Genomic DNA, 54486 nt, shown 5'->3' on the forward strand with positions numbered 1-54486 from the left:
TCCTTCCTCGCCTTCGTCAAGCGGCGTGACGCCGGCCTCGACACCGACGAGGACGCCGACCCCGAGCCGGCCCAGACCACCGTCTGACCGCCCACGGCGGCCCGGCTCCGCGAGAGGGCCTGTCTCACCCGCGCCTTGGTGAGGCGGGCCCTCTCGCCCGTATCAGCAGGTGACAGACGCCCTGGTGAGACACCCGGTCACCCGTTAGGGTGTGAAGAACGCATCAAGATGATGCTGGTGTGCCGGGAAGTCTGGTCGGCGTCCGAGGGACCTGTGTGCCCGCCGTCGACACACCCCCGGAGGGGTTTCTTCCCATGACTCAGGCACGCCCCCGCAAGACCGCGTTCGGCATTCTTCCCTGGCCCGAGCGGCAGGCGATCACCGAAGCCCTGCGCACCGAGACCGTGGGCGGACTGGTCCTGCTCGCCGCGGCCGTCATCGCTCTCGTCTGGGCCAACAGCCCCTGGAGCGCTGCCTACGAGGACATCCGCGACTTCCACTTCGGCATCCCCGCCCTGGGCCTCGACCTGTCCGTCGGCCACTGGACCGCGGACGGACTGCTGGCGGTGTTCTTCCTCGTCGCGGGCATCGAGCTCAAACGGGAACTGGTCGTGGGCGAGCTGCGCACCCCGGCCACCGCCGCGCTGCCGGTGGTCGCCGCCCTCTGCGGAATGGCCGTTCCGGCAGCCCTCTACACGCTCACCGCCGCGGCGGGCGGCGGCAGCCTCGACGGGTGGGCCGTCCCCATGGCCACCGACATCGCCTTCGCCCTCGCGGTCCTGGCGGTCATCAGCACCCATCTGCCCTCCGCCCTGCGGGCCTTTCTGCTGACCCTCGCCGTCGTCGACGACCTCGGCGCCATCCTCATCATCGCCGTCTTCTTCACCTCCACCCTCAACTACTGGGCCCTGGCCGCCGCCCTCGCCGGGCTGGTCCTCTTCTACGTCCTCCAGCGGCTGCGGGTGCGCGGCTGGTGGTGGTACGTACCGCTCGGCGTCGCCGTGTGGGCGCTGATGTACAACTCCGGCGTCCACGCCACCGTCGCCGGAGTCGCCATGGGTCTCATCCTGCGCACCACCCGCGACCCCGGTGAGGCCGCCTCCCCGGGCGCCCGGGTCTCCCACCTGGTCCACCCCTTCTCGGCGGGAGTGGCGGTCCCCCTGTTCGCCCTGTTCGCGGCGGGGGTCGGAATCTCGGGGGAGGCCCTGGTCCAGGTGTTCACCGACCCCGAGCCGCTCGCCGTCCTCGTGGGTCTGGTCGTGGGCAAGACCCTCGGCATCTTCCTCGGCACCTACGCCGCCGTCCGCTTCACCCGGGCCCGCCTCAATCCCGACCTCGCCTGGGCCGACGTGCTCGGACTCGCGGTCCTGGCCGGGATCGGCTTCACGGTGGCCCTGCTCCTGGGCGAGCTGTCCTTCACCGACGAGGCGCTGGCCGAGCACGTCAAGGCCGCCGTCCTGATCGGCTCGCTGACCGCCGCCGCCCTGGCCGCCGTCCTCCTGCGCGTCCGCAACCGAATCTACCGGCGCCTGTGCGAGGAGGAGAACCGCGACGACGACGCGGACGGCATCCCCGACATCTACCAGACCGGCGCCCGTCGACCCTGACCTGCCGGGTTCGCCGTCTCGCGGGAGCCCTGCCGGTCCCGTAGGGTCCCGCTATGCCAGGTGGCAGGGTCGAAGTCATGGAGGAGCGCTCATGTCAGGGCAGTTCGAAGCGACCGTCGAGATCGGCCGGCCCATCGAAGAAGTGTTCGCGTATCTCGCCGATGGGCGCAACGACCCCCAGTTCAGCCCCCGCGTGCAGCGGATCGACCGGACGCCCGACGCCCCGACGGCGGTGGGGACCGTGTTCCGCAGCACCGTCAAGGACGCCGGGATGAAGACGGCGAGGGAGTTCCGCATCACCGAACTGGAGTCCCCGGTGCGGATGAGGTGGGCGGAGGTGTCCAAGAACAGCGTCACCGCGAGCGAGGGCGGCTACGACCTGGAGGCGCTCGGCGAGGGCCGGACCCGGGTCCGCATCTTCAACACCCTGGAGGGCCACGGCATCGGCAAGCTCCTGGTCGGCCTCGCTCTCGCCGCCGCCCGCAAGGACGCCCCCGCCTTCGGCGCGCGGATCAGGACGGCGGCCGAAGCCGCGATCGCGCCGCGCTGACCCACGGCGTACCGGGACACGAAAGGACGAGCCGGCGCGGCCGGCGCGCGGGGGACACCATGGGCACTGACATCCGCCGGAACCGGGGCAACGCCGGGACGCCCCGGGGCCGGCGTCCGTACGTCGCCGGGGCGTGGGCACTGGCCGCGGTGCTCGCGTCCGCGGCCTGCGAGACGGAGCCGAACGACGGCTCCGGCTCCCCGGACCCGGACCGGCCGAGCGCGGCCGGCTCGGCCGGGCCCGGCGCGACGGGCCCGGAAGACAGCGCCACGGGCACCGACGGGGAGGGCGGCGACGGCACTGTCACCGCCGCCTGCTCCGCCGAGGACCTCACCTTCGGCACCACCCTCAAGAACGAGGAGACGGAGATGCCCAAGCACCTCCTCATCACCGTCACCAACGTCGGCGACAAGGACTGCGGCATCCACCACTACCCGCACGTCTTCCTCGGCGACCCCGCCGAGGCGCGCGCCCCGATCGGCGTCTACGAGGACAGCGACCGCGGGACCGGACCGGTCACGCTCGCCCCGGGCGACGAGGCGTACTCAGCGTTGCTCGCCTCCGGTGTCCCCATGGACCAGTACGAGACCGACAAGGTGACCCTCCTCCTCCAGGGCCGCGAACCCGGCAGCGACGGCAGCGAACCGATCGGCGTCGACCTGCCGCGCGAAGTCCCCTTCGACGACGGTGCCCGCGTCACCTACTGGACGACCGAGTCCGGGTACGCGCTGGACTTCATCGTGTCCACCTGACCGGTCCTCGCCCAGGAGCCGGGGGATCGCGCAGGCAGGCCGGGGCGGGCCCGGCGCGTGACCGTGGCACCCTTTCACCACAGCAGGGTGCCCGGCGCGCCCTTGAAGGGGCCCCGTACCTCGTCGGTGATCCAGCCGCCGTAGAAGTCGCCCTCCTGCGCGCCGACCACCTCCCCGTCGACCGTGCAGCGGTCCACACGGCTCGGGTAGAACGCGAGGCACCCCGCGAGGAGTTCGTAGCCGGGATCGGGATGCGGATAGCTCCAGGCCGCACGCTCGCGCACCTCGCCCCCCACCACCACGTCCCAGTACTGCGCCACGCCCTTCCACTCGCAATGCGTACGGCTCCCCGGCGCCGGACGCAACCACTCCGTGCGGACGTCCGCCGGGGGCACGTAGAAGACCGGCGGGTGACTGGTTTCCAGCACCCTCACCGCTCTGCGCGTGTCCGCCAGGACCTCGGCGGCGCACTCCACGCGCACCCGCCGGTCGTCCTCCCGCAACGCGGGCGGCCGGGGATAGTCCCAGACCGACTCGATCCGCCGCGCGCCGGACCGGGGCTGTTGGTCCTCGCGCGCCGGATCGAGGTACACCTCGTCCACGTAGCACCAGGCCCACTCCTGACCGGAGGCCAGGGAGCGGGCCACGGGGTGACCGCTGGAGGCGAAGTGGGAGTGGGCGTGGGCGCCGGGCGAACTGTCGCTGCACCCCACGTGCCCGCAGGTCAGACAGAGCAGGAGGTCCGCGCGGGTCCCTCCGCCCGCCGGGCAGGCCGGGCACTCGGCACCGACCGGATCCGGATCCGGATCCGAATCCGAGTGCGGATCCGGGGCGGCGGTCAGGGTGTGCGCGCACCCGCGCCCCGAGGGGCGGCCTCCGTCGGGCCGCGGTGTCCATCTGGGCACGTTTCCTCCTCCGCTCACCCCTTCCTTCGCCCGTTCCCCGGCCGACGGATGCAGGCCGCGCTGCGCACGCGTCGGTGCGAGCGGGCGGCCTACAGTGGACCACCGGGACCGACCGCTGCCGCGGGCGCCCACGACCAAGGGGTCCGTCACGGGCGGGCGGCGCCCACGCACCTTCGGCACCGCCTCCGGCAGGCGGCGCCCACGCACCTACGGGACCGCCTCCGGCAGGCGGCGCCCACGCACCTACGGGACCGCCACTGGCAGGCGGCGCCCACGCACGATCGGGACCGGAGACCTCATGCGCGACTCGTCCACCGGGCCGGACGACGAGTCCGACACGCTGTTCGGACTGGACGCCCTCGCCCCCGACCGGGTGACCCCCACGCCGGGCACCGACGGAGCGCCCCGCTTCCGGGACTCCGCCGCCGCACGCCGGCTGCTCCCCGTACGGGAGATCCACGCGGAGCCCGCGGCGGCGGCCTCCCCGCGCGGGCGCCAGATCCTGAGCCGCTTCCCCGAGGCCCGGCTCGTCACGGTCGACTCCCACTGGCGCATCCCGGGCGTCCACGGTGACCGGGCCAACGTGGACCGCTGGGTCCGCGTCAAGGGCGAGACGCTCGTCCTCGGCGAGCGGAAGACCCTCGCCACCCGGCCCAACGGCAGGTCCGCCGACTGGATCGCACCGGGTGCCACCAACGGCTGCGCGATGGCCTGCGCCTACTGCTACGTGCCGCGCCGCAAGGGCTACGCCAACCCCGTCACCGTCTTCACCAACATCGACGCGATCATCGCCCACCTCGCACGGCACATCGCCCGGCAGGGCCCCAAGCCCGAGCCGAACCAGTGCGACGACCTGGCCTGGGTCTACGACATCGGCGAGAACGGCGACTGCTCGGTCGACGCCCTGATCTGCGACAACACCGCCGACCTGGTGCACGCGTTCCGGCACTGGCCGACCGCCAAGGCGTCCTTCGCCACCAAGTTCGTCAACCCCGACCTCCTGGCCCTCGACCCCCGCGGCCGCACCCGGATCCGCTTCTCGCTGATGCCGCCCGAGGACTCCCGCCTGCTCGACGTACGCACCTCGCCCGTCGCCGAACGCGTCGCCGCCGCGGCCGACTTCCTGGACGCCGGATACGAGGTGCACTTCAACCTCTCGCCCGTGGTGATCCGCCCGGGGTGGCGGGAGGCGTGGGCGGAGCTGCTGAGGAGGCTGGACGACGTCCTGCCGGAACGGGTCAAGCGGCAGGCCGCGGCCGAGGTGATCATGCTCACGCACAACCGGGAACTGCACGAGGTGAACCTCGGGTGGCACCCCCGTGCCGAGGACGTCCTGTGGCGGCCCGAACTCCAGCAGGCCAAACAGTCCCAGAACGGCGCCGTCAACGTCCGCTACCGCACCGACGTCAAAGCGCGGGCCCTGACGGAACTGCGCGCGCTGATGGACACGCACACCCCCTGGCTGCGCGTCCGCTACGCGTTCTGAGCGCGCGTCCGAGTACCGGAGCCCCTGTGAGGCACCCGCGTCCCCGGTGTGAAGATCCGGCGAACCCGGACATGGAACCGGCGCGCCGGGTGAGGAGGCGGGAGGTCCTTCCCGGGCCGGTGGAACACCAGCCCCGCAGGGAAGGGCGTGCCCCACCCCACCCTCACGGAAGCGCTCTGGAGAATCCTTTTGTCGTCCTCGGCCCCACCCGAATCGCTCCACCTCGCCGGCCTGACCAGCCAGATCGACGCGCTGCCCGACTGGCTCACGGGCAACGCCGACACGCTGATCGGCGTGCCCCTGCGCATCGCGCTGATCGTCGTGATCGCTGCCCTGGTACGGCTGGTCGCCAAGCGGGCCATCACCCGCATCGTGCGGCGCATCCTGGAACCGGCCGACCCCGAGGCCGCGCCGCGCCGCGGCACACGCGGCCCGCTGGTGCTCCAGCGCGACAGCGGCCGGGCCGGTGAGCGCCGCCAGCAGCGGGCCCGGACCATCGGCTCGGTGCTGAGCAGCATCGTGACCATCGTCATCGCCGTCATGGGCGTGGCCATGATCCTGGACCAGATCGGGATCGCCCTCGGCCCGCTGCTCGCCAGCGCGGGGGTCGTGGGCCTCGCGATCGGCTTCGGCGCGCAGAGCCTCGTCGCCGACTACCTCTCCGGCATGCTCATCATGGTCGAGGACCAGTACGGCGTGGGCGACTCCGTGGACCTGGGCGAAGCCGTCGGGGAGGTCGAGCACGTCGGGCTGCGCCTGACCCAGGTCCGCGACCTCAACGGCGGTCTCTGGCACATCCGCAACGGCGAGATCCTCCGCGTCCGCAACGACAGCCAGGAATGGGCCCGCGCCGTGCTGGACGTCTCCGTCGCCTACGACTCCCACCTCGACGTCGTTTACCAGGTCCTGGAGGAGGCCGGCCGGTCGATGCGGGAGGACCCCGCCTTCACGGACACCCTCCTGGAGGACCCCGCCGTGTGGGGCGTGCAGTCCCTCGACGCCGACGGGGTCGTGGTCCGCGTCGCCGTCAAGACGGTTCCGCTCAAGCAGTGGGCCGTCACCCGGGAGTTGCGGCACCGGGTCAAGGACGCCTTCGACGCCGCGGGCATCGAGATGCCCTTCCCTCAGCGTGCCGTATGGCTGCGGGAGGAGGACGGCAAGCGCTCCCGACCGGCGGACGCGCTCACCCGCCCCAACTGACCGCGCGGCCCACGGTTCTGGGAGGATCGGCCGTGTGACGCACTCCCCGCTCCAGGTCAACGCCCTGATCATCGACGCCGTCGACCCCGAGCGGCTCGCGGCCTTCTGGTCCGAGCTGCTCGGCCGGCCCGTCGTCGGCCGCATGGGCCCGTACGTGTGGCTGCAACGCCAGGGTGGGCTCGGCCTGGGCTTCCAGCGCACCGGCGAGCCCAAACAGGGCAAGAACCGCATGCACTTCGATGTCACGTCCGCCGATCCCGCCGCCGAGCAGAAGCGGATCGAGGCGCTCGGCGGAAGCAGACCGGAAGGGTACGCCGAGGGCGGCTTCCTGGTGATGGCCGATCCCGAGGGCAACGAGTTCTGTGTCATCCCCGAAGGCGCCTTCGAACTCGACGACGAGGGCCGCGCGGACTACTTGTACTGACCGAACCCTTCGGGCAGGACACCCATCCCGGGAGGCGTCTGCGTCGCGCAGCCGTCCGGCAGCCGTTGGCACAGCAGATGCCCGTCACGCATGCCGGCCAGATACGAGGCTTTCGCGATCTCCTGGAGCTTGGAGCGGGTCTCCGCCTCGGTTTCGGATATCGTCCACAGAACACCGCCCCAGGCGCAGACTCCCACCACCACGATCCCGACCAGCCAGCGCCGCACGGCCTTGGTCGCCCATGGCTGGGCCCTGAGTTCGCCGCTGAGCGAATGGCGCGGTGTCACCACGGTGTCGGGGCCGTCCAGGAGCAACTTGTAGGTGATCTGCTGCCCCTTGTGGATGACGTGTGGCCGGATGTACAGGGTGTCGCCGGTGAAGTCGGTGGGGGGAACCCACCGGTGGCCCCCGGTGCTCTCCTCCAGCTTCGCCACGATGCGCGACCCGAGGGCGAACTCGACGGGCCGGTCGTTGAAATGAGCCGCCTCGAACTCCCTGTGCCCCACGTTGTTCAGCTTCAGCGTCATCGTGTGCGGACGCAGGAGGCGCTGGTCTCCCCGGTACACGGTCACGTCACTCACACCACCCGCGATGAGCGGGGTGATCTCGACGGAGTACTCGGCCCTGCGCCGCGGCACGCTGGCCCGGTAACCCCAGTAGATCGCGGCGATCGCCACCACCACGGCGGCGACCGCCCCGACCGCACCCGCCGCGTCGGTCACGTCACTGGCCCAAGTCACGCTGGTCATGGTGGGGTTATAGCAGCGGCCGATGACCGGCTCGCCCGTTTCCGGGGTAATTCGGTGCCGGCCGGGATCCCCGCGGTGTCAGGATGCCGTCCATGGAGAACGGGACGTTCGGCGGTGGCATCGAGGTGCGAGCGGGACGCTCCGCGGACAGTGCCGCGATCACCGCCGTCGACCCGCTCGCGGCGGCGGGCGACGGCGCTCGGATCGACAGCATTCGGCGGTGGCTGCACCAGGGGGCCCTGATCGTCGCCGAGGACTCGTCAGGCGTCCTCGGGTACGGCGTCGTTGAGTACACCTTCTTCGAACAGGGCTTCCTGAGCCTGGTGATGGTCGCGCCGGGTGCGCGTCGGCGAGGCATCGGCGCCCGACTGCTCCGGGCCGCCGAAGCGGCGTGCGCCACGCCGAAGTTGTTCACTTCGACGAACGTCTCGAACCAGCCCATGCAGGCGCTGCTGCACGCACTCGGCTGGCAGCCGGTCGGTCTGGTGCACGGCCTCGACGAGGGCGATCCCGAACTCTTCTACCTCTGCCCGCCCGCACGGCTCCCGTGACGGTACGCGAACGTCGTCAGGGCAGGGCGAGGACGCAGAACTCGTGGCCCTCCGGGTCGGTGAGGCAGGTCCAGGGGGCGTCGCCCTGGCCGAGGTCGAGATCGGTGGCGCCGAGGGCCCGCAGCCGCTCCACCCCCGCCGCCCGGTCGTCACCGGGGTACGGCAGCAGGTCGAGGTGGACCCGGTCCGGCACGGTCTTCACGCCGGGTGCGCGGAGGAACTCCAGATAGGGGCCGACCCCCTTGGCGGAGCGCAACACCGCCTGATCGTCGTTCACTTCACGCAGGGTCCAGTCGATCGCCTGCCCCCAGAACCGTGCCATGGCCCGCGGATCCTCGCAGTCCACCACGATCGCCGCCACCGCCCCGGTGTCCCGGTACACCTCCCGGGGCTCCAGCACACAGAACTCGTTGCCCTCGGGGTCGGCGAGGACCGTCCACGGCACCTCGCCCTGACCGACGTCGGCGGGCCGCGCACCGAGGTCTTCGAGCCGCGCGACCAGCTCCGCCTGGTGGGCGGTGGAGGTGGTGGCCAGATCGAGGTGCAGACGGTTCTTGGCCGCGGTCCTCGCCTCCGGCACGGGGACGACGTCGATGCCGACGACGACCGGGTCCGGCCAGACGAGGTCCGCCCCGGGCCCGACGTAGCTCGTGACGCCGGGGCGGAAGAGGTTCCAGCCGAGCGCCCGCGCCCAGAACTCGCCCACCGCCAGGCTGTCGACAGCCTTGATGTTCACCTGTGCGAGGCGCAGCGTCATGCCGGTGATCCTAGGTGAGGCGGAGGGAGTTCGAGGCCCCAGTGCCGGCCCACGAGGTCGTGGCCGAAGGAGTGCTGGGGTTCCTCGTCGATGAGGGTGAAGCCGAAGTGCTCGTAGATACGGCGGGCCGACGTCAGGTTGGCGGTGGTCCACAGCGTCACCCGCCGGTGGCCCGCCTCGCACGCGAAGGCGAGGCACTCCTCGACGAGCCGGGTGCCCAGTCCGTGGCCGCTCTGGCCCTCCTGGACGGGGAGGCGTGAGCGTTCCTCGGCGCGGCGACGCTCACGCCGAACGGGTGGGGGCGGCCGGGTGCTCTCGACCCGCAGGACGTTCATTAGGGGCGGTGCCGAAGGATGCGTCCGCTCCGGGAGAGCGCTCCCCAAGGGTGCGGGCAGCGGGTAGGGTGCGGGCATGATCAGGCGGCTGCCGACGCTGGAGGACGTCGCACGGGAGGCGGGGGTCTCGCGTGCGACGGTCTCCCGGGTCGTCAACGGGGTACGGAACGTCGACCCCGCCATCCAGAGCGCGGTGCGCGACGCCGTGGCCCGGACCGGATACTCGCCGAACAGGGCCGCGCGCTCCCTGGTGACCCGGCGGGCCGAGACGATCGCCCTGGTCGTCTCCGGTGCGGGGGAGCCCGAGGGGGAGCGGGGTTCGTTCGCCGCCCGGATGCTCGCCGACCCCTTCTTCGGCCGCGTGGCCGGCGGGGTGATCGACTTCCTGCGGCCGCGGTCGATGCATCCGGTGCTGATGTTCGCCGACTCCGAGGCGACCCGCGCCGACGTGGCCGCCTACGTCCGGCAGGGCAGCGCGGACGGCGCGCTCGTCGTCTCCACGCACGCGGAGGATCCGCTGCCGGAGTTGCTGGCCGAAGCGGACCTGCCCTGCGTGCTGTTCGCGCGCCCGGCGCGCCCGGTCCCGGTCAGCTACGTCGACCTGGCGCACGCGGACGGGGGCCGGCTGGCCGCGGAGCATCTGCTGGCGCGCGGCTGCCGACGGCCCGCGACGGTCACCGGGCCGCTGGACGTGCCCGCCGGACAGGACCGGCTCTCCGGCTTCCGGGACGCGCTGGCCCGGCGCGGACACCCGTACATCCCGATCGCCGAGGGCGGCTTCACCTACGACAGCGGGGCCGCGGCGATGGCCCGGCTGCTGGCCGAACACCCGCAGATCGACGGGGTGTTCGTGGCCAACGACCTGATGGCGCAGGCGGCCTGCGAGGTGCTGCGGGAATCCGGCAGAAGCGTGCCCGGCGACGTGGCCGTGGTCGGGTTCGACGACTCCAGCGCGGCCCTCGTCTGCCGCCCCGCGCTGACCACCGTGCGGCAGCCGATGGAGGAAATGGCGGCCCGGATGGCGCAGTTGCTCCAGGAACACATCGAGGGCGCCCGCACCGAGCCCACCTCGGTCATCTTCGAGCCCGAACTGGTGGTGCGCGCGTCGGCCTAGTGGCCGTGTCCGGGCCCGGCCCGGTGGCGTGAAGGCGCCCGGCCCGTTCCGCAGCGGGGCGGGTTCATTGACATCAAGGTTTTCCTTCCGCACCATCGGGAGAGCGCTCTCCCGGGAAGGTGGGGGCGGCCACAGGGGGTGGAATGACCGAGGAAGAACTCACCAGGCTCGCGGACAAGCTGGACCTCCGGCAGCGGATCCGACTGCTCACCGGGGCCACGACCTGGCGCACCCACGCCGAACCGGTGCTCGGGCTGGCCGAGTTGACGATGTCCGACGGGCCCGCGGGCGTACGGGGGGAGACGTGGGACGAGCGCGACACGTCCCTGTTGCTGCCGTCGGCCTCCGCGCTGGGCGCCATGTGGGACGAGCGGTTGGCCGAACGGCTCGGCGCACTCCTCGCGGCGGAGGCGCGCCGCAAGGGCGTCGACGTCGTCCTCGCACCCAACCTCAACCTGCACCGTTCCCCGCTGGGCGGCCGCCACTTCGAGTGCTTCGCCGAGGACCCGGTCCTCACCGGACGTACGGGCGCCGCCCTGATCCGGGGCATCCAACGGCACGGCGTCGCCGCCACCGCCAAGCACTACGTCGCCAACGACTCCGAGACCGACCGCCTGACGGCCGACGTACGGGTCGGCGAGCGGGCCCTGCGCGAGGTGTACCTGGCGCCCTTCGAGGCGGCGGTGGCCGCCGGGGTGAGGGCCGTGATGACCGGCTACAACGGCGTCAACGGGACCACGATGACGGAGAGTCCGCTGCTGGCCGAGCCGTTGAAGGGCGAGTGGGGTTTCGCCGGGGTCGTGGTCTCCGACTGGGGCGCGGTGCGCACGACCGGGCCGAGCGCCCGTGCCGCCCTCGACCTGGCGATGCCGGGGCCGGGGGGCCCTTGGGAAGATGCCCTGCTGCGGGCGGTGGAGAGCGGCGCGGTTCCGGTCGAGGTCATCGACGACAAGGTGCGGCGACTGCTGCGGCTCGCTCACTGGGCGGGGGCGCTCGGTGAATCGGCGCGGTCGGTAAACTCCCGTTGGTTGTCGGGGACGTGTACCGAGAGCGGTGGTCCGGCCTTCGAGCGGGCCGGAGCTGTCGAGGAGTTGGCGGCGCCGACCCGGCAGGCCGGACCCACCTGGGAGTCGGAGGCTGTCTCCGGGCGCGGTCTGTTGCGCACCGCCGTCGCCGCCGGGGCCGTTCTCCTGCGTAACCGTGGCGTACTTCCGCTGGACCGGGACGAGTTGAGTACCGTCGCCGTGATCGGTGTCCACGCCGCGCACCCTCGTACCCAGGGAGGCGGCAGCGCGGGAGTGTTCCCGGGGGGCGTGGTCAGCTTCCTGGACGGCATCCGCCGGGAGCTGGACGGACGGGCCGAGGTCGTCCACGTGCCGGGCCCGGCGCTCGACTCCCCGCCGCCGCCCCTCGATTCGGCCCGCTGCCGTGATCCGCGCTGCGGCGCTCCCGGGGTCCTGCTGCGCGTGCTCGACGCGGAAGGCCGTGAACTGCACGCCGAACACCGGCTGTCCGGACGCCAGTTGGAGCCGCCGCTGCCACCCGGTGCGCATACCGTCGAGATCAGCGCGCTGGTGCCGTCGGGGGAGGGCGGAGCGTGGTGCTTCGGCGTCGGCGGCTTCGGCCGTATGACGCTCACGGTGGACGGCCGCGCCCTGATCGACGACGAGTTTTCACGGCTGACCGACGACCCCGCCGTCGTGCACGTGAACCCGCCCTGCCAGTACACGCGTGCGCAGGTGCCGGGCGGGAGGGACCTGCATGTCGTCGCCCGCCGCGCACTGGCTCCCGGTATGGGCCGGGCCACGGTCCTGTGCGCCGCACCGCCCGACCCCGCCCCGGAGACAGCCGTCGCCGACGCTGTCGCCGCCGCCCGCCGGGCGGACGCCGTGGTGCTGGTGCTCGGTGCCACGGAGAACAGCGAGTCGGAGGGGCACGACCGCACCACGCTGGCCCTCCCCGGGCACCAGAACGACCTGGTCCACGCCGTCTGCGCGGCCAACGCGCGCACGGTCGTCGTGCTCAACACCGGCAGCCCGGTGGAACTGCCCTGGCGGGACGCGGCCGGCGCGCTCCTGCTGACGTGGTTCCCGGGCCAGGAAGGCGGGGCCGGAGTCGCCGACGTGCTGTTCGGACGTGCCGAGCCGGGCGGGCGCCTGCCCACGACCTGGGGCGCCACCCTGGACGACGTGCCCGTGAGCCGCACCCGCCCCGAGCACGGTGTGCTCGACTACGCCGAGGGCCTGCACATCGGCTACCGGGCCTGGCTCCGGAGCGGCCGGGAACCGGCGTACTGGTTCGGGCACGGACTGGGGTACACGACGTGGTCGTACGACGACGTCCAGGTCCGGGCCGAGGCGCTCACCGGCGGGAGCGGGTCGGCGCTGACCGGAGCCGTCTGCACGGTGGACGTGCGGCTGCGGAACACCGGCCGACGGCCGGGGCGCGAGGTCGTCCAGGTGTATCTGGCCCGGCCCGTTTCGGAGCTGGACCGGCCGCTGCGCTGGCTCGCCGGATACGCGTCCGCCGAGGCGGCTCCCGGAGAGGAGGTGACGGTGTCGGTGCGGGTGCCTCAGCGTGCCTTCGAGCACTGGTGCGAGGCGGGCGGCGGCTGGCGCACCGAACCGGGTGAGTGGCTGGTGCTGGCGGGCCGGTCCGTGGACGAACTGCCGCTGCGTGCCGTCGTCGACGGACGGGAACTCGACCTCGCCGCGGCGCCAAGCCCCTGACGGGCGGGCGACCGTGTGCCCCCTGCGGGCGGTGTGCGGGCGGCGTGCGCATGCGCGCCGCCCTGCCGGGTACGCCCCTCCCGTACGAGGGCGTCGCGGAAGCGCCCGTGGAGCGAGGAGTGCCGGAAGTGATTCGAAAGCTGCAGGCTGTCGCGCTGGACTGTGCCGATCCGGTGGCACTCGCCGAGTTCTACGCGGAACTGCTCGGCGGCCGGGTGGTCATGGACCCGGAGGACTCCGGCTGGGTCGAGGTGCACGGGTTCGAGGGAACGCCCCTGGCCTGTCAGCGGGTGGACGGCTACCGACCGCCCGAATGGCCCGGCCAGGACCGCCCCCAACAGCTCCACCTGGACTTCGACGTCGACGACCTCGACGGGGAGGAGAAGCGGGCGCTCGCCCTCGGCGCGACCCTGCTGGAACGGACGGACGAGATCCGCCCCGAGGCCAACTGGCGGGTCTACGCCGACCCGGCAGGACATCCGTTCTGCCTCTGCTTCCACTGACCGTGCGGGAGGCCGGGCGGCGCGCCCATGGGGCACGTCATGAACGGCTGCCGGGATCCGTACCGACCCAGCCGCGGTAGGCGACCGGATCGACGTTTCCGCCGCACACGATCACGACGACATGGCGCCCGGCGAAGCGCTCGGGGTCCTCCAGGACCGCCGCGACGCCGAGCGCGGCCGAGGGTTCGACCACTAGTCCCGCGTGGTCGAACAGCAGCCGCATCCCGACGACGATCGACGCCTCCCGAACCAGAACGGCGTCGTCGGCCACCACGAGCAGATCGTCCAGGACGGCCGGGATGGGAAGCCGGCCGGCTACTCCGTCGGCGATGGTGTCCGCCGAGTCGGTGGTCACGACGTGCCGGGCGCGCCACGAGAGCGTCAACGCGGGTGCCCCGAGCGGCTGGACGCAGATCACCTCGACCTCGGGGGCGAGGTCCTTGATGACGTGACCGACGCCGGTGGCGAGGGCGCCGCCCCCGAGAGCGATCAGTACCGTGTCGAACTCCGTTGCCGCGCTGAGCAGTTCCAGCCCGATGGTCGCCGCGCCCTCACAGGTCTCGATGTCCAGGCTGTCCTCCAGGAGCCGGATACCGCGACGACGTGCCGTCTCCGCCGCACGCTCGCGCGCCGACTCGTGGTCGCCGTCGACGAGTTCGAGCCCGGCACCGAGGGCGCGCACGCGGTCGAGCTTGGCCGGGGTGGCGAAGCGGGACGCCACCACGGTGACGTCAAGCCCCCGGCGCCGGCCGGACCAGGCGAGCGCCTGGCCCAGGTTGCCGGCGCTCGCGCACACCACGGCATCGGCGCCGGCGTCGGCGAGCAGCGCGGTGACGATCTCGGTGCCGCGCGCCTTGAAACTGCGGACCGGGTTGGCGGTTTCGAGCTTGACGCTCACTGCGCAGCCGAGTGCCGGCTCCAGCGCCTCGCACCGGTAGAGGGGCGAGTCGAGGAAGACGGGGTCGATGTGCCGCCGTGCCGCCCGGATCCGTTCGGTGTCGAGACGCGTCGTCCGCCGCATGACGCGCCAGCGTAGCGTCACCCGGCACGCCTGGTGCGCCACCGGGAGCCGGGGAGGATCACTCACCGCCCCGGAGGCTCACCGAACCGTGCAGAGTAGGAGCCGGCACAGCTACCAACAGCCTTACTTGGAGGCCACATTGATGTCGCGGTCGATCATCAAGGTGGAACAGATGGACGGGCCGGCCGCCGCACGCGCCGAGGCCGCGTTCCGTTCGGTGTACGCCGAGGTGTTCGCCGAGCCGCCCTACCACGAGACCGCGGACGGAGTGACGGCCGCGTTCCGGCGTTTCCGAACCATGATCCGCCGACCCGCCTTCCGTGCCGCGCTGGCCCGGACGGCGGAGGGTGAGCCCGTCGGCATGGCGTACGGGCACGCCGTGCCCGCCGACACGGGCTGGTGGGACGAGTTGACCGAGCCCGTCGCCGAGGACCTGCGGCGCGAGGACGGCCACCGGAGCTTCGGCCTCATGGAGTTCGCCGTACGGGAACCCTGGCGCGGCCACGGGATCGCACGGCGCCTCCACACTGCGCTGCTGGACCAGGTGACCGCGGAACGCGTGTTGCTGAACGTCCACCCGGCGAGCAGGGCCGCCTCGGCCGCCTACCGGTCCTGGGGCTACGTCAGGATGGGCAGCGCCCGCCCCTCGGACTGGCCGCGGGCCTACGACTTCATGCTGCTCGACCTCGCTCATCCGGCGCCCGCCGGAGCGGACGGGACCGTCAGTGCCGCGGGTCCGGTTTCCAGTCCTGGGCGAGGAGGCCGAGCAGTACCTCGTCCAGGAACTCGCCCATGACCCACGCCGAGGAGCGCAGGACGCCTTCGCGCACGAAGCCGTTGCGTTCCGCGGAGCGCAGCATCGGGGCGTTGTCCGCGAGTGTCTCTATCTGGAGGCGGTGCAGACCGCGTACGACGAACGCGTAGTGGCACATGACCGCGACCACCTCGGTGGCGTACCCCTTGCCGCGTTCGGCGGGCAGCAGTCCCATGCCGATGTGCGCGTTGCGGTTGTGCGGGTCGATGCCCCACAGGGACGCGGTGCCGACGAGGGTACCGCTGTCCAGTTCCACCACGGCGAACGGGACGCGCTTCTCGTCACCGTCGTCCACGTTCGGCAGGTTCTTGGAGTTCGGTGAGACCGGCCGCCACGGCGCGGTGTCGGACCGTGAGGAGTTGACGACGTCGTTGTACATCTGGTCCACCAGGACGGGGAGGTCGTCCTCGTGCCGGGCCCGCAGCCCGATCCTGTTGCCCTTCAACATGCAGGCTTCCTATCCGAGCGCGCCGGGCCGCGGCAACCGAATAGTGGGCCGGGCGGGACGTGGAGCGGCTGGGCCGGCGGCTCAGTTCGTGCCTTCGTCGCCCACCTTTCCGGCGGTGATCTGCCGGCCCTCGGTGGAGTCGACGACCACCGGGACGCCGTCGGGGACCTGCCCCTGGAGGTCGTCGAGGAGATCCTTGATGGGAGGCAGGGGGCCCGGGCCGCGGACGTGGATGTACAGGGTCCTGGACTGGGAGGTGACATTGGTGACGGTCGCGCCGGGGCTCTCCGACAGCCACTGCTCGGCGGCCGTCTTGGTGCGCGAGGTCCAGGTGGTGAGCAGGACGGCGGTGACGGTGTTCGCGGTGAGGGGCAGCAGTACGGCCGCGAAGAGCAGGCCGAGCATGAGATAGGCGCGGCGCGGTGCGCGGCCGGTGCTTCGGGCACCGGAGCGGACGTAGCCGAGCGTGGCGAAGACGACCATGCCGGCGAAGACCAGGGCGAACAGGTTGGAGAGGAAGAGCACCAGGGCGCCCAGCGCCAGCCACCAGCTGGCCTGTCCGGCGCAGACACCGGTGACGACCAGCGGCGGCACCAGGGAGATGGCGATGGCCACTCCGGGCAGGACCGCGGCGACGTCCTTGCGGGCCAGCGCGACGGCACCGGCGAAGCCCGTGGCCAGCGCGGCGATCAGGTCGAGCAGTCCGGGAGAGGTCCGTCCGGAGATCTGGCTGTTGGACAGCAGTGGGTAGTTCTGGGGCACGACGAGCGAGGCCGCGGCGCCGATCAGGATCACCAGCAGGCAGCCGAGCGCGACGAACGCGAGGGCGGTGGAGCGGCGCCGCTGCACCGCGCCGAGGGCGATACCCATGATCGGGGTCGACAGCGGGGCGATGATCATGGCCCCGATGACGGTCGCCGTGGAGTCGGTGAGGATGCCGCCCGCGGCGATCACGGACGACAGCGTGAGCATGGTCCAGAAGGCCGACTGCTTGGCCTGCCGGTCGCCCGACGACAGGTCGAGGTCCTCCTGGAGATCTTCCAGGGATCGGCGCTGGTGGGAGGGGAGGACCTTGTCGCGCAGGTGGCTGAGCATGCGCCAAGTATGGGGATCGGTACGGGCGCGCCCCGGCAGGAACACGAGGTGGCCGGGTCCTGAGCGTCCCCGTAGCCCGTAGCCCGTAGCCCGTAGCCCGTACCCAGTCCCCGCGCCCCCGTCAGCGCCCCCGGTGGACGACCAGGCTCTCCACCGCGTACGACAGTTCGTCCACGGAGTCGTCCGGCGCGGGGTGGTAGCGGCCGGCGCACACGGAGAGGTTGACGATGAGGTAGGCATGCCAGTGCGAGCCGACACCGCGGTTGTCGGAGTAGATCTGTCTGCCGTTGAGCAGCCACACCACGCTGCGCCTGCCGAAGGTCACGCCCAGGCTGACGGTGCCCCCGGGGCTGACCGCGTCGTCGCGGACGTAACTCCCGCTCCGGCGTACGTGGTTGGTGAGTTCCAGCAGGTCGGGGTTGTCCGGGTGGTACTCGAAGACGTCGACCTCGTTGCCGCCGTCCCGCCAGGTCCAGATCGCCGGCCAGGCACCCGGCTCGACCGGCAGGCGCACCCGCGCCTCCAGTCGGTCGCCGGTGCGGACCATGAAACCCTCCGCGCTCTCCTCGGTGGTGAGCAGCCCGGCGTCCCACAGCCCGTCAGGACGGCGGGTGGCACGGAACGTGCCGTCGCGGCAGTAGGCGGGATCCTCGGTGAGATGGTCGAGTTTGTTGTCGCCCCGGTTGGTGGGGCCGCCGTCCGGATAGGCCCAGGAACGCCCGGCCACCCACTGGTCCTCGGAGGAGAAATCTGCGACGAAGACGACTTCACTCACGCCCGGCTCCCTGGTCGTTCGCTGCGCACGTGCTGACCGGGTGATCCCCGTCGTGGTCCGCGTCATGCCAGGTTCCGGGGCTCCGGGCCCAGTTTCACGCGAACGAGTGAGGGGAGCCGTCGGGCCCGGCGGGAACCGGTCAGGATTCGAGAAGCGCGGCGCGGGCGACCGCCCTAGCCTCGTCGGCATGACTTCCATTGATTTCGTCGCCATCGAGGTGGCGGACACCGCCGCCGCCGGCCACTTCTACACGTCCGCGTTCGGCCTGGGCGACGAGGTACGCGTGCGGACCTCGCAGGCGGACACCAGCGGATTCCGGGGCTTCACGCTCTCCTTGGTGGTGTCCCAGCCCGCGAACGTCAACGCCCTCGTCGAGGCGGCGGTGGAGGCCGGTGCCACGGTGGTCAAGCCGCCCGCCAAGTCGCTGTGGGGGTACGGGGCCGTCGTGCAGGCGCCGGACGGGACGGTGTGGCAGGTCGCGTCGTCCTCGAAGAAGGACACCGGCCCGGCCTCCCGGAAGGTCGACGAGATCGTACTGCTGCTCGGCGTGGAGAACATGAAGGCCAGCAAGGAGTTCTACGTCGGCCGCGGTCTTGAGGTGGGCAAGAGCTTCGGCAGCAAGTACACGGAGTTCGCCACCGGCGAGGGCACTGTGAAGCTGGCCCTGTACAAGCGCCGGGGCCTGGCCAAGCTCGCGGGCGTGTCGCCCGAGGGCTCCGGTTCGCACCGCATCGTCATCGGGGCCGACGCCGGTCCCTTCGAGGACCCGGACGGGTTCGTGTGGACGGTCGCGGCGTAGGGCGTAGGGCGTAGGGCGTAGGGCGTGCGGCGGCGGGGACGGGACCGCCGCGGCCCGGCCGCCGCGCCCACCGCGGCCACGCCCAGCGCGGCCGGTATCGCAGTGGCCGGGATCGCAGCGGCCGGGGTCGCGCCCGGTTGCTCAGGCCCTGAGCGGCACGTCCAGGCGGGCCGCGAGGTCCGCGTAGGAGATGCCGAACGTCTCCAGGACGACCGCGCCCCCGGGGCCGACGGCGAAGGTGGCGACGTCGGTGTAGACGCGGTCGACGCACCCGAGTCCGGTCACCGGGTAGGTCAGCTCGGGGACCAGCTTGGGTGAGCCGTCCTTGGCGAACAGGCTCATCATCACGAACACCTGCTTGGCGCCGATCGCGAGGTCCATGGCGCCTCCGACGGCCGGGATGGCGTCGGGAGCACCGGTGTGCCAGTTGGCCAGGTCTCCGCCGGCCGAGGTCTGGAAGGCCCCGAGCACGCAGACGTCCAGGTGGCCGCCGCGCATCATCGCGAAGGAGTCGGCGTGGTGGAAGTAGGACGCACCGGGGAGTTCGGTGACCGGTGCCTTGCCCGCGTTGATGAGATCGGGGTCGACCTGCCCAGGCTCGGGTGCCGGGCCCATGTTGAGCATGCCGTTCTCCGTGTGCAGCACCACGCCGGAGCCGGCGGGGAGGTGCTCGGCGACCAGCGTCGGCTGGCCGATGCCCAGGTTGACGTAGGAGCCGGCGGGGATGTCCCGGGCCACGATCGCGGCCATCTCGTCCCGGGTCAGGGGCGCGCGGTCGAGGTGCTCGACGAGTGCGGTCGGCGCGTTCATGCGGTCGGTCCCACCTTCACGACTCGGTCCACGTAGATGCTCGGTGTCACGACGGTCTCCGGGTCGAGGGTGCCCGTCTCGACGATGTCGGTCACCTGGGCGACGACCGTGGTCGCGGCGGTGGCCATCACGGGGCCGAAGTTCCGCGCGGTCTTGCGGTACACGAGGTTGCCCATGCGGTCCGACAGGTGGGCGCCGATCAGCGCGACGTCGCCCTTGATGGGGTATTCGAGGACGTGCGTACGCCCCTCGATCTCCCTGGTCTCCTTGCCCTCGGCGAGCAGGGTGCCCGCTCCGGTCGGGCAGTAGAAGGCCCCGATGCCGGCGCCGGCCGCGCGCAGCCGCTCGGCGAGGGTGCCCTGGGGGACCACCTCCAGTTCGATCCGGCCCTCCCGGTAGAGCCGGTCGAAGACCCAGGAGTCGCTCTGCCGCGGGAACGAGCAGATGATCTTACGGACGCGCCCCTTGTCCAGCAGCGCCGCGAGCCCGGAGTCGCCGTTGCCCGCGTTGTTGGAGACGACGGTCAGTCCGCTCGCCCCCTGCCGGATGAGCGCGTCGATGAGCCGCACCGGCATTCCGGCCATGCCGAAGCCGCCGACCAGGACGGTCGAGCCGTCCTCGATCCCGGCGACCGCGCCGTCGGCGTCGGCGGGGAAGGTGGTGGTCACGAGGTCCTCCCGTTCACGTTCTCCAGTACGACGGCGAGGGCCTGGCCCACACCGATGCAGATCGCCGCGACACCCCACCGCTCGCCCGACTCGCGCAGCCGCGCGGTGAGCGTGCCGAGCAGCCGGCCGCCGGAGGCGCCCAGCGGATGTCCCAGGGCGATGGCGCCGCCGCGGGCGTTCACCAGGTCGGGGTCGATCTTCCAGGCGTCGACGCAGGCCAGCGACTGGACGGCGAACGCCTCGTTCAGCTCCACCGCCGACACGTCGGCCCAGGTGATCCCGGCGGCCCGCAGCGCCCGGTTCGCGGCCTCGACCGGCGCGAAACCGAACAGCTGCGGCTCGATCGCGGACACCCCGCGCCCGGCGACCCGCGCCAGCGGGTCCCGCCCGATGCTGGCCGCCGCCGCGCCGGAGCCCAGCAGCACCGCGGAGGCGCCGTCGCTCAGCGGCGAGGCGTTGCCCGCGGTGATCACGCCGTCGGCGCGGAACGACGGCTTGAGCCCGGCGAGCTTCTCGACCGTGGTCCCGGGCCGGATGCCCTCGTCGCGGCGCAGCACCTGCCCGTCCTTGCCGCCCGTCTCCACGGGCACCACGAGTTCGTCGTAGAAGCCGCTGTTCCAGGCGTCGTCGGCGAGGCGGTGCGAGCGGGCGGCGAACTCGTCCTGACGGGAGCGGGGGATGCCGAACCGCTCGCCCAGGAGTTCGTTCGCCTCGCCCAGGGAGACGGTCCACTCCTTGGGCATGCGGTCGTTGACCAGGCGCCAGCCCAGCGTGGTGGAGACGGCCGTGAGGTCACCGGCCGGGAAGCCGCGGGAGGGCTTGGGCAGGACCCACGGCGCGCGGGTCATCGACTCGACCCCGCCGGTCAGGACGATGTCGGCGTCGCCCGTCTCGACGGCCCGGGAGCCGATGATCGCCGCGTCCAGCGAGGAGCCGCACAGGCGGTTGACGGTCGTGGCGGGCACCGACGTCGGCAGCCCCGCCAGCAGGACGGCCATGCGTCCGACGTTGCGGTTGTCCTCACCGGCGCCGTTGGCGTTGCCCCACACCACGTCGCCGATGGCGGCCGGGTCGAGGGACGGCGTCTCGCGCAGCAGCGCGGACACGGCGGTGGCGGCGAGATCGTCCGGCCGGACACCGGCGAGCGCTCCGCCGAACTTGCCGAAGGGGGTTCTCACGGCTGAGTAGAGGTAGCTGTCGACCATGTCCTCACGCTATGCCCGCACCATTCATCCGATCCAATACCTAGTTACACTCAATCCATCGGCCCGACTTATGAATGTGTCCCGTGGGAGGTGGCGGCATGGAGGTCCGACAGGTCCGCTACTTCCTCGCGCTGGCCGAGGAGTGCCACTTCGGCCGGGCCGCCGCCCGGGTCCATGTGGCCCAGCCGGCGCTGTCCCAGCAGATCAAGCAGCTGGAGCGGGAGATGGGGACCACCCTCTTCGACCGGTCCACGCGGCGCGTCGAACTCACCGACGCGGGGCGCCGGCTCGTGCCGCACGCGAAGGCGATCCTCGCCGAGGTACGGCACGCGGAAGCCCACATGGAGATGCTGGCCTCGGGATACGCGGGACGCGTCTCGGTGGGATTCGTGGGCACCGCCACCTACGACGTGCTGCCCCGGGTCGCCCGGACCCTGCGCACCGAGGTCCCGGACGTCTCGGCCGAACTCCGCGGTGAGCTGCTCGCTCCGGAGCTGATGGCGGGGTTGCGGGAGGGCACCTTCGACCTCGCCCTGCTCAGGTCCGCCGGCCCCGTGGACCCCTCCGACCCGTCCGTCGAGGTGGTCCCGCTGCGCTCCGAGCGCCTCGTGGCCGTCGTCCCCGGCGGGCACCGGCTGGCGGGCCGCTCCCGGGTCCCGATCGCCGACCTCGCCGGCGAGACCTTCGTCATCCACCCCTCCCAGGGCCGCTCGTCGATGCACAGCCGGGTCCTCGCGGCGTGCGCGCGGGCCGGGTTCGAGCCCGCCACCCTCGTGGAGGTCGGGGAGACGGCGACCCTCGTGGTCTTCGTCGCCGCGGGACACGGCGTCGCCCTGGTCCCGGAGTCGGTCCAGAGCCTCCGCCTGGACGGTGTCACCTACGTCCCGCTGGCCGAGCAGGAGACGGTGGAGCTGGGCCTCGCCCGGCGGGCCCGGCACAACCTGCCCGTCGTCGAACGGGTTGCCGAGGTCATCCAGGCGTGCGTGCGGGGCTGAACCGTAGGAGGGGCGCACGCCCGGCGGAGGGGCGCACCCCCGGCAGAGCGGTTCAGTCCGCCGGCCGGCCGGGGCTGACCATGCCGTACTCGTAGGCCATGATCACCACCTGGGACCTGTCCCGTGCGCCGAGCTTCGCCATGATGCGGCTGACGTGGGTCTTCGCGGTGAGCGGGGAGACCACCAGCTCCGCCGCGATCTCGTCGTTGGTGCGCCCCGCGGCGATCAGCCGCATCACCTCGCCTTCGCGGGCGGTCAGGACCTCCAGGCGCCGGTCGGGCGCGCGCGTGCGGTCCGGCCGGTCGGCGAACTCGGCGATGAGCCGACGGGTGACGGACGGGCTGATGAGCGCGTCACCCCGGGCGGCGACCCGCACCGCGTGCAGCAGCTCCGCCGGTTCGGTGTCCTTCACCAGAAAGCCCGCGGCACTCGCCCTGAGCGCCGCGTACACGTAGTCGTCGAGGTCGAAGGTGGTCAGCATGACGACCTTCACGGCCGCCGGCTCCTCCTCGGCGGCGATGCGACGGGCCGCCTCCAGCCCGTCCATGCCGGGCATGCGGATGTCCATCAGCACCACGTCGGGGCGCAGCTCCCGGCAGGCGGCGAGGGCGGCGTGCCCAGGTCGTAGGCGTGCCGGGACGTCGTCTCGACGCCTGCTCGCCGAGGGCTTCGGCCCCGGCTTCAACGGACCCCTCGTCGTCCTGGTCGAGGGCGACGAGGAAGCCGGCCGGACCGTCCGGGCCGAACTGGCCGCCACCGAAGGCGTCGCCGCGGTCGGACCGGGCATGCCCTCCGAGGACGGCGCCCTGTCCACCGTCCTGGTCCACCCGGCGACCTCCCCGCAGGACGAGGGGACCGTGGACCTCGTGCACCGGCTGCGCGACGACGTTGCCCCGCCCCTGGAGCGGGCGACCGGCGCCGAGATCCTCGTCGGCGGCGCGACCGCGGCCTCCCAGGACGTCTCCGAGACCCTCGCCGAGCGGCTGCCGCTGTTCGTCGCCGTCGTCGTCGGGCTCTCCTCGCTGCTGCTCCTGCTGGTCTTCCGGTCCGTCTGGATCCCCGTCAAGGCGGCCGTCCTCAACCTGCTGTCGATCTCCGCCGCGCTCGGTGTGATCACCCTGGTGTTCCAGCACGGCTGGTTCGGAGCCCAGCCCGGCCCCGTCGAGGCCTTCATCCCGGCGCTGATCTTCGCGATCGTCTTCGGGCTCTCCATGGACTACGAGGTCTTCCTCGTCTCCCGCATCCACGAGGAGTGGATCCACACCAGGGACCACTCGCGGGCGGTGCGCGAAGGGCTCGCCTCCACCGGGAAGGTCATCACCGCGGCCGCCGCCATCATGATCGTCGTCTTCGCGGCGTTCGTGCTCAGCTCCGACCGCATGCTCCAGCAGTTCGGACTCGGCCTCGCCGTCGCCATCCTGCTCGACGCCGTGATCATCCGCTGCCTGATCGTCCCGGCCGTGATGCAACTGCTCGGCCGACGGGCCTGGTGGCTGCCGGCGCCCCTGGCCCGCCGGCTGCCCAGGGTGTCCATCGAGGGCCCGGAACACACCTGACCGCCCGAGCGGCCCCGCCGACCACCGGGCGCCGGGCCGTGTCCGCCACGCTCTCGCACCACGACCTAGGCGATCTCGATGATGCCGAGCGGTTCGGTGGTCGGCTGCTCGGAGCCGCCGGCCGGTTCGACGGTGATGCCGACGGCGACCGCCTCGCCGAGCGGGCCGGCCAGGGTGCGGGCGGTCCGGTCGCCGCTGCCGGGCATCAGACCGGCGGGGCGGAGGCTGCCCGACGGGGCCGCGTACCAGAGTTCGTACACCTGGCCGCCGTCGAGGTCGGGCAGGTCCGCGGCGAGGAAGGCGGCCCGGTCGGACGAGCGGGAGACGACCACCGCGGCGGTCGTGCCGCCCTCCAGCTCCGCCGTGTGCAGGGTGGCGTCCGGCGCCGTCAGCACCTCGCTCAGCGCCTGCCGGTCGTCCCGCAGGGCGTCGGCGCGGGCTTCGGCGTCGCCGGCCCGGTCGTACTGCCAGGCGGCGACTCCGCCCAGCCCGGCGACCACGACGAGGCTCGCGGCCAGGGCCCAGGCGAGGACACGCCGGCGCCTGCCGCCGGGCATCGGTCGGGCGGGCGGGGCCTGCGGGCCGTTGCCGATCTCCCGCAGGACGCGGGCGAGGAGCTCGGGCGGGACCTCCGCGGTCTCGGTGCACGCCAGCCGGGCCGCGACCTCGCTCAGCTCCGCCGTCTCCAGCACGCACGCGGGGCAGTCGGCCAGGTGCTTCTCGAAGGCGGCCGCCTCGTCCGGCGGCAGGGCGTGCAGGACGTAGGCGCCGACGGCCAGGTGCGGATCTTCCTCGGGGATCATGACCGGGCCTCCAGACAGTCCCGCAGCAGGCGCAGTCCGGTACGCATCCGGGACTTCACCGTCCCGGCCGGGGCGGACAGGGTGGCCGCCGTCTCCAGGTAGGTCAGGCCCTGGTAGTAGGCCAGTTTCAGCGGGATCCGGTACATCCGGGCGAGCCGGTCCAGGCACTCCTGGACGCGTCGGCGCTCGTCCTCGTCCTCGACCGTCTCGGCGACCTCGTCGTGCTCGCGGCCCCCGATGACCGCGCCCGCCCGGCGCTCGCGCTGCGCCGCCGCCTCGGCGTGCCGCACCCGGTCCACGGCCCGGCGATGGGCGAGGGTGAGCACCCAGCCCTTGGCGCTCCCGCGGTCCCGCCGATAGCGGTCGGCCGTGCGCCACACCTCGACCATCACCTCCTGAGTGACCTCCTCCGCCTGCGCCGGGTCGTGCAGGATGCGGCAGGCCAGCCCCATGACGGGACGCGCCAGGGCCTGGTAGACGCCGGTGAAGGCACCCCGGTCGCCGTCCGCGACCCGGGCGAGGAGCACCTCGACGCTCTGGGCGTCGCCGCCCGAGGGGTCGGGGCCGCTGTCGTGGGCCGCGCTCGGCATCTGTCTCACGTTCCGTCGGCGTGTCTCTCGTCCGATGGTCCGCCGCGGGAGGGAGACCCGCAGCCCGGGAGCGGGTCAGCCTCCCCCGCTTGCGGACTCGGGCCGCCTGTGGACCGGCTCGCCGGACAGGTCGAGCTCGGCGTGCACGGTCTTGCCCCAGGGGCCCGACTCGACCGTCATCCGGGCCCCCAGCGCGTGCAGCAGGGCCAGGCCCCGCCCGCCGGGCGCGTCGGCCCGAGGGTGCTCCGGTGTCCGGGGGAGGCGGGCGCTGGAGTCGGTGACGGCGATGTCGATCGTCGTGGTGTCCGAGGTGAGCGTGAGGGCGCAGGGCCCGTTCGTGTGGCGCACCGTGTTGGTGACCAGTTCGGAGACGACGAGCAGGGCGCAGGGGGTCGCGCCGGGCGGCATGCCGTGGTCCGCGAGCCAGCGGGCGGTGATCCTGCGCGCCACGGCGGGGGAGTGGCGGCTGCGGGCGAGGGCCACATGGTGACGGGTGCCCGTGCCGGTTTCGGGTGGGGTGGCGACGGTGGTCATGACCGGCCTCCGCGGGGGACGAGGGCGACTCTGCTCTGTCTGGGATTCGACACCGCCGCCACCACGGATGACCGTGAACGCTTTTTCCTGGTTTGGCGATTCAAGCGAATTTTCTTCTTGCCCGACTCATACGCAGTGGTCTGTGCCTCGAATCCCTTACGCCTGTGTATCCAGCTCGGAAAAGAGGTGAGCCTCAATGGCTGCATCCATGCGAGTCCGCCGTCTGGTGGCCGGTGCCTCGGCCGCGGGACTGCTGGCGGGTGGCGCCGCCCTGGGCCTCTCCGGCACCGCCACCGCGGCTCCGTCGACCACAACAGCGGCCGTCTCGTCGGTGGTTGACCACCATCGCGACCACGACCGGTGCGAGTGGAAGAAGGGCCACTGGGAGAAGAAGTGGGTCAAGGGCCACTGGGAGAAGAAGGTCTACCACAAGAAGACCTGGCACAAGGGCCACTACGACAAGCACGGTGAGTGGCACAAGGGCTACTGGGACCACGACCGTCACTACAAGTGGGTCTACGTCCACGGCCACTGGTACCACTACTGGGTGAAGGGCCACTGGGACTGCCGTCATTGGTGACCTCGCCCGACAACACGACGGTGCGCACCGCGCAGTTGGTGCGCACCGTCGGCGATCCCCGTTCACCGACGGGCCGCGTGCGAGGATGGCGGGCGTGACCGGAACGTCTTCCTCGCCCGTCGCCGAGGACCCGCCTCGCCACCGACATCTGGGCCCCCGTGCCGCCGCCGCGCTGGTCTTCGGCTCCTCGGCCGCGGTCCTGGTCGTCGAGATCGTGGCGCTGCGGCTGCTGGCTCCCTATCTCGGCCTCACCCTCGAAACCAGCACCATGGTCATCGGGATCGCCCTCACCGCGATCGCCTTCGGTTCCTGGCTGGGCGGGCGCATCGCCGACCAGATCGATCCGCGGCGCCTGCTCGGACCCGCGCTCGGGGTGTCGGGCGCGGTCGTGGCGCTCACCCCCGCCGCCCTGCGGGCCACCGCCGAATGGTCCCCGGTGCTGCTGATGCTGGTCGCGTCGCTGACCATCCTGGTGCCGGGCGCGCTGCTCTCCGCGGTGACACCGTTCGTCACCAAGCTCCGTCTGACCAGCCTCGCCGAGACCGGGACGGTGGTCGGCCGGCTCTCCGGCGTGGGCACCGTGGGCGCCATCGTCGGTACCGTCCTCACCGGCTTCGTCCTGGTGTCCAGGCTGCCGGTCAGCGGCATCCTGATCGGACTCGGCATCCTGCTGGTGCTCGGTTCGGCGGTCGTCGAGTGGCGCACCCGCGGCTGGACGGGCACCCCGGCCCTCGCCCTGGTGACCGTCGCGGGCGGACTCGCCGTCACCGTCGCGCCCGGCGGCTGCGACACCGAGACCAGGTACCACTGCGCGCGCGTGGTCGCCGACCCCGACCGGCCCGGTGGCCGCACCCTGATCCTCGACGGACTGCGCCACTCCTACGTCGACCTCGACGACCCCACCCATCTGGAGTTCACGTACGTCCGGGCCGTCGCCTCCGCCGTGGACGCCGCCTTCGCCGAGGACGAGCCGCTCGCCGCGTACCACCTGGGCGGGGGCGGGCTCACCTTCCCGCGCTACCTCGCCGCCACCCGGCCCGGGACGCACAGCCTCGTCTCCGAGATCGACGGCGGGATCGTACGCGTCAACCGTGAGCGGCTGGGCCTGGGTTCGGGGGACGGGATCGAGGTACGGACCGAGGACGGCCGGCTCGGACTGCGCCGGCTGGACACCGGCAGCCGCGACCTCGTCGTCGGTGACGCCTTCGGAGGGATCAGCGTGCCCTGGCACCTCACCACGGTGGAGGCGATGGCGGACGTACGGCGGGTGCTCGACGAGGACGGTCTGTACGTCGCCAACCTCATCGACCACGGCGCGCAGTCCTTCGCCCGCGCCGAAGTGGCCACGCTCGGCGACGTCTTCGACCACGTCGCCGTCGTCGGCGAGCCCGCGGACATCGGCCTCGACACCGCCATCGCACCCGAGGGCGGCAATCTCGTCGTCCTCGCCTCGGACCGACCCGTCGACGTGAGGGCGACCCAGGAGGCGCTGGACGCCCGCCGGACCGGCTGGCGGATCGCGACCGGCGACGCCCTCACCGCCTGGATCGGCGACGCCCGCCCGCTGACCGACGACTACGCCCCCGTCGACCAGTTGCTGCAACCCTTCGCCCCCGGCGACACCACCTGAGGGTGCCCGCCCGCCCCCTTCGATTCCCCGTGCACGCCTATGGGAAGTTTCGGGACGGGTCGTTACTCTCCGCCCATGATTCCCACGGTGGTCTGGGGTACGGGGAACGTCGGGCGCGCGGCCATTCGAGCCGTCGCGGCCCATCCACTGCTCGGCCTGTCGGCCGTTCTGGTGTCGAATCCCGCGAAAGTCGGCCGGGACGCGGGCGAGTTGGGCGGCCTCGACCGGCGCCTCGGGGTCGCGGCGACGGACGACGTGGCCGGGGTGCTCGCCGCGGCCCCCCGCGCGGTCGTGTACGCGGCCTCCGGGGACGTCCGGATGGACGGCGCGCTGGAGGACGTCAGCCGCGCGCTGCGGGCCGGCGCGGTGGTCGTGACACCGTCCCTGTACGGGATGTACGACTGCGCGGGCGCGCCGCAGGAGATCCGCGGCCCGCTGCTGGAGGCGGCGCGGGCGGGGGGCGGTGCGCTGTTCGTGTCCGGCGTCGATCCCGGCTGGGCCAACGACGTACTGCCGCTGCTGGTCAGCGGGTTGGCGTCGGAGATCGACACGGTCCGCTGCCAGGAGGTCTTCGACTACTCGACGTACGACCAGGAGGACGCCGTCCGCCACCTGATCGGCATGGGGCACCCGCTGGACTACCAGCCGCTGATGCTCGCCGAAGGCATCCCGGAGATGATCTGGGGCGGACAACTGCGGCTGATGGCCAAGGCGTTGGGCGCCGAACTCGGCGGTGTCGAGGAGAAGCTGGAGCGCCGCGCGCTGGAGGCGACCGTGGTCACCGACACCATGGGGGAGTTCCCGGCCGGCACCCAGGGTGCGGTGCGCCTGGAGGTGCGCGGGCTGGTGGAGGGCGAACCGCGCATCGTCATCGAGCACGTCACGCGGATCCACGCCGCCTGCGCGCCCGACTGGCCGGTCCCGCCCGGTGGCGGCGCCGGCGCGCACCGCGTGATCATCGAGGGCCGTCCGCGGATCGAGGTGACGGTGGAGGCCACCGACGAGGGCGGTAACCGGGCCGCGGGCGGGAACGCGACGGCCGTCGGGCGCCTGGTGAACGCCGTCGACTGGCTGGTCGACGCCGGTCCGGGGCTCTACGACGCGCTCGACGTCCCGCTGCGCGCCGCCGCGGGCCGACTGGGAAAGAAGTGATCATGGAGATCGACATTCCCGAGGGCACCGACCCCCTGGCCCATGTCTGGGGCGCGATGGTGCCCGGCATCGGACCTGCGGCCAGCGCCTTCTCGCTGGCCGTGTACGAGCACTCGACGCTCGGCCTCCGCGAGTTCGAGGCGGCCCGGCTGCGTGTGGCGCAGCTCAACGGGTGCCTGTTCTGCCTGGACTGGCGCACCGAACGGGACGGCGAGAAGGTCGAGGAGGAATTCGCCGACGCGGTCACGCGGTGGCGTACGACGGACGCCTTCGACGAACGCACCCGCCTCGCCGCCGAGTACGCGGAACGCTACACCTGCGACCACCACAACCTGGACGCCGCGTTCTGGTCCCGGATGAAGGCCTGCTACAGCCAGCCGGAGATCGTCGAACTGACGATGAGCATCGGATCGTGGCTGGCCTTCGGGCGGCTCAACCACGTCCTCGGGCTCGACAGCGTCTGCGTGGTGCCGTCGGTACCGGGTTCCTGACTCAGGCCGCCTCGGCCGCCTCGTGCTTCCAGAACCCCGAGAAGGTGATGCGGTCCTTCGGCAGTCCCGCGCGGTGCAGGTGCCGGCGGCCCTCGGTGGCCAGCGCCGACTCGCCGACGAGGAACGCGTACCCCTTGGCGTCGGGCGAGGTCAGACGCCGCAGTTCGCGCAGCGCGGCGGTGCCGGGCACGGAGGTGTCGTCCTGCCGTACGACCCAGGAGACGGTGACCCCGGCCGGGCCGTCGAGGACGCGCCGGTCGTCGCGGGTGGGAACCTCCTGGATGAGCCGGCCCACGGTCTGCCGGGGCAGGGACCGCAGGATGCCCGCGGCGGCGGGCAGCCCCGTCTCGTCGGCGACGATCGTCACCTCGGAGGCGTCACCCGGGCAGTCGAAGAGAACGCCCTGGTCGAGTACGGCGAGGGCGTCCCCCGGGACCGCCCGGCAGGCCCAGATCGCCGCACGGCCCTCGATCTCGCCGTCCGGCCCCCGGTGCACGACGAAGTCGATGTCCATCTCCCGCGCCCGCGGCCGGAAGTCGGCCACGGAGTAGTTGGCGCAGTGCGGCCGCTCCTCCTCGGGGATGGCCAGGTACGGCTGCCACCACTGCGCGCCGGTGAACTCCGGGAGCCTGAGGTCGCGCTGGTGGGGGAGTCGCAGGAAGAGGCGGAACCAGTGGTCGTAGCCCTGCCAGGGGAACTCGGTGAGGTCGGCGCCGGTGACGGTGAGCCGCTGTATGGAGGGGGAAACGCGTTCGGCGCGCACGACGTGGGCGCGGAACATCCTGGGGTGCTGGGGGACCAGCCGACGGGTCGTCGCCATGGAGGCAAGGCTAACCTAAGTTGATCGTTCCGCGATGCCCCGCACCCCGCCGGATGAGAGACTTGCCCTGTCCGGTGCCCAGTGGCCTCGCCGTGCGGCGACGCCCAGACGGAGGCCGCCCGGCCCGGGAGTGGGTGATGTTCCGCAAACGGCACACCCCTGACGGAGAAGAGCTGCTCGCCAGACTCGCCACGCTGACCGCCCAGACACGAGAGCTGGCCGAGCTGCGCCGGTCCCAGGTCGAACTCGCGATCGCGCTCCAGCGCGACATGCTCCCCACCGACCTGCCCGAGGTCCCCGGCTTCCACCTGGCCGCCCGCTACGCCCCCGCGTACACCGGACTGAACGTCGGGGGCGACTGGTACGACGCCTTCGTCCTGCCCGACGGCCGCGTCGGCCTGTCCGTCGGCGACGTGCAGGGCCACACCATCGACGCGGCGGCCTTCATGGGACAGGTCCGGGTGGGCCTGCGCGCCCTCGCCTCCGTGACCAGCGACCCCGGCGAACTGCTCACCTGGACGAACGACCTGCTCCTCTCCCTGGACAAGGACCTCTTCGCCACCTGCACCTTCATGCGCTTCGACCCGGCCACCGGCGTCCTGGAGAGCGCCCGCGCCGGGCACATCCCCTGCGTCTGGGCCACGGCCGACGGACACGCGGCCGTCTCCGACGACGAGGGCGGGCCGCCGCTGGGCGTCCTGAAGGGAACCCCCTATCCCGTGACCCGCTACCAGCTCACCCTGGGCGGCTTTTTCGTCCTGCTGACGGACGGTGTCGTCGAGGGACCGTCCCTCAGCGTCGACGAGGGACTCGACCGGATCGTCCGGCTGGCGAGCGTGGCCGCCGTCGCGGGGCTGGAGGCGCACGCCCTCGCGGCCGCCGTCCTGAAGAACGCCGAACTCGTGGGCCACGAGGACGACGCGGCCGTCCTCGTCGTCGGCCACGACACCCGTGCGGTTACCCCACAGGGGGGCACCGGGAGCCGTTCGCCTCGCTGACCCGGCCGCGCCGGTGTCTGATGGCTGCTGTGGTGAGCTTCCGTGATTGGCCGCGACCGATCGTCCTCACCTGCGAGACGCTGCTCTTCGCAGCCTGCTACTACGCCGCAGGTCGACTGGGGCTGTCGCAGCAGCTGACCGCGGACGGGGCGGTCGTCTCCCCGTTCTGGCCGCCCACCGGACTCGCGGTGGCCGGCCTGCTGCTGTTCGGGCTGCGCTGCCTGCCGGGCATCGCCCTCGGCGCGCTGCTCGTCGTCGCGTCCCTGACCGTCCCCGGACCGTCGTCGCTGGCGATCGTGGTCGGCAACACCCTCGCCCCCCTGCTCGCCTGGCAACTGCTCCGCATGGTGGACTTCCGGCAGAGCCTGAGCCGGGTGCGCGACGGCCTGGCCCTGGTCTTCCTGGCCGCGCTCGGCGCCATGCTGATCAGCTCCGGCATCGGCATGGGCATGCTCGTCGCCACGGACCGTATCGGCTCCGACGACCTGTGGCTGATCTGGCTGGCCTGGTGGGTGGGCGACGCGATGGGCGTCGTCCTCGTCACCCCGCTGCTGCTCCTGCTCTACCGGGCCCGGTGGCCCACGCTGTCCGGCCGCTGGGCCGAGGCCGTCGCGCTCGCCGCCGCCGTCTGCGTGCTGATCCCCCTGGTCACCTACAGCTCGCTCAGCCTGCTCTTCCTCGTGTACCCGATCCTGATCTGGGCCGCGCTCCGTTTCCAGCTGGCGGGCGGCATGGCGTGTGCGATCTTCGCCTCCGTGCTGGCGACCATGGCGGCCCGGGACGGGGTCGGCTCCTTCACCGGGCTGTCCGAGGTGGAGTCGATGATGAAGCTCCAGGCGTTCAACGGAACCCTCGGCCTGACCGCGCTCCTGCTGTCCGCGCTCATCACCGAACAGCTCAACACCAGACGCTCGGTGGAGGAGGCGTGCCACGAACTCATCGCGGCCCTCCAGCACCTCAACGCCGGCGGCGGGGAGAACGCGGGAACCACCAAGAACGACAGCCGGTGAGCCAGTACGGTCGAAGCCGTCACCGTGGAGGACTTCAGATGCGCAGCGTGACCTACTCGATGAGCTGTTCCCTGGACGGCTACATCGTCGGACCCGACGGCACCTTCGACTGGGGCGAGCCCGACGACGAGGTGTTCCGCTTCTGGGTCGACGAGATCCGGGGCGTGGGCGTCCACCTGATGGGGCGGCGCCTGTACGAGACGATGCTGTACTGGGAGACCGCGGCCGAGGATCCCACGCTCGACGACGCGAAACGCGAATGGATCGCGCTCTGGAACCCGCTCCCCAAGGTGGTCTTCTCCACCACCCTGACCTCGGTGGAGGGCAACGCCCGCCTCGCCTCCGGCGGTGTGGCCGAGGAGATCGAGCGGCTGCGCGCCGAGCCGGGGGAGGGCGCCATCGCGATCGGCGGCGCGGATCTGGCCGCGCAGGCGGCCGGGCTGGATCTCATCGACGAGTACCAGATCATGGTCTACCCCGTCCTGGTCGGCGGCGGCACCCCCTTGTTCGCCCGCGACGAGCGCCGGGTGAACCTGGAACTCGTCGAGACCCGCCCGTACGGCTCGCGGGTCGTGTACCTGCGCTACCGGGTGGTGCGCTGAGCGGAGCCCGGCCCCGCCGTGATGTCGGCGGCGTCAGCCTTTCCCGCGGCCCCCGGACCGCAGCCGTTCCAGCAGGGCCGCCTCCGCCGCGCCCGCGCCGGTGTCGTCCCAGTGGTCGGACAGGGGGACCGAGCGCAGGAGCCGCCCCTGGGGGTCGAGCACCTGGCCCGCGTGCTTGAGCTGCCACAGGGTCAGCGAGCGGTCCTTGACGCGCAGCTCGGGGATCCGCTGGACCAGCGACGCCTCGAAGGGCTGGATGTCGTCGACGGAGCGCAGCCACACCGTCGTCATCAGATTCCAGGGACCCGACAGCGAGGCGCACAGCCGGGTCTCCCGCATCCCCGACAGCTGCGCCACCACCCGCGAGAGGTCCGCCGCCGGCACCGTCGCCCACAGCGTCGCGCTCACCGGCCAGCCGGAGACCGAGCGTGCCGCCTCGCAGCGGTAGGAGACGGCCCGCGCCGCGTCCAGGCGGGCCAGCCGGCGCCGGACCGTCGTCGGGCTCAGCCCGCTGTCGCGGGCCAGCCGCTCCACGCTCTGCCGGACGTCCCGGGCGAGCAGCAGGATCAGTTCGAGGTCGGCCTCGTTCAGGGGCGGGGCTGTGGCCGGCACCCGCTCGGGCTGGGCGGGCGCGCCGGGAGCCGGGGCGCGCAGCCGGTCGAGCCGCCAGCGGCTGCCCTCCGTGTGCAGCGCGGTGGCGATCTGCGTCCGGGTGGCCGCCACCCCCGCCAGGGCGTCCAGCCGGAAACCGACGTACCGCGCGAGATCGGCGTGGCCGCGCAGGACCACCGTCAGCAGCAGATCGCGGGCGCCCGTGGTGTGCTCGACGTTGAACAGCGGCGCCTCGTCGACGAGCTGCTCGGACACCTCGTGCAGCCGTCCCCGCACACAGTCGATCTCGATGAACGCCACCACGGCGTCACCGATCACCGCCGGTGAGGGGTGGCAGGACAGCCAGGCCAGACCCTCGCCGGTCAGCCTGGCCCAGCGGCGCGCGGCCGTCGTCGCGTCCACCCCGACCAGCGCGCCCACCTTGCGCCAGTCCGCGCGCGGCGCGTGCTGCAACGCGGTGATCAGCAGATAGTCGACCTCGTCGAGCACGGCGTCGGCCATGATCCCTCCTCGGATACGGCACTGCCCCGTGGTGGATCCCTGCGCCGGGAACCGCACGTATGCCTGATCCCGGCGACTCGGAGGGGGCCGATGGCTTCAGGTGCACCATACCGGCCATGTTCACGTACGACGACGCCCTGCCCCTCGCCGACGAGCTCGCCGAGCTGCGCCACAGCCTGCACCGTGAGCCGGAACTCGGCCTGCATCTGCCCCGCACCCAGCGGAAGGTCCTCGACGCCCTGGCCGGGCTCCCGCTGGAGATCACCACGGGGGAGCGGCTCAGCTCCGTCACCGCCGTGCTGCGCGGCGGCCGCCCCGGCCCCGCCGTGCTGCTGCGCGCGGACATGGACGCGCTGCCCGTCGCGGAGGACACCGGGCTGCCCTACGCGTCCGAGGTGCCCGGGGTGATGCACGCCTGCGGCCACGACCTGCACATCGCCGGTCTGGTCGGCGCCGCGCGGCTGCTCGCCTCCCGGCGCGGGGAACTGGGCGGCGACGTGGTGCTGATGTTCCAGCCCGGCGAGGAGGGCGAGGGCGGCGCGGGCATCATGATCGAGGAAGGGGTGCTCGACGCGGCGGGCCCACAGGTCGCGGCCGCCTACGGCCTGCATGTCTTCTCCACCCAGCTGCCGACCGGGATGGCCGCCACCCGCGCCGGGACCTTCCTCGCCGCCAGCGACGCCTTCGACGCCGTCGTCGTCGGGCGCGGCGGCCACGGCTCCATGCCGCACCTGACCCGCGACCCGCTGGTCGCGGCCTGCGAGATGGTCAGCGCGCTCCAGACGCGCATCGCCCGCGAGATCGACGTCAACGACCCGGCCGTGGTCACGGTGGGCGCGCTGCACGCGGGCGAGGCCCGCAACGTCGTGCCCTCCCGCGCCGAGTTCCGGGCCACGGTCCGCACCTACAGCGAGGCCGGCCGGGTGGCGGTGCAGGCGATGGTGGAGCGCACCCTGAAGGGCATCGCCCTCGCCCACGGAGTGGACGTCGAGCTGAGCTACAGCCGCCAGTACCCGGCGACGGTGAACCCCGCCGACGAGGCGGCGTACGCGCTGGACACCGCGCGCGAGCTGTTCGGCCCGCACGCGGTCGTCGAGGTCCCGACCCCGGTCTCCGGCTCCGAGGACTTCTCGATGGTGCTGGAGCGGGTGCCGGGCGCCTTCGTCGCCGTCGGTGCCGTCCCGCCCGGCACCGACCCGGCGACCGCCCCGGTCAACCACTCGGCGCAGGCCGTCTTCGACGACGGGGCCCTGCCCGTGCAGGCCGCCCTGCTGGCCCGCCTCGCCACCGGGGCCCTCGACCGGTACGCGGCCCCGGACAGCCTCTCCCGCAGCGCGGGGAGCACCTCATGACGAGCACCGGGGCGGCTGAGCGGCCCACCGCGCCGGAGCAGCGGGCGCCCGACTCCGTGGGCGCCGTGGTCGGGCTGCTCGTGCTGTTCGAGCTGACCAGCGGTTTCCTCCAGACGGGCGTGGTGCCGCTGCTGCCCGAACTGGGTGAGCACCACGGGGTCGGCGACTCGGCGCTGAACTGGGTGACCTCGGTGCAACTGCTCTCGGGCGCCGTGCTCGTCCCCGTCTTCGGGCGCCTCGGTGACCTGTACGGGCACCGCCGGATGCTGCGGATCTCCCTGGCCTGCCTCGCCGTCGGGTCCCTCCTGGTCGCCCTCGCCCCGAACTATCCCGCGCTGCTCGCGGGCCGGGTCCTGCAAGGCGCGCTGGTCGCGCTGCTGCCCCTGGAGATCGCCCTGGTCCGCGACCGGCTGCCCGCCGAGACGGCCCGCTCGGCGATCGCCCGGCTGGTCGGCGCGCTGACCCTCGGCTCCCTCCTCGGCGCGGTCGTGATGGGCGCGCTCGCCAAGTCGGTCGGGGACATCCGGATCACCCTGCTGGTGCCCGCCGTGCTCGCCGCGCTGTGCGTCCCGGTGAGCTTCCTGTTCATCCCCGAGAGCGTCCCGAAGAGCGGCGGCCGGCCCGACTGGCCCGGCGCCGTCCTCCTGGGCCTGGCCCTGGTCTGCCTGCTCGCCGGTGTCTCGCGGCTGGAGGAGGACGGCGGACTGTCCGCCTCGGTGCTGCTTCCGGTGGCGACGGCCGTCGTGGTCGGCGCGGTGTGGGCCCGGCACGAACTGCGCAGCGCGGACCCGCTGGTGGACCTGCGCGCGATGCGCGGGCGCCGTCTGGCGCCGTTCTACCTCACGTCGTTCCTCTTCGGCGTCATGTACTTCGGCAGCCAGACCCCCAACGCCACGTTCCTCGCGGCCGATCCGGACGCGGACGGCTACGGCTTCGCGCTGTCCGCCCTGAACATCGCCCTGGTGAGCCTGCCCGCCACGCTGGCCGCGCTGGTCACCTCCAGCGCCACCGCGGTGATCGCCCGCCGCCTCGGCTACCGGCGTACCCTCATGGCCGCGTTCACCCTCATGACGGCCGGATTCGCCTCCCTGACCTGCTTCCACTCGGCGGTGTGGCAGATCGTCGCGGCCCTGCTGGTGAGCGGCACGGGGGTCGGCGCGGCGCTCGGGGCGATGCCCACCGTCATCGTCGAGGCGACCGACCCGGCCCGCACCGGGGTGGCCACGGCCCTCTACAACAACGTCAAGACGGTGGGCGGCGCGGTCACCGGCGGAGCGGTGGCCGCCCTGCTCTCCACCTTCACCACCACCTCATCGGACAGCCCCGAAGAGACCGGTTACGTCCTGGTCTGGTCGCTGTGCGCCCTCGCCGGCCTCGCCGCGGTGGCGGGAGTGGCACTGGGGCGCCGCGACGAACAGGGGAGTTGAGCGCGGACGCGCGGAGACCGGAGCGCCCCTGCCGCTGAACATGCCATCGCCGCCCGGGAGATCCCGGGCGGCGATGGCATGTCCGGTCGGTTTCCGCGCGGGCCGAGGGCGGACCCCGCTCACTCCTCCATGAGGGCGGCGACCACCGCTCCGGCGACGCGGCTCGCCCGTTCCGGGGTCCAGTAGGCCGGTTCCTCCATGGTGGAGACGTAGTAGCCGCGGGTCAGCAGGGAGAGGACGTCGGCGGCGAGGGCCGCGTCGGGGACTCCGGCGGCGGTGGAGGCGTCGAGGAACTCCTCGCGTGCCTCGCGCGGTTCCTGGCGGTCGATGCCCTCGGGGTCGGACCGGGCCCAGGTGAGCATCTCCACCCAGAGCGCGCGCAGCAGCAGGTCCTCGGGTTCCGTGCTGAGGTGCCACTCCACGGTGGCGCGCAGCCGGTCCGCCCCGGTCCGGTCGCCCACATGGGCCTTGAGGTCGTCGCGCCACCGGGACTCCGCCGCGCGGACGGCGTTGGTGATCAGGTCTGTCCGGGTCGGCACGTAGTTGGTGACCATCGCCGTCGACCCGCCCAGTTCCTTGGCCACGGCGCGGATGGTGACGGCTCGGGCGCCGTCCCGGGCGGCGATGGCGAGGGTCGCCTCGGCGATCGCCTTGCGGCGCTGGACTTCGTCGACGTCGATCGGCATGGAAGCAACCTAGCTCAGAGGGGGGTTGACGTTGAATACACCTTGATGCAACGTTGTTATATCACGTTGTTTCTTAACGGTTCGTTCCCCTGGAGGGCCTTTCATGAGCCTTGCCGTCCAGCACGTCACCCCACAGCCGGTTCCTCCCCAGGCGCAGCAGCAGATGGTGCGCATGCGGGACGGGATCCTGCTGGCCACGGATGTCTACGGCGCCGATCAGGACCGCCCGGCACCGGTCGTCCTCGCCCGCCTGCCCTACGACAAGAACAGCCGGTACGTCTTCTTCGAGAAGATCGCCCGGCGCTTCACCGAGCACGGCTACGTCGTGGTCGTCCAGGACGTCCGCGGCAAGTTCCGCTCGCAGGGCCGCACCCTCGGCTGGACCGGCGAGGTGGACGACGGCTACGACACCCTCGATTGGATCACCCGCCAGCCCTGGTCCAACGGCGTCGTCGGCATGTTCGGCGACTCGTACTACGGATTCACCCAGTGGTCGGCCGTCGCCGGACAGCATCCCGCCCTCCGCGCGATCGTCCCCCGCGTCACCTGCACCACCGTCGCCCCCGGCATCGCCACCTACGACCCGGGGTCCGGGCGGCAGCCCCTGTGGCTGGAGGGGACCACCTACCAGGCACAGGTCTGGACGGACAACGACATCCACGAGTTCGAGATCGACCTCGCCAGACGTCCGGTCGCCGCGGCCTACGAGGAGGCGTTCGAGGCGATCGGGAAGCGCTCGGCAGGCTTCGATCTCATCGTCGGCGGCATCCCCCTGGAGCCGTACAACGGCCCGCACCCCTACGACGCCCGCCCGGTGCCGGTACTGCACTGCGTGGGCTGGTTCGACAACCTCGGCATCGCCCATATGCGCGACTACACCGAGCTGGCCGAACGCCCCGGCTGGGCCGCCGTGCAGTACCTGATCGCCGACACGATCGACCACGAGAACTACTTCCTGGAGGACGCCCCGGTCTCCCCGGAGAACGACCATCTGACCGACGACGCGGCCCTCGAACGCATGCTGGACCTCTACACCGGCCCCGCGATCGAGTTCTTCGACGTCTTCCTCAAGGGCTCCGCCCGGCCCGAGTCACTGCCCCGGGTCCGCTGGAAGCTCGGCCACGTCGGCTGGCGCACCTCCGGCACCTGGCCCCTGCCGCGGGCCGCCCGGATCGAACTCCACCTCGACGACCCCGCGGACGCCGCCGGAACCGTCCCGGGCGGGACACTGACCGAACGGCCCCCCGCCGCGGCCGACTTCGCGCCATGGCGGTACGACCCCGACGACCTCGTACCCTCGGCCGCCGCCGACACCTTCATGCAGCTCCGCGACCACGCGGACGAACGGCCCGTACTCGACCGCGACGACGTCCTGGTCTTCACCACCGCCGCCTCCGAGACCCCCCTCGACCTGGCCGGCCCCGTCCACGCGGTGCTCCACGCCGAGAGCACGGCACCCACGTTCGACGTGTTCGTACGGCTCCTCGACCTCGCGCCGGACGGCACCGCGCGGCTCGTCCTGCGCGGCTGCGCCCAGGCCGACCGGCCCGGCGAGCTGGAGATCGCCCTCGGCCACACCGGCTACCGCGTACGCCCCGGTCACCGGCTCGCGCTGATGATCGCCGGCAGCGACTTCCCCAACCACCTGCCCAACTCCGGTTCGCTGGAGAGCCCATGGCTGACCACCGCGCCCAAGGCGAGCCTGCAGAAGCTGCGCACCGGGCCCGCCCACCCCTCACGCCTGTGTCTGACCGTCCTGCCCGAAAGCGGCGAATAGCCCCAGCACCTGGAGGGCCCATGCTCCCTCTGCCCCACCCCCGCCCGTCGCGCACCGCAGGTCGTGAAGGAGGCGGTCCGCGATGACACTCCGCTTCGTCGCCACCCGCCTCGGCATGCTGCTCGTGACGGTGTTCGTCTCCAGCCTGGCCATCTACGGCGCCATGTTCCTCACGCCCGGTGACCCCGCCACCCTGCTGGTCGGCGGCAGCCGGAACCCCGACCCCGCCGTACTGGCGCAGATCCACCGCGAGTACCACCTGGACGACCCGTTCATCCAGGGGTACTGGCACTGGCTCTCGCACTGTCTCCAGGGCGACTTCGGCCAGTCCCTCGTCTACCGCGACTCCGTCGCCGGCCTCGTCTCCGCCCGCGCCGGCGACACGGTCGCCCTGGTCGCCTACGCCTCCGTACTGGTCCTCGTCGGCGGCACCGTCATCGGCACCGCCGCCGCCCTGCGCGGCGGCCGCACCGAGACGCTGACCACGGCCCTCACCTCGGGCGCCATGGCGGTACCCACGTTCGTCATGGCGGTCGTGCTCATCTGGCTGTTCGCCGTCCAACTGCCCTGGTTCCCGGTCTACGGCTCCGGTGAGGGCTTCACCGGGACCCTCTCCCATCTCACGCTGCCCGCCGTGGCGCTGGCCATGACCTGGATCGGCTACGTCGCCCAGGTCACCCGGACCGCCGTCCGGGCGGAGATGCGCTCGGAGCACGTGGAGACCGCCCGCAGCCGCGGCGTCCCCGAACGCGTCGTGGTCCGGCGGCACATCCTGCACAACGCCTCCGGACCCGTCTTCGCCGTCTCCGGTGTCGGCATCGCCGGCCTCATCGCCACCGCGGCCGTCGCCGAGCAGGCGTTCGGCACCGGAGGGCTCGGCGCCCTCATGATCGAGGCCGCGTCCAAACAGGACATGGCCGTCGTCCAAGCGGTCTCGCTGATCTTCGTCGTCGTCTTCGTCGTCCTCAACACCGCGGTCGACCTCGTCAGCGCGGCCCTCGACCCCCGCACCGCCCAGAAGGGGGCCCGATGACCACCGCCCTGTCCGCGCCCACCGCCGCCGAACGCCGTGCCGCCCGACCGCGGGACCGGCTGACCCTCGCCGCGGGATGCGTCGTCGGCCTCGTCGTCCTGCTGGCCCTGATCGGCCCGCTGATCGCACCGCACGACCCGAACGCCGTCGACCCCCTGAACGTCAACGCCGGTCCCACGGGCGCACACCTCCTGGGTACCGACGACACCGGACGCGACCTGCTGTCGCGCCTCGTCGCCGGCGCCCGCGCCAGCCTCGCCGCCCCGGCCGTGGTCATCGCCGTCTCCACCACGCTGGGCACCCTCCTGGCCCTGGCCGCCGCCTGGTTCGGGGGATGGCTCGACCGCTTCGTCTCCGGCGCGCTGGACGTCGTCTTCGGCTTCCCCGGACTGGTTCTCGCCGTCCTCGTCGCCGCCGTCTTCGGCGCCGGCCTCACCGCCCCGGTCGTGGCCCTCTCCATCGCCTACCTCCCCCTGGTCACCCGGGTCGTACGCTCCGCCGCGCTCCGGGAACGCAACCTGCCGTACGTCTCCGCGCTCCAGCTCCTCGGCGCGCCCACCGCCCGGATCTGGCTGCGCCACCTGCTGCCCAATCTGCTGCCCCTCGTCCTGGTCCAGGCCACCATCGGCTTCGGCTACGCCCTCCTCGACGTCGCCGCGATCTCCTTCCTCGGCCTCGGCAGCCGGCCCCCGGACCCCGAGTGGGGGCTGATGGTGTCCAACGGAGCCCCCTCGATCCTCGCTGGCCAGCCGCAGCAGTCGCTGTACGCGGGCCTCGCCATCCTGATCGTCGTCGTCGCGTTCAACCTGCTGGGCGCCGGCCTGTCCCGACGACTGCTGGGAGACACCGCATGAACTCGCCACCCCTGCTCCGCATCGACGCCCTCGGTATCGGCCTGCCCCTGGACGGGGCCGTCCGGACCGTGGTGCACCGAGCCGACGTGACCATCCACGAGGGCCAGGCCGTCGCCCTGGTCGGCGAGTCCGGTTCCGGCAAGTCCCTCACCGCCCGCTCCGTGCTCGGCCTGCTGCCCCGGCGGGCGCGAGTCGACGGGGACGTGCTGTTCGCCGGGGAGTCCGTGCCGGGGATGAGTCCGCAACGCCTGCGGACGTACCGCTCCTCGGACGTCGCGATGGTGTTCCAGGACCCCCGCGCCCACATCAACCCCGCCCGCAGCATCGGCGACTTCCTCACCGAGGGCCTCACCACGGCGCGCGGGGTGCAGGCCGCCGACGCGGCCAGGAAGGTCACCGGCATCCTGCGGGAGGTCGGCATCGCCGACGCCGACCGGCGGATGCGCCAGCGGCCCCACGAACTCTCCGGCGGTCTGCTCCAGCGCGTCATGATCGCCGCCGCGCTCGCCGTCGAACCGAGGCTGCTCCTCGCCGACGAGCCGACCACCGCCCTCGACGTCACCACCCAGGAGGAGGTGATGGCCATCATCGGGGAGACCCGCGCGGCCCGCGGGCTCGCCATGCTGTTCATCACCCACGACCTGGAACTCGCCGCGGCCGTCTGCGACCGCGTCGCGGTGATGTACGCGGGTTCCACCGTCGAGGACCTGCCCGCGGGGCACCTGCGCGATCACGCCGCGCACCCGTACACCCGGGCCCTGCTGGCCTCCCGTCCCGCGGTCGACGACGCCGGGGCGGGCCTGCGCTCCATCGAGGGCCGGCCCCTGTCCGGTTTCGAGGTGCCGCGCGGCTGCGCCTTCGGCGACCGCTGCCCGCGCGTCCAGGACCTGTGCCGCACCGAGCTGCCTCGGCCGGGTGTCACGGGCGAGTCCACCGCGGCCTGCCACTTCCCCCATACGCACTCGTCCGAGGAGGCGGGCAGCCATGCTTGAAGTACACGGTCTGCGCAAGGTGTTCGGTGACTTCGCCGCCGTCGACGAGGTGACGTTCTCCCTGGCCGAGGGCGGATCGCTGGCCGTCGTCGGGGAGTCCGGCTCCGGGAAGACGACCACCGCCCGAATGGTCGCCGGCCTGGAGACCCCCAGTTCCGGCCGGATCACCGTCGCGGGCGAGGAACGCGGCACCGCGCGGGTCGGCTCACGGGAGCGGCGGGTCCGGGGCCGGCAGATCCAGATGGTCTTCCAGGACCCGTACTCCTCCCTCGACCGGCGTCAGCGCGTGGGCGACGCCGTCGCCGAGGCGGTCCGGCTGCACCGGCGCTCGTCGGGGGGCGAACTCCGCTCCAGAGTGGCCGAGTTGATGCACCTGGTGGGTCTGGACGACCGGCAGGCCCGGTCCTTGCCGAGGGCGCTGTCGGGTGGCCAGCGCCAGCGGGTCGCCATCGCCCGCGCCCTGGCCGCCGAACCCCGGGTCCTCATCCTGGACGAGGCCATCGCGGCCCTGGACGTGTCGATCCAGGCGCAGATCCTCGGCCTGCTGGCCCGTATCCGGCAGGACACCGGCACCGCGCTGCTGTTCATCACGCACGACCTGGGCGCCGTCCGGCACATCAGTGACGAGGTGCTGGTGATGCAGGGGGGCCGGGTGGTCGAGCAGGGTTCCGTGTCCTCGGTGCTGGGGCAGCCGAGGGAGGCGTACACGCGCAGGCTCATCGACTCCATCCCCAAGCCCGGCTGGACACCCCGCAGAAGCGCCGACCGGGCGGCCGCCTGACGCCTCCCCGTAGCGGCGGCCACCGCAGGCAACCGGCCCGGCCCCTCAACAGGGGCCGGGCCGGACTGCGTTGGCATACCGTGCCAGGTCAGTGCGCTGTCGTCGGGGCGCCGTCAGGACGTGCCGTCACGGACGGCCGGAGGCGGCTGCCGGCCCACCCCAGGAGGAAGCCGACGGGGACGGTGACGAGCGCGATGTTCTGGAGCGGGAACCAGGCGAAGTCGTACTCCGGCAGCAGCGCGTACGGCTGTCCCGACACGGTCGGTCCGAAGACCTGCAGCAGCAGGCAGCAGCCCAGTGCGCCGAACAGCGTGGCCAGCAGCCCGAAGCGGCTGAAGCCGGGCCAGAAGAGCGTGTACACCAGCGCCGGGAGGACGGCGGAGGCGGCCACGGCGGCGGCGAACGAGGCAAGGAAGACGATGCTCCACGCGTGCAGCAGCACGGCCAGGAACACGGCCGCCACACCGATCGTGACCACCGCCCAGCGGGCCATCGTCGCCTCCTGCCGCTCCTCCACGGCGCCCTTGCGCAGGGTGTGCGCGTAGACGTCGTGGGACAGGTCCGTCGCGGAGGCGAGCGCGAGTCCGGCGACCGAGGCCAGAGCCGTGACGAAGACGGCGCAGGCGACCATCGTGAACAGGGTCCGGTCCGCGTTCGCCGCGTTCGCCGCGTTTCCCGCGTCGAGCGCGCGGGCCAGCAGGAACAGCGCGGTGTCGCCCCGCGGATCGTCGGCGAGGATGGCGCGGGCCCCCACGACCGCCGCCGTGGCGAGCCCGAGCAGCACCGTCGCGCCGTGGAACACGGTGATCATGACGACGGCACGGCTCGTCGCACGCCGGGCGGTCCGGCCGTCGCGGGTGGCACCGATCCTCATCAGGACGGGGGGTACCGTCGCGGAGCCCAGACAGACGGTCAGCGCCAGTGACAGCAGGTCCAGGGTGCCGGTCGTCGTGTCACCGAACAGTCCGCCCGGGGCGTGGAAGACCTCGGCGCCCCCGCCGCCGAGGGCGGCCCGGTCCAGCAGGGCGCCGAAACCGCCGTCGAAGCGGCCGACGGCCAGCCAGGTGAGGACGAGGACCACGCCGAAGACCAGCAGCGCCTTTCCCGCCTGGATCAGGCTGGTGCCCCGCATGCCGCCGAAGGCGGCGAAGGAGATGATGAGCACGCCGATGAGCGCGGTGCACACCTGCGTGGTGCCCGGTGCCTTCAGCCCGAGGACGTAGGCGGTGACGTCTCCCGCGACCGTGAGCTGGACGACCATGAGGGGTACGCAGATCACCAGGGTGAGCGTGGTGCCCGCGATCCGCGGCACGGCACCGGCCGTCCGGGTCTCCAGGATCGACCCGAGCGTGAACCGGCCGGTGTCGCGCAGGGGTTGGGCCAGGACCAGCAGGACGATCAGGGCGGCGCAGGCGGAAGCGGCCAGCAGCATGCTGTCGTAGCCGCTCAGCGCGACCGTGCCGATGGGGCCGAGCAGTGCCGTGACCGGGATGGAGTCCCCGCACAGGGCGAGGGCGCTGCGCGTGGTGGGCAGGGAGCGTTCGGCGGTGTAGAAGTCGGAGGCGGTGTCGCCGGCCATGCCCGCGCCCAGGCAGAGCAGGAAGCAGACGCAGACGACGGCCAGGAAGAGGGTGATCGGGTTGATCAGGCCCGACTCGGCGGCGGCGAGAACTCGGTGACCGGTCACGGTAGTTCTCCTCTGCGGTCCACCGCGCGGGAGCAGGCTCGGTCGTACCGGAGGGCGGAGAGCAGCATCGTGGCGGCCTGGGCGCTGAGGAGCAGCATTCCGAGGGTGTAGGAGCCGGCCACGCGGGTCGCCGTGCGGTCGTCCAGGGCGAGGGTGGTGACGACGACGAGGGTGAGGGCGGCCGCGTTCACGATGACCAGACGCCCGCTCAAGTGGGTTGCCGAGGGCCGGGGTTGGGCCGGCTCGGCGGTCGGGGAGGCGGGTGGCGGGGGTTCGAGGAAGGACATGGCGGAACTCCGGAAGGTGCGTGCGAGGTGTGGGGGAGGGAAGCAGCGTGCCCCGGCGGCTCGGGAGCCGCCGGGGCACGGGTGCGAAGAGCCGGGCCGTGTGGGTCAGCCGGCCTGCGGGGCGATGGCCGGCCGGGTGCGCGGGGCGCGGGACTCGATCGCGGAGGCTACGTGGAGCAGCAGGTCCTCCTGGAAGCGGCCGCCGATGAGCTGCACGCCGGAGGGGAGTCCGTCGCGCGTTCCGGTCGGTACGGAGATCGCCGGGAAGCCCAGTACCGGGACCGCCTGCATCGGCCACTGCGCGGCCAGCAGTTCCCGCATCCGGGCCGGGCCCGCGAGGTCCGCGTCCTGTTCGAAGGGCGGCTCGGCGCAGACCGGGGTCAGGACGACCGTGTGGCCGCCGAGGAACCGCTGGAGGCGGCCCACGAGGGTGCCGCGCCGGGCGTAGCCCCTGATGTAGTCGGTGAGGGTGGGCTGTTCGCCCCAGATCTCTGCGGCGGCGGCGAAGGAGTCCGCGAGGGACGCGCGTACCGCGTCGTCGCCGAACCGCTCGATCTCGGACGTCATCGTCCGCAGCTCCTGGTAGAGCAGCAGCGACCACAGGCGGGCCGCCTCGTCGAGCAGGGGCAGTTCGACCTCCTCCACCTCGTGGCCGGCCTCGGCCAGCCAGCGGGCGGCGTCGTCGACCGCGGCGTCCACGGAGGGGTGGGGCTTGGCGCTTCCGGCGTCGCGCACGACGGCGACCCTGACCCGGCCCGGGGTGCCGAGCGGCGGGCGGACGGGGAGGCCCACCGGGTCGTTCAGGTCGGGCGTCACCATGGCGTGCAGGCCGAGACGGACGTCGTCGACGGTCCAGCCGAGCGCGCCGTGGACGGCCATGGTCTGGAAGGACAGCGGGCTGTCGAACTCCTCGGCGCCGCGCGGCTCCACTCCGGAGACCAGCCCCATGGTGGGGCGCAGGCCGACGGCTCCGCAGCAGTAGGCGGGGAAGCGGACGGAACCGCCGATGTCGTTGCCCTGGGCGATCGGGGTCATGCCGGCGGCGACCGAGGCGGCGGCGCCTCCGGAGGAGCCGCCCGGGGTGTGGCCGGCGTGCCAGGGATTGAGGGTCCTGCCGTGCAGGTCGTTGGAGGTGAACCAGCGGACGGCGAAGGCGGGGCTGTTGGAGCGGCCCAGCAGGGTCGCGCCGGCCTCGCGCAGTCCGGCGACGCAGACCGCGTCGTCCTCGGCGACCGCGCCCGCCCAGGCCGGGACGCCGTGCGAGCTGACGTACCCGCGCTGCGAGGTATTGATCTTGGTGGAGACGGGGACACCGAGCAGCGGGGGGAGATGCCCGCCCGCGGCGACGGCGGCGTCCGCGGCAGCCGCCTGGGCGAGCGCCTCCTCGGGGCGGACGTCGACGAGGGCGTTGAGCGTGGGGTTGGTCGCGTCGATCCGGGCGAGGAACGCCCTGGCGACCTCCGTCGCCGAGAACGTCTTCGCGCGGATTCCGGCGGCCAGTTCGGCGGCCGAGTGGTCCCACAGCGGCTTGTCGCCCGTGGTGGCGGTCATCTTCGTCTCCTGAGGGGAAGGGGTGTCGGTCACTTGTCGGTGCCGCCGAGGTGGGCGGCCCAGGGCATGCCCATGTACGCGAAGGACGTCGGAGCGCCGCTGAGCCGCTTGTTCATGAACATCCGCTCGTGCGTGGTGGCCAGGTAGACGGCCGGGATGGTGGGGGTGAACAGGGCCTGGGCCTCACCGTAGGCGGTGGCCGAGGCCGCGGGGTCGGAGGACGTGCGGGCCCGGTCGAGCAGCTTCGACGCCTCGGGGTTGCTGTAGTTCGTCCAGTTGAACAGGCCGCCCGGGTTGACCATCTCGGCGACGTAGGACGACGGGTCCGGCATGGTGACGTAGCCGAAGGTCAGGACGAGGTCGAGGTCCGCGCGGGCCGAGGGGTCGTAGAACAGCGAGGACATCTCGGTCGGCTGGAGCTGCTTGATCTCGATCTCCACGCCGATCGTCTTCGCCGCGGCCTGGATGAAGGTCAGTGCCTGGAGCGCGCGCTGGTCACCCGCGGGGATGGCGGCCACCAGCGGGCGGGACGGCGTTCCGGCCTCCTCGACCAGCTTCTTCGCCGCGGCCTCGTCGGGTTCCGGGGCGTCCGGGAGTTCCTTGTAGGCCGCGTCGAACTCGTCGGCGGCCTGGTCGCCGCTCCAGGTCAGCGGCGGGACCAGCGACTTCAGCGTGGTGGCGTCGCCGCCGAAGACGTTCTTGATCAGCGCCTGGCGGTCGACGACCAGGGACAGCGCGTCGAGGAGCTTGCGGTCGGCGGCCGGTGACTCGGCGTTGCCGGGGATCAGCAGGACGTTCTGGGTCGACGGGCCGAGGTGGACGGCGCCGACGTCGGACTGGGCGAGCGCGGTGGCACTGGTGGGCGGCAGCTCGTAGGTGCCGTCGACCTCACCGGACAGGAGTGCGCTGGTCAGGGTGTTGCTGTTGGTGATGAACCGGAACTCGACCTGCTTGGCCCTCGGCTTCAGCGCGGTGTCCCAGTAGGCGGCGTTGCGTTCGATGGTGAGGGAGCCGCCCGACTTCCAGGACCCCAGCTCGAAGGGCCCGGTACACATCAGGCCGCCCTTGGCCGTGCCGTAGGCGGCTCCGGCCTTCTCCGTGTACGACTGCTCGCTGACCGCGCCGAACGACGTGGACAGGGCCTTGGGCAGCGTCTGGTCGTAGCCCTTGGTGCGCAGGGTGACCTGGTGGGCGCCGGTCGCCTTGATCGAGGTCACGTCGGCCAGGTAGTTGCCGTAGAGCCCCTGGGTCGCCGGGTCCCGCTGGCGCTCCAGGCTGTAGACGACGTCCTCGGGGGTCATGGGGGAGCCGTCCCAGAAGGTGACGTCGGAGCGCAGGTCGAGGACCAGGGTGCGGTCGTCGGTCCAGGCGACCTTCTCGGCGAGCCCGGGGCTCAGGGAGAAGTCGGCGTTCATCCGGGTCAGGGTGTCGCAGAGGTTCGCCATGACGGTCTGGGGCGAGTAGTCGCCGACCTTCGCGGGGTCCAGCGTCGTCGGCTCGCCGTAGGGCAGGGCCCAGGTCACCCGGTCCACCTCGGAGGTGCCGGGGGCCGTCGTGGTGGTGAGGCGGTCGGCCGCTGGGGACGCGCCGCTTCCGTCGGACGAGCCGGTGCAGGCGGTGGCGGCCAGCAGGCCCACGCTCGTCAGCACCGTCAGGACCGTTCTCTTTGCAGCCATGGCTGATGCTCCTTGCCGAGAGGAGTGAGGGAGGAAGAGGGCGACGCTCGCGAAGGGGGGAGGCGTGGAAGCGTCGGCGAGACGTCGTAAACGAACGTCATATAACGTTGTTGCATGTCACGCTTGCATCTGGTGAGGTAACCCGTCAAGGGCACAGCGTGGCCGTCTCGTAAACCGGGCGTCCCGCCCGGTGGGCGTGATCGCCCCCGGTGGTGCCCGGCCCGTCCGGCGCGATCGTGTGCGCCGGCTGTTCAGCAGAAGCGGAGAATCGCCATGTCATTCACGCCCGCACTCGAATTCGCCTTCGAGATCCGCGCCGAGGTCGCCGAGACCCTGCACATCGGCAACGGCGACGGAGAGGTCACCGAGTTCACCCCCATCACCGGAGGCTCGGTGGACGGCCCCCGGCTGCGCGGGAAGGTCCTTCCCGGCGGCGGGGACTGGAGCAGTACCCGCGGGGAGGTGTGCGAACTGGAGGCCCGCTACCTCCTCCGGACGGAGGACGGCGCGGTCGTCGACATCGTCAACCGCGGCTACTACCGGCCCAGGGCCGACGCCCCGGACCAGTTCGACGGGGAGCTGCGGGTCAGTGAGGCCGGGCACTACTACCGCACGTCACCGGTCTTCCGTACGGACGCGCCCGCGCACCGCTGGCTCGCCGAGACGGTCTTCGTCGGCCTCGCCCGCCCGGACGGCGAGGACGCGGTCGTCATCCGCATGTACGCGCTGAAGTAGCGGCGGCGCGCGGGGTGGTCGGCCCTGTCGCGGGGTGGCCGGCCCGCCTCAGGAAAGCGACCGCCATGCCTCGTTCAGCGCCTCCCGGAAGGCGGCGGTCTCGGCCGGGCTCATGCCGGCGGTCATCCGTTCCTCCACCCCGCGGGTCGCCTCGGCGTACTCGGCCAGCAGGCCGCGGCCGGTGCCGGTCAGCAGGATGAGGCGCTCCCGGCGGTTGGCCGGGTTGGGTTCGCGACGGATCAGACCGCGGCTCTCCAGGGCACGCACCATGTCGGCCATCGTCTGCGCGGTGACGAACGAGTCCCGGGCGAGCTGGGCGGCGGAGACGCCGTCGTGCCGCTCCAGCACGGTCAGGGCGGTGTACTGGAGCGCGGTGATCCCGGCGGGCTTGAGGACCTCCTCCAGGCGGGCGCGTACCGCCAGCTCCGTCCTCTTGACCAGGTAGAGCAGCGAGGTGCTCACGTACGTCCTCCCGTGGTGGCGGTCCGGGCGCCGGGCTCGGCGCGGCGGCGGTCGTCCCACCCTAGGGCATTGACAGGAATCCTGTTGAATGAGCAGACTGGCGTTCATCAGGATTCCTGTCGATCCCGGCCTCGGTGCCGGCGATCCCGGCATCCCCTCCTCCCTTTCTCCCACCACCTACGAGAGGCCCTCTCATGGATCTCCAGGGCAAAGTCGCCATCGTCACCGGCAGCGGACGCGGTCTCGGCCTGGCCTACGCGCAGGCGCTCGCCGCGGCCGGAGCCGCCGTCGTCGTCAACGACGTCGACAAGGAGACGGTCGACGCCGCCGTCACCGGCATCCGGGCCGAAGGCGGCACCGCCACCGGTGTGGTGGCCGCCGTCGGCGACAGCGAGTCGGCCCAGCGGCTGGTGGACGCCGCGGTCGAGGAGTTCGGGCGCCTGGACGTCCTGGTCACCAACGCCGGCATCCTGCGCGACCGCGTGCTGTGGAAGATGACCGACGACGACTTCGACGCCGTCGTACGCGTCCATCTGCGCGGCACCTTCACCTGCGCGCGGGCCGCCGCGGTCCGTATGCGCGAGCAGGGCACCGGAGGCAGGCTCGTCCTGATCTCCTCCCCGGCCGGGCAGCGCGGCAACTTCGGCCAGACCAACTACGCCGCCGCCAAGGCCGGCATCGTCGCCATGGCCCGCACCTGGGCGATGGAACTCGGGCGGGCCGGCATCACCGTCAACGCCGTCGTACCGGTCGCCGCCACCGAGATGACCAAGACCATCCCGGCCTTCGCCCCGGTCATCGAGGAGTCCGAGCGCACCGGCGCCCCGCTGCCCGACTGGCTGCGCAAGGACGAGGGCCTCGGCACGGTCGAGGACGTCGCCGCACTGATCACCTTCCTCGCCTCGGACGCCTCCGCCGGCGTCACCGGGCAGGCCATCGGCATCGGCGGCGACCGGCTGGCGCTGTGGGCGCACCCCCGGGAGAAGGCGGTCGCCCTCGCCGACGGCGGCTGGAGCGCCGACGCCATCGCCGCCGAATGGCCGGGCGGCGTGGGCGCGGAGCCCGAGACCTACGGCATCCCCGCGCCCCAGGCACCGGGGGTCTGAGATGAGCGACCTCGCGCCCGACCGCGACCGGACCAACGCGCTCGACCTCGACCGGATCACCGCGATCGACGTGCACACGCACGCGGAGATCTCCAAGGACGGACACGGTGCCCTGAGCCCCGAACTCTTCGGCGCCTCCGAGGAGTACTTCAAGGCCCACGGCCACCGGCAGCCCACCATCGACGAGATGGCCGACCACTACCGCGAACGCGGCATGGCCGCCGTGGTGTTCACCGTCGACGCCGAACACGCCACCGGCCACCCGAGGATCTCCAACGAGGAGATAGCGGAGAGCTGCGCCGCGCACGCCGACGTCCTGATCCCGTTCGCCAGCGTCGACCCCCACAAGGGCCGCGCGGGAGTGCGGGAGGCCCGGCGCCTCGTGGAGCGGTACGGGGTCCGCGGCTTCAAGTTCCACCCCAGCATCCAGGCGTTCTCACCCGACGACCCGATGGCCTACCCCCTGTACGAGGCGATCGAGGAACTCGGTGTGCCCGCCCTGTTCCACACCGGCCAGACCGGCATCGGCGCCGGTGTGCCGGGCGGCGGCGGCATCCGGCTCAAGTACTCCAACCCGATGCTGGTCGACGATGTCGCCGTGGACTTCCCGCAGTTGCGGATCATCCTCGCGCACCCGTCGTTCCCCTGGCAGGACGAGGCCCTCGCGGTCGCCACGCACAAGCCGTACGTGTACATCGACCTGTCCGGCTGGTCGCCGAAGTACTTCCCGCCCCAACTCGTGCGCTACGCGAACACCTTGCTCAAGGACAAGGTCCTGTTCGGCTCCGACTACCCCGTCATCACGCCCGACCGGTGGCTCGCCGACTTCGACAGGCTCGACATCAAGCCCGAGGTACGGCCGAAGATCCTCAAGGAGAACGCCGCCCGCGTGCTCGGCCTGCTCACCGACTGAAGGAGCCCCCCGTGTGGAACCAAGGCATCGGCTCCTGGCCGGCGCGCCGGGCCCGCAAGACACCCGACCGGACGGCGGTCGTCCACGAGGATCGCGAGCTGACCTACCGCGACCTGCACCAACGCGTCCTGCGTCTCGCCCACGCCCTCGACGGGCTCGGCGTGTCCCGGGGCGACCGGATCGCCTACCTGGGCCCCAACCACCCGGCGTTCCTGGAGACCCTGTTCGCCGCGGGGGCGCTCGGCGCGGTGTTCGTCCCGCTCAACACGCGCCTCGCCGCGGCCGAACTGGCCCACCACCTGGGCGACTCGGGCGCCGTCGTCCTCGTGCACGGCCCCGAGCAGGCGACCGCCGCCCGGGCCGCGGCGGAGGAGTCGGGCGTGGCGCACCGGATCGCGCTCGCGGGATCCGGCGAACGGGCCCTCGGCTACGAGGAGTTCCTCTCCACCGGCGGCACGGAACCCCTGGACGTACGGGTCGAGCCCGACGACCCCTGCATGATCATGTACACCTCGGGGACCACGGGCCGAGCCAAGGGCGCCGTCCTCTCCCACGCCAACATCACCTGGAACAGCGTCAACGTCCTCGTCGACACCGACCTGACCGGCGACGAGGTGACCCTGGTCGTCGCCCCCCTCTTCCACACCGCCGGCCTCAACATGACCTGTCTGCCCACCCTCCTCAAGGGCGGCCGGGTGGTGCTGCACAGCTCCTTCGACCCCGACCGGGTCCTGGAAACCGTCGAGAGCGGGCGCGTGACCTACCTGTTCGGCGTCCCCACCATGTACGACGCCATGGCAGCCCGGCCCCGCTGGGCCACCACCGACCTGTCCAGCCTGCGTACCGTCACCTGCGGCGGCGCGCCCGTTCCCGAGCGCACCATCGCCACCTACCTCGCCCGCGGCCTGGCCTTCAGCCAGGGCTACGGCATGACCGAGGCGTCCCCCGGCGTGCTCTTCCTCGACAAGGAACAGACCTCCGCGAAGGCGGGCTCGGCGGGTGTCCCGCACTTCTTCACCGACACCCGCGTCGTCCGGCCCGACGGCACCGAGGCGGGTCCGGACCAGCGCGGCGAGGTGCTCGTCCACGGGCCCAACGTCATGACCGGCTACTGGGGCCGGCCCGCGGACACCGCCGCCGCCCTCAGCGAGGACGGCTGGCTGCGCACCGGCGACGTCGCCCGGACCGACGTCGACGGGTACGCGTACATCGTCGACCGGGTCAAGGACATGTACGTCTCCGGCGGCGAGAACGTCTACCCCGCCGAGGTGGAGGACGCCCTGCTCACCCACCCCGCCGTAGCCGAGTGCGCCGTCATCGGCGTGCCCGACGCGGTCTGGGGCGAGGTCGGCCGAGCGGTACTCGTGCTCCGGCCCGGTGCGGACGCGTCCGAGGACGACATCCTCGGCCATCTGCGCGGCCGCCTCGCCAAGTACAAGATCCCCAAATCCCTGGTCCTGACGGACGCCCTGCCCCGCACGGCGTCCGGCAAGATCCTCAAGCCCGTCGTGCGGGACGCCTACGCGACCGCACCGGCCGACCACCCCCGCCCATGACCGGCTCAGCACCGCTCCCCACCCCTTGAAGGGACCTCTCCCCATGCCCACCAACGCCCACGGCCTCGCAGGACTCACGGCACTCAGCGGGACCGACCTCGGCCGCACCGAGTGGTTCGGGATCACCCAGGACCGCGTGAACACCTTCGCCGACGCCACCGACGACCACCAGTGGATCCACACCGACCCCGAGAAGGCCAAGGAGGGCCCGTTCGGCGGCCCCATCGCCCACGGGTACCTCACCCTCTCCCTCATCATCCCGCTCTTCGGCGAGCTGCTCACGATCAGCGGCACGAAGCTGAGCGTCAACTACGGTCTGGACAAGGTCCGTTTCCCCAGCCCCGTCCCCGTCGGCGCCAAGATCCGTCTGCACGGCGTCGTCGGCGAGGTCGAGGAGGTCAAGGGCAACGGCGTCCAGATGCCGCTGACCTTCACCGTGGAGGTCGACGGTCAGGACAAGCCGGCCTGCGTGGCGCAGGCGGTGTACCGGCACTACGCCTGACGGGCGCCCGTGGACGACGTGACCGGGCGACCCGCCGGGGTCGCCGGACCGCGCAGGCCGATCGGGGCCTCGCGGGCTTCGAGCGACAGCCGGTGCCCACCGAGGAAGGGCCCTCCACGGACAGCAGACCGGCTTCGTAGAGGTCGGTGACCAACTCCAGCTCGGGCCCGAGGAGAACGGGGAAACGCCGTGTCGCCTCCTGCCACGGCAACGGCGCCCAATCCGTGGTCAGTTGACCGAACAACATCGCTCTCCTCAGACACTGCCGGGCTCTTGGCAAGGATCGTACGGCCGGCCTCCCCCCTCGGCGGCGGGGACCCTGCGGGCGACCTCACCCGCCGCACCCCGCGCCGAGGGGGAACTGTGCACGAAGGGTCAGGGCATCATCTCGTAAGCCCCGGACAGGGCCTCGACGTGCTGCCATACGCGCTGGGAGCGGTCCGGGTCGATGACCGGGCGGCGTACCGCGCCGAGGGCCCAGTGCTGCTGGTCCTCCGTGGCGGAGTCCTTGCCGTGCAGTTCGACGGCGTGGGCGGAGAAGTCGCGGACGAGGACGGCGAAGAGTTCGTCGAGGACGTCCTCGTCGAGGCCGGTCAGCGCGGCCTGTTCGAGGAGCAGTTGAGCGTGGACGACCAGGGCGAAGAGCTGACCGACGGCGAGGAGCAGGTCGAGGTCCCGGCTCTGCTGCTCGTCCGGGGCCGCCGTGCGGACGAACTCGCAGAGCGCGTCGGCCTGTTCGCGGAAGCGGGCGACGTTGGACAGGCGGGCGTAGGCGTCGAAGGCGGGGCGCCAGTCGTGGAAGCGGACCGAGCCGAGGCCGCGGGCCGGGCCCTGCCGGAAGAGGAAGTCGTCGTCGGCCGCGTCGAGACGGGTGGGCACGGGCTCGTAGGCGACCGGGTCGAGCAGGTGGTTGCGCATGAACTTGAGGATCAGCGCCA

General features: G+C 72.4%; 56 protein-coding genes and 1 pseudogene (1 of these 57 only partly in view). 33 read left to right on the forward strand and 24 right to left on the reverse strand.

Annotated elements, in window-relative coordinates; genetic code table 11:
• The first annotated feature begins 314 nt into the window (after positions 1-314).
• The 3 genes from nhaA to AB0E07_RS31585 all read left to right on the forward strand — a co-directional run bounded on the left by nhaA (position 315) and on the right by AB0E07_RS31585 (position 2909).
• Entirely contained in the window at positions 315-1607 is a 1293-nt protein-coding gene (nhaA, locus tag AB0E07_RS31575; RefSeq protein WP_362259839.1) for a Na+/H+ antiporter NhaA, read from the forward strand.
• A 91-nt stretch (positions 1608-1698) separates the two neighbouring features.
• Positions 1699-2157, forward strand: coding sequence for an SRPBCC family protein (locus tag AB0E07_RS31580; protein WP_362259841.1), 459 nt, complete (start codon positions 1699-1701; stop codon positions 2155-2157).
• A gap of 59 nt (positions 2158-2216) precedes the next feature.
• Positions 2217-2909: a DUF4232 domain-containing protein gene (locus AB0E07_RS31585; protein ID WP_362259843.1), complete on the forward strand. Its 693-nt coding sequence runs from the start codon at positions 2217-2219 to the stop codon at positions 2907-2909.
• Between the two features lie 74 nt (positions 2910-2983).
• On the opposite strand, the gene AB0E07_RS31590 is transcribed toward AB0E07_RS31585, so the two are convergent.
• Positions 2984-3814: a DUF427 domain-containing protein gene (locus AB0E07_RS31590; protein WP_362259845.1), complete on the reverse strand. Its 831-nt coding sequence runs from the start codon at positions 3812-3814 to the stop codon at positions 2984-2986.
• Between the two features lie 298 nt (positions 3815-4112).
• Between AB0E07_RS31590 and AB0E07_RS31595 the strand changes: the two genes are divergently transcribed.
• The 3 genes from AB0E07_RS31595 (at position 4113) to AB0E07_RS31605 (ending at position 6924) form a co-directional block, all read left to right on the forward strand.
• Positions 4113-5300, forward strand: a complete 1188-nt coding sequence (locus tag AB0E07_RS31595; protein WP_362259847.1) for a spore photoproduct lyase family protein — start codon at positions 4113-4115, stop codon at positions 5298-5300.
• 189 nt (positions 5301-5489) lie between these two features.
• Positions 5490-6500: a mechanosensitive ion channel family protein gene (locus tag AB0E07_RS31600; protein ID WP_362259849.1), complete on the forward strand. Its 1011-nt coding sequence runs from the start codon at positions 5490-5492 to the stop codon at positions 6498-6500.
• A gap of 34 nt (positions 6501-6534) precedes the next feature.
• Positions 6535-6924: a VOC family protein gene (locus AB0E07_RS31605; RefSeq protein WP_362259851.1), complete on the forward strand. Its 390-nt coding sequence runs from the start codon at positions 6535-6537 to the stop codon at positions 6922-6924.
• Here the strand turns inward: AB0E07_RS31605 and AB0E07_RS31610 are convergent.
• Positions 6912-7673, reverse strand: coding sequence for a hypothetical protein (locus AB0E07_RS31610; RefSeq protein ID WP_362259853.1), 762 nt, complete (start codon positions 7671-7673; stop codon positions 6912-6914). The genes AB0E07_RS31605 and AB0E07_RS31610 overlap by 13 nt on opposite strands.
• Positions 7674-7765: 92 nt before the next feature.
• On the opposite strand from AB0E07_RS31610, the gene AB0E07_RS31615 reads away from it, so the two are divergent.
• On the forward strand, positions 7766-8224 hold the full coding sequence (locus AB0E07_RS31615; RefSeq protein ID WP_362259855.1) for a GNAT family N-acetyltransferase: 459 nt from the start codon (positions 7766-7768) through the stop codon (positions 8222-8224).
• A gap of 16 nt (positions 8225-8240) precedes the next feature.
• Here AB0E07_RS31615 and AB0E07_RS31620 read toward each other — a convergent pair whose 3' ends face one another.
• Both AB0E07_RS31620 and AB0E07_RS31625 read right to left on the reverse strand, forming a co-directional pair.
• Positions 8241-8981, reverse strand: coding sequence for a VOC family protein (locus AB0E07_RS31620; RefSeq protein ID WP_362259857.1), 741 nt, complete (start codon positions 8979-8981; stop codon positions 8241-8243).
• A complete protein-coding gene (locus tag AB0E07_RS31625) occupies positions 8978-9394 on the reverse strand; it encodes a GNAT family N-acetyltransferase (protein ID WP_362259859.1) in 417 nt (138 codons plus the stop codon). The genes AB0E07_RS31620 and AB0E07_RS31625 overlap by 4 nt, the downstream gene beginning before the upstream one ends.
• On the opposite strand from AB0E07_RS31625, the gene AB0E07_RS31630 reads away from it, so the two are divergent.
• The 3 genes from AB0E07_RS31630 (at position 9393) to AB0E07_RS31640 (ending at position 13662) form a co-directional block, all read left to right on the forward strand.
• Positions 9393-10430, forward strand: coding sequence for a LacI family DNA-binding transcriptional regulator (locus AB0E07_RS31630; protein WP_362259861.1), 1038 nt, complete (start codon positions 9393-9395; stop codon positions 10428-10430). The genes AB0E07_RS31625 and AB0E07_RS31630 overlap by 2 nt on opposite strands.
• A gap of 143 nt (positions 10431-10573) precedes the next feature.
• Positions 10574-13159, forward strand: a complete 2586-nt coding sequence (locus AB0E07_RS31635) for a glycoside hydrolase family 3 C-terminal domain-containing protein (RefSeq protein ID WP_362259863.1) — start codon at positions 10574-10576, stop codon at positions 13157-13159.
• A 128-nt stretch (positions 13160-13287) separates the two neighbouring features.
• Complete coding sequence (locus AB0E07_RS31640; RefSeq protein WP_362259865.1) at positions 13288-13662, forward strand: VOC family protein; 375 nt, start codon at positions 13288-13290, stop codon at positions 13660-13662.
• A gap of 37 nt (positions 13663-13699) precedes the next feature.
• Here the strand turns inward: AB0E07_RS31640 and AB0E07_RS31645 are convergent, their stop codons facing one another.
• Entirely contained in the window at positions 13700-14683 is a 984-nt protein-coding gene (locus AB0E07_RS31645; RefSeq protein ID WP_362259867.1) for a pyridoxal-phosphate dependent enzyme, read from the reverse strand.
• Positions 14684-14825: 142 nt separating this feature from the next.
• Here AB0E07_RS31645 and AB0E07_RS31650 point away from each other — a divergent pair, with 142 nt between their 5' ends.
• The gene (locus AB0E07_RS31650; protein ID WP_362259869.1) at positions 14826-15479 is read left to right on the forward strand and encodes a GNAT family N-acetyltransferase; all 654 of its coding nucleotides are present in this window, start codon (positions 14826-14828) and stop codon (positions 15477-15479) included.
• Here the strand turns inward: AB0E07_RS31650 and AB0E07_RS31655 are convergent.
• The 3 genes from AB0E07_RS31655 to AB0E07_RS31665 form a co-directional block, all read right to left on the reverse strand.
• Positions 15406-15945 carry a GNAT family protein gene (locus AB0E07_RS31655; RefSeq protein WP_362259871.1) on the reverse strand — a complete coding sequence of 180 codons (540 nt, stop codon included), beginning with the start codon at positions 15943-15945 and terminating at the stop codon, positions 15406-15408. The genes AB0E07_RS31650 and AB0E07_RS31655 overlap by 74 nt on opposite strands.
• 81 nt (positions 15946-16026) lie before the next feature.
• Positions 16027-17040, reverse strand: a complete 1014-nt coding sequence (locus AB0E07_RS31660; protein WP_362259873.1) for a DUF389 domain-containing protein — start codon at positions 17038-17040, stop codon at positions 16027-16029.
• A gap of 121 nt (positions 17041-17161) precedes the next feature.
• A complete protein-coding gene (locus tag AB0E07_RS31665) occupies positions 17162-17815 on the reverse strand; it encodes a beta-glucanase (protein WP_362259875.1) in 654 nt (217 codons plus the stop codon).
• Positions 17816-18002: 187 nt separating this feature from the next.
• Between AB0E07_RS31665 and AB0E07_RS31670 the strand changes: the two genes are divergently transcribed.
• Positions 18003-18614: a glyoxalase gene (locus AB0E07_RS31670; protein ID WP_362259877.1), complete on the forward strand. Its 612-nt coding sequence runs from the start codon at positions 18003-18005 to the stop codon at positions 18612-18614.
• A gap of 141 nt (positions 18615-18755) precedes the next feature.
• Here the strand turns inward: AB0E07_RS31670 and AB0E07_RS31675 are convergent, their stop codons facing one another.
• Genes AB0E07_RS31675 through AB0E07_RS31685 form a run of 3 tightly spaced genes read right to left on the reverse strand, consistent with a single transcriptional unit; the run spans position 18756 to position 21297 of the window.
• Complete coding sequence (locus AB0E07_RS31675; protein ID WP_362259879.1) at positions 18756-19424, reverse strand: 3-oxoacid CoA-transferase subunit B; 669 nt, start codon at positions 19422-19424, stop codon at positions 18756-18758.
• The gene (locus AB0E07_RS31680; RefSeq protein ID WP_362259881.1) at positions 19421-20092 is read right to left on the reverse strand and encodes a 3-oxoacid CoA-transferase subunit A; all 672 of its coding nucleotides are present in this window, start codon (positions 20090-20092) and stop codon (positions 19421-19423) included. Before AB0E07_RS31680 ends, AB0E07_RS31675 begins: the two co-directional genes overlap by 4 nt.
• Positions 20089-21297 carry a thiolase family protein gene (locus AB0E07_RS31685; RefSeq protein ID WP_362259883.1) on the reverse strand — a complete coding sequence of 403 codons (1209 nt, stop codon included), beginning with the start codon at positions 21295-21297 and terminating at the stop codon, positions 20089-20091. Before AB0E07_RS31685 ends, AB0E07_RS31680 begins: the two co-directional genes overlap by 4 nt.
• Positions 21298-21395: 98 nt before the next feature.
• Here AB0E07_RS31685 and AB0E07_RS31690 point away from each other — a divergent pair, with 98 nt between their 5' ends.
• Positions 21396-22292, forward strand: a complete 897-nt coding sequence (locus AB0E07_RS31690; protein WP_362259885.1) for a LysR substrate-binding domain-containing protein — start codon at positions 21396-21398, stop codon at positions 22290-22292.
• A 52-nt stretch (positions 22293-22344) separates the two neighbouring features.
• Here AB0E07_RS31690 and AB0E07_RS31695 read toward each other — a convergent pair whose 3' ends face one another.
• The gene (locus AB0E07_RS31695; protein WP_362259887.1) at positions 22345-22860 is read right to left on the reverse strand and encodes a response regulator transcription factor; all 516 of its coding nucleotides are present in this window, start codon (positions 22858-22860) and stop codon (positions 22345-22347) included.
• A gap of 70 nt (positions 22861-22930) precedes the next feature.
• Here AB0E07_RS31695 and AB0E07_RS31700 point away from each other — a divergent pair.
• Positions 22931-23848 (forward strand): annotated as a pseudogene (locus AB0E07_RS31700) (MMPL family transporter); the annotation flags it as partial.
• 65 nt (positions 23849-23913) lie between these two features.
• Here the strand turns inward: AB0E07_RS31700 and AB0E07_RS31705 are convergent.
• The 3 genes from AB0E07_RS31705 to AB0E07_RS31715 all read right to left on the reverse strand — a co-directional run bounded on the left by AB0E07_RS31705 (position 23914) and on the right by AB0E07_RS31715 (position 25775).
• Positions 23914-24651 carry an anti-sigma factor gene (locus AB0E07_RS31705; protein ID WP_362259889.1) on the reverse strand — a complete coding sequence of 246 codons (738 nt, stop codon included), beginning with the start codon at positions 24649-24651 and terminating at the stop codon, positions 23914-23916.
• Positions 24648-25241 carry an ECF RNA polymerase sigma factor SigK gene (sigK, locus tag AB0E07_RS31710; RefSeq protein WP_362259891.1) on the reverse strand — a complete coding sequence of 198 codons (594 nt, stop codon included), beginning with the start codon at positions 25239-25241 and terminating at the stop codon, positions 24648-24650. The genes AB0E07_RS31705 and sigK overlap by 4 nt, the downstream gene beginning before the upstream one ends.
• Positions 25242-25316: 75 nt before the next feature.
• The gene (locus AB0E07_RS31715; protein WP_362259893.1) at positions 25317-25775 is read right to left on the reverse strand and encodes an ATP-binding protein; all 459 of its coding nucleotides are present in this window, start codon (positions 25773-25775) and stop codon (positions 25317-25319) included.
• 196 nt (positions 25776-25971) lie between these two features.
• Between AB0E07_RS31715 and AB0E07_RS31720 the strand changes: the two genes are divergently transcribed.
• The 4 genes from AB0E07_RS31720 to AB0E07_RS31735 all read left to right on the forward strand — a co-directional run bounded on the left by AB0E07_RS31720 (position 25972) and on the right by AB0E07_RS31735 (position 29628).
• Complete coding sequence (locus AB0E07_RS31720; RefSeq protein WP_362259895.1) at positions 25972-26355, forward strand: hypothetical protein; 384 nt, start codon at positions 25972-25974, stop codon at positions 26353-26355.
• Positions 26356-26449: 94 nt separating this feature from the next.
• On the forward strand, positions 26450-27985 hold the full coding sequence (locus AB0E07_RS31725) for a fused MFS/spermidine synthase (protein WP_362259897.1): 1536 nt from the start codon (positions 26450-26452) through the stop codon (positions 27983-27985).
• A 75-nt stretch (positions 27986-28060) separates the two neighbouring features.
• Entirely contained in the window at positions 28061-29137 is a 1077-nt protein-coding gene (locus AB0E07_RS31730) for a dihydrodipicolinate reductase (protein ID WP_362259899.1), read from the forward strand.
• Between the two features lie 2 nt (positions 29138-29139).
• Positions 29140-29628, forward strand: a complete 489-nt coding sequence (locus AB0E07_RS31735) for a carboxymuconolactone decarboxylase family protein (RefSeq protein WP_362259901.1) — start codon at positions 29140-29142, stop codon at positions 29626-29628.
• Position 29629: 1 nt separating this feature from the next.
• Here AB0E07_RS31735 and AB0E07_RS31740 read toward each other — a convergent pair whose 3' ends face one another.
• Entirely contained in the window at positions 29630-30448 is an 819-nt protein-coding gene (locus AB0E07_RS31740) for a siderophore-interacting protein (protein ID WP_362259903.1), read from the reverse strand.
• A 137-nt stretch (positions 30449-30585) separates the two neighbouring features.
• Here AB0E07_RS31740 and AB0E07_RS31745 point away from each other — a divergent pair, with 137 nt between their 5' ends.
• Genes AB0E07_RS31745 through AB0E07_RS31755 form a run of 3 tightly spaced genes read left to right on the forward strand, consistent with a single transcriptional unit; the run spans position 30586 to position 33058 of the window.
• Positions 30586-31446, forward strand: a complete 861-nt coding sequence (locus tag AB0E07_RS31745) for a PP2C family protein-serine/threonine phosphatase (protein WP_362259905.1) — start codon at positions 30586-30588, stop codon at positions 31444-31446.
• 20 nt (positions 31447-31466) lie between these two features.
• The gene (locus AB0E07_RS31750) at positions 31467-32456 is read left to right on the forward strand and encodes an MASE1 domain-containing protein (protein ID WP_362259907.1); all 990 of its coding nucleotides are present in this window, start codon (positions 31467-31469) and stop codon (positions 32454-32456) included.
• Positions 32457-32494: 38 nt separating this feature from the next.
• On the forward strand, positions 32495-33058 hold the full coding sequence (locus tag AB0E07_RS31755) for a dihydrofolate reductase family protein (RefSeq protein WP_362259909.1): 564 nt from the start codon (positions 32495-32497) through the stop codon (positions 33056-33058).
• A gap of 33 nt (positions 33059-33091) precedes the next feature.
• Here the strand turns inward: AB0E07_RS31755 and AB0E07_RS31760 are convergent, their stop codons facing one another.
• Positions 33092-34171: an Lrp/AsnC family transcriptional regulator gene (locus AB0E07_RS31760; RefSeq protein ID WP_362259911.1), complete on the reverse strand. Its 1080-nt coding sequence runs from the start codon at positions 34169-34171 to the stop codon at positions 33092-33094.
• A gap of 116 nt (positions 34172-34287) precedes the next feature.
• Between AB0E07_RS31760 and AB0E07_RS31765 the strand changes: the two genes are divergently transcribed.
• Complete coding sequence (locus AB0E07_RS31765; protein WP_362259913.1) at positions 34288-35523, forward strand: M20 family metallopeptidase; 1236 nt, start codon at positions 34288-34290, stop codon at positions 35521-35523.
• Positions 35520-36950, forward strand: a complete 1431-nt coding sequence (locus tag AB0E07_RS31770) for an MFS transporter (protein WP_362259915.1) — start codon at positions 35520-35522, stop codon at positions 36948-36950. Before AB0E07_RS31765 ends, AB0E07_RS31770 begins: the two co-directional genes overlap by 4 nt.
• Positions 36951-37069: 119 nt before the next feature.
• Here AB0E07_RS31770 and AB0E07_RS31775 read toward each other — a convergent pair whose 3' ends face one another.
• Entirely contained in the window at positions 37070-37636 is a 567-nt protein-coding gene (locus tag AB0E07_RS31775; RefSeq protein ID WP_362259917.1) for a TetR family transcriptional regulator C-terminal domain-containing protein, read from the reverse strand.
• A gap of 103 nt (positions 37637-37739) precedes the next feature.
• Here AB0E07_RS31775 and AB0E07_RS31780 point away from each other — a divergent pair, with 103 nt between their 5' ends.
• The 5 genes from AB0E07_RS31780 to AB0E07_RS31800 all read left to right on the forward strand — a co-directional run bounded on the left by AB0E07_RS31780 (position 37740) and on the right by AB0E07_RS31800 (position 43073).
• On the forward strand, positions 37740-39413 hold the full coding sequence (locus AB0E07_RS31780; RefSeq protein ID WP_362259919.1) for a CocE/NonD family hydrolase: 1674 nt from the start codon (positions 37740-37742) through the stop codon (positions 39411-39413).
• An 82-nt stretch (positions 39414-39495) separates the two neighbouring features.
• On the forward strand, positions 39496-40446 hold the full coding sequence (locus AB0E07_RS31785; RefSeq protein WP_362259921.1) for an ABC transporter permease: 951 nt from the start codon (positions 39496-39498) through the stop codon (positions 40444-40446).
• A complete protein-coding gene (locus AB0E07_RS31790) occupies positions 40443-41300 on the forward strand; it encodes an ABC transporter permease (RefSeq protein WP_362259923.1) in 858 nt (285 codons plus the stop codon). Before AB0E07_RS31785 ends, AB0E07_RS31790 begins: the two co-directional genes overlap by 4 nt.
• The gene (locus AB0E07_RS31795) at positions 41297-42292 is read left to right on the forward strand and encodes an ABC transporter ATP-binding protein (protein WP_362259925.1); all 996 of its coding nucleotides are present in this window, start codon (positions 41297-41299) and stop codon (positions 42290-42292) included. Before AB0E07_RS31790 ends, AB0E07_RS31795 begins: the two co-directional genes overlap by 4 nt.
• Complete coding sequence (locus AB0E07_RS31800) at positions 42285-43073, forward strand: ABC transporter ATP-binding protein (RefSeq protein ID WP_362259927.1); 789 nt, start codon at positions 42285-42287, stop codon at positions 43071-43073. The genes AB0E07_RS31795 and AB0E07_RS31800 overlap by 8 nt, the downstream gene beginning before the upstream one ends.
• Positions 43074-43161: 88 nt before the next feature.
• On the opposite strand, the gene AB0E07_RS31805 is transcribed toward AB0E07_RS31800, so the two are convergent.
• From AB0E07_RS31805 to AB0E07_RS31820, 4 genes are all read right to left on the reverse strand, one after another.
• Positions 43162-44760, reverse strand: coding sequence for a cation acetate symporter (locus AB0E07_RS31805; protein WP_362259929.1), 1599 nt, complete (start codon positions 44758-44760; stop codon positions 43162-43164).
• Positions 44757-45047, reverse strand: coding sequence for a hypothetical protein (locus tag AB0E07_RS31810; protein ID WP_362259931.1), 291 nt, complete (start codon positions 45045-45047; stop codon positions 44757-44759). The genes AB0E07_RS31805 and AB0E07_RS31810 overlap by 4 nt, the downstream gene beginning before the upstream one ends.
• Before the next feature lie 105 nt (positions 45048-45152).
• Positions 45153-46598, reverse strand: coding sequence for an amidase (locus AB0E07_RS31815; protein WP_362259933.1), 1446 nt, complete (start codon positions 46596-46598; stop codon positions 45153-45155).
• Between the two features lie 29 nt (positions 46599-46627).
• Entirely contained in the window at positions 46628-48274 is a 1647-nt protein-coding gene (locus AB0E07_RS31820; protein WP_362259935.1) for an ABC transporter substrate-binding protein, read from the reverse strand.
• Between the two features lie 273 nt (positions 48275-48547).
• Between AB0E07_RS31820 and AB0E07_RS31825 the strand changes: the two genes are divergently transcribed.
• Positions 48548-49009 carry a DUF3237 domain-containing protein gene (locus tag AB0E07_RS31825; RefSeq protein WP_362259937.1) on the forward strand — a complete coding sequence of 154 codons (462 nt, stop codon included), beginning with the start codon at positions 48548-48550 and terminating at the stop codon, positions 49007-49009.
• Positions 49010-49057: 48 nt separating this feature from the next.
• Here the strand turns inward: AB0E07_RS31825 and AB0E07_RS31830 are convergent, their stop codons facing one another.
• The gene (locus tag AB0E07_RS31830; RefSeq protein ID WP_362259939.1) at positions 49058-49471 is read right to left on the reverse strand and encodes a MarR family transcriptional regulator; all 414 of its coding nucleotides are present in this window, start codon (positions 49469-49471) and stop codon (positions 49058-49060) included.
• Positions 49472-49665: 194 nt separating this feature from the next.
• Here AB0E07_RS31830 and AB0E07_RS31835 point away from each other — a divergent pair, with 194 nt between their 5' ends.
• From AB0E07_RS31835 to AB0E07_RS31850, 4 genes are read left to right on the forward strand one after another with little or no spacing between them, the layout of a single operon-like run.
• On the forward strand, positions 49666-50577 hold the full coding sequence (locus AB0E07_RS31835) for an SDR family NAD(P)-dependent oxidoreductase (protein ID WP_362259941.1): 912 nt from the start codon (positions 49666-49668) through the stop codon (positions 50575-50577).
• Between the two features lies 1 nt (position 50578).
• The gene (locus AB0E07_RS31840) at positions 50579-51490 is read left to right on the forward strand and encodes an amidohydrolase family protein (RefSeq protein WP_362259943.1); all 912 of its coding nucleotides are present in this window, start codon (positions 50579-50581) and stop codon (positions 51488-51490) included.
• Between the two features lie 11 nt (positions 51491-51501).
• Positions 51502-53046: a long-chain fatty acid--CoA ligase gene (locus AB0E07_RS31845; protein WP_362259945.1), complete on the forward strand. Its 1545-nt coding sequence runs from the start codon at positions 51502-51504 to the stop codon at positions 53044-53046.
• A 43-nt stretch (positions 53047-53089) separates the two neighbouring features.
• On the forward strand, positions 53090-53548 hold the full coding sequence (locus AB0E07_RS31850; protein ID WP_362259947.1) for a MaoC family dehydratase: 459 nt from the start codon (positions 53090-53092) through the stop codon (positions 53546-53548).
• A gap of 375 nt (positions 53549-53923) precedes the next feature.
• Here AB0E07_RS31850 and AB0E07_RS31855 read toward each other — a convergent pair whose 3' ends face one another.
• Positions 53924-54486, reverse strand: the end of a protein-coding gene (locus AB0E07_RS31855; RefSeq protein WP_362259949.1) for an acyl-CoA dehydrogenase family protein. Its footprint extends 1162 nt past the window's final position; the window shows 563 of its 1725 coding nt (coding positions 1163-1725); its start codon lies beyond the right edge, outside the window; its stop codon occupies positions 53924-53926.

The sequence above is a fragment of the Streptomyces sp. NPDC048002 genome (assembly GCF_040653275.1).
In the GTDB taxonomy this organism is placed as follows: Bacteria; Actinomycetota; Actinomycetes; order Streptomycetales; family Streptomycetaceae; genus Streptomyces.

Bases quoted from the DNA above. Each gene is read 5' to 3' on its own strand.
- AB0E07_RS31755 (WP_362259909.1), top strand. From the start codon at position 32,495: ATGCGCAGCGTGACCTACTCGATGAGCTGTTCCCTGGACGGCTACATC.
- AB0E07_RS31785 (WP_362259921.1), top strand. From the start codon at position 39,496: ATGACACTCCGCTTCGTCGCCACCCGCCTCGGCATGCTGCTCGTGACG.
- AB0E07_RS31795 (WP_362259925.1), top strand. From the start codon at position 41,297: ATGAACTCGCCACCCCTGCTCCGCATCGACGCCCTCGGTATCGGCCTG.
- AB0E07_RS31740 (WP_362259903.1), bottom strand. From the start codon at position 30,448: ATGGCGACGACCCGTCGGCTGGTCCCCCAGCACCCCAGGATGTTCCGC.
- AB0E07_RS31715 (WP_362259893.1), bottom strand. From the start codon at position 25,775: ATGACCACCGTCGCCACCCCACCCGAAACCGGCACGGGCACCCGTCAC.
- AB0E07_RS31645 (WP_362259867.1), bottom strand. From the start codon at position 14,683: ATGCGGCGGACGACGCGTCTCGACACCGAACGGATCCGGGCGGCACGG.
- AB0E07_RS31720 (WP_362259895.1), top strand. From the start codon at position 25,972: ATGGCTGCATCCATGCGAGTCCGCCGTCTGGTGGCCGGTGCCTCGGCC.
- AB0E07_RS31695 (WP_362259887.1), bottom strand. From the start codon at position 22,860: ATGGACATCCGCATGCCCGGCATGGACGGGCTGGAGGCGGCCCGTCGC.
- nhaA (WP_362259839.1), top strand. From the start codon at position 315: ATGACTCAGGCACGCCCCCGCAAGACCGCGTTCGGCATTCTTCCCTGG.
- AB0E07_RS31850 (WP_362259947.1), top strand. From the start codon at position 53,090: ATGCCCACCAACGCCCACGGCCTCGCAGGACTCACGGCACTCAGCGGG.
- sigK (WP_362259891.1), bottom strand. From the start codon at position 25,241: ATGCCGAGCGCGGCCCACGACAGCGGCCCCGACCCCTCGGGCGGCGAC.
- AB0E07_RS31615 (WP_362259855.1), top strand. From the start codon at position 7,766: ATGGAGAACGGGACGTTCGGCGGTGGCATCGAGGTGCGAGCGGGACGC.
- AB0E07_RS31840 (WP_362259943.1), top strand. From the start codon at position 50,579: ATGAGCGACCTCGCGCCCGACCGCGACCGGACCAACGCGCTCGACCTC.
- AB0E07_RS31815 (WP_362259933.1), bottom strand. From the start codon at position 46,598: ATGACCGCCACCACGGGCGACAAGCCGCTGTGGGACCACTCGGCCGCC.
- AB0E07_RS31820 (WP_362259935.1), bottom strand. From the start codon at position 48,274: ATGGCTGCAAAGAGAACGGTCCTGACGGTGCTGACGAGCGTGGGCCTG.
- AB0E07_RS31730 (WP_362259899.1), top strand. From the start codon at position 28,061: ATGATTCCCACGGTGGTCTGGGGTACGGGGAACGTCGGGCGCGCGGCC.
- AB0E07_RS31670 (WP_362259877.1), top strand. From the start codon at position 18,003: ATGACTTCCATTGATTTCGTCGCCATCGAGGTGGCGGACACCGCCGCC.
- AB0E07_RS31800 (WP_362259927.1), top strand. From the start codon at position 42,285: ATGCTTGAAGTACACGGTCTGCGCAAGGTGTTCGGTGACTTCGCCGCC.
- AB0E07_RS31780 (WP_362259919.1), top strand. From the start codon at position 37,740: ATGAGCCTTGCCGTCCAGCACGTCACCCCACAGCCGGTTCCTCCCCAG.
- AB0E07_RS31810 (WP_362259931.1), bottom strand. From the start codon at position 45,047: ATGTCCTTCCTCGAACCCCCGCCACCCGCCTCCCCGACCGCCGAGCCG.
- AB0E07_RS31660 (WP_362259873.1), bottom strand. From the start codon at position 17,040: ATGCTCAGCCACCTGCGCGACAAGGTCCTCCCCTCCCACCAGCGCCGA.
- AB0E07_RS31690 (WP_362259885.1), top strand. From the start codon at position 21,396: ATGGAGGTCCGACAGGTCCGCTACTTCCTCGCGCTGGCCGAGGAGTGC.
- AB0E07_RS31765 (WP_362259913.1), top strand. From the start codon at position 34,288: ATGTTCACGTACGACGACGCCCTGCCCCTCGCCGACGAGCTCGCCGAG.
- AB0E07_RS31775 (WP_362259917.1), bottom strand. From the start codon at position 37,636: ATGCCGATCGACGTCGACGAAGTCCAGCGCCGCAAGGCGATCGCCGAG.
- AB0E07_RS31585 (WP_362259843.1), top strand. From the start codon at position 2,217: ATGGGCACTGACATCCGCCGGAACCGGGGCAACGCCGGGACGCCCCGG.
- AB0E07_RS31835 (WP_362259941.1), top strand. From the start codon at position 49,666: ATGGATCTCCAGGGCAAAGTCGCCATCGTCACCGGCAGCGGACGCGGT.
- AB0E07_RS31770 (WP_362259915.1), top strand. From the start codon at position 35,520: ATGACGAGCACCGGGGCGGCTGAGCGGCCCACCGCGCCGGAGCAGCGG.
- AB0E07_RS31610 (WP_362259853.1), bottom strand. From the start codon at position 7,673: ATGACCAGCGTGACTTGGGCCAGTGACGTGACCGACGCGGCGGGTGCG.
- AB0E07_RS31620 (WP_362259857.1), bottom strand. From the start codon at position 8,981: ATGACGCTGCGCCTCGCACAGGTGAACATCAAGGCTGTCGACAGCCTG.
- AB0E07_RS31760 (WP_362259911.1), bottom strand. From the start codon at position 34,171: ATGGCCGACGCCGTGCTCGACGAGGTCGACTATCTGCTGATCACCGCG.
- AB0E07_RS31655 (WP_362259871.1), bottom strand. From the start codon at position 15,945: ATGTTGAAGGGCAACAGGATCGGGCTGCGGGCCCGGCACGAGGACGAC.
- AB0E07_RS31595 (WP_362259847.1), top strand. From the start codon at position 4,113: ATGCGCGACTCGTCCACCGGGCCGGACGACGAGTCCGACACGCTGTTC.
- AB0E07_RS31675 (WP_362259879.1), bottom strand. From the start codon at position 19,424: ATGAACGCGCCGACCGCACTCGTCGAGCACCTCGACCGCGCGCCCCTG.
- AB0E07_RS31635 (WP_362259863.1), top strand. From the start codon at position 10,574: ATGACCGAGGAAGAACTCACCAGGCTCGCGGACAAGCTGGACCTCCGG.
- AB0E07_RS31685 (WP_362259883.1), bottom strand. From the start codon at position 21,297: ATGGTCGACAGCTACCTCTACTCAGCCGTGAGAACCCCCTTCGGCAAG.
- AB0E07_RS31745 (WP_362259905.1), top strand. From the start codon at position 30,586: ATGTTCCGCAAACGGCACACCCCTGACGGAGAAGAGCTGCTCGCCAGA.
- AB0E07_RS31650 (WP_362259869.1), top strand. From the start codon at position 14,826: ATGTCGCGGTCGATCATCAAGGTGGAACAGATGGACGGGCCGGCCGCC.
- AB0E07_RS31630 (WP_362259861.1), top strand. From the start codon at position 9,393: ATGATCAGGCGGCTGCCGACGCTGGAGGACGTCGCACGGGAGGCGGGG.
- AB0E07_RS31705 (WP_362259889.1), bottom strand. From the start codon at position 24,651: ATGATCCCCGAGGAAGATCCGCACCTGGCCGTCGGCGCCTACGTCCTG.
- AB0E07_RS31790 (WP_362259923.1), top strand. From the start codon at position 40,443: ATGACCACCGCCCTGTCCGCGCCCACCGCCGCCGAACGCCGTGCCGCC.
- AB0E07_RS31750 (WP_362259907.1), top strand. From the start codon at position 31,467: ATGGCTGCTGTGGTGAGCTTCCGTGATTGGCCGCGACCGATCGTCCTC.
- AB0E07_RS31580 (WP_362259841.1), top strand. From the start codon at position 1,699: ATGTCAGGGCAGTTCGAAGCGACCGTCGAGATCGGCCGGCCCATCGAA.
- AB0E07_RS31825 (WP_362259937.1), top strand. From the start codon at position 48,548: ATGTCATTCACGCCCGCACTCGAATTCGCCTTCGAGATCCGCGCCGAG.
- AB0E07_RS31625 (WP_362259859.1), bottom strand. From the start codon at position 9,394: ATGCCCGCACCCTACCCGCTGCCCGCACCCTTGGGGAGCGCTCTCCCG.
- AB0E07_RS31735 (WP_362259901.1), top strand. From the start codon at position 29,140: ATGGAGATCGACATTCCCGAGGGCACCGACCCCCTGGCCCATGTCTGG.